Origin of the sequence: Micromonospora sp. CA-248089 (assembly GCF_050948515.1) — a bacterium.
Classification (GTDB): Bacteria; Actinomycetota; Actinomycetes; order Mycobacteriales; family Micromonosporaceae; genus Micromonospora.
This window is the reverse complement of record NZ_CP192016.1, coordinates 6008658-6064300: the sequence shown is the minus strand read 5'-3', so window position 1 is coordinate 6064300 and position 55643 is coordinate 6008658. Positions and strand designations below refer to the sequence as shown.

Genomic DNA, 55643 nt, shown 5'->3' with positions numbered 1-55643 from the left:
GTTGGGAGCGTGACCAGGTGATGATCCATCGGCCGCGCCGGTCGGGATGCCGACGTTTTCCGTGCTCGGGAGCCCTGCGAGGCGGGATTTCCGGGGGCAAGTCGCTATGCTGAGCGCGACGCACGCGCCCCTGTAGCTCAGCTGGCCAGAGCACTCGCCTTGTAAGCGAGATGTCGCCGGTTCGATCCCGGCCGGGGGCTCCAATTCCATCAGGCATTTCGCGGCGGCGGCCGCCGCGAGACGGCCGGATGACAGCAACGCGGTTCATGACAGCCGTTTGTCGAGCTTGCCGAGCGCCTGACGCATCGCGTCGAGGTTGGCGTGGGCGTAGAACTTCAGCGTGACCTTGACGTCGGCGTGCCGGGCGATGGCCTGCACGACGTGCGGAGAGATGCCCGGCTCTATCAGCAGCGACACCACCGTGTGCCGGAGGTCGTGCAGCCGGACACCGGGTAGGCCGGCGGTCCCACGCAGCCGGGGAATAATCGGCTGAGGTTGGTGGGCTCCATCGGAGTGCCGCGCTCGGAGGGGAAACTTCTGGTGCTCCGTCAGGCTCAGCCAGGTAACCGCGGGCAGCGGCAACACCGCCTCGGAATCCTCGGTCTCGGCGTCCACGATGTGAAGCGTCCCGGCGACTCGCGGAACGGTCTGCTGAACCCTCAGGGTGCCTGGTCGCCCGATGACCGGCCGGGTCGGTGGCGGGTTCGTGGGCGAGTCCTTCGCGGTCGGTGCTTTGTCGGTCGCGGGCGACAGCGGCGGTGGTGGTGGTGTTCGCGAGCAGTGCGTCACCCGACGTGTGCCACCTGACTCTGGCGAAGGGAGGGTGCCGACGATGAGCGTCGTGTCCTCGACGACCTGCTCGACAGGTAAGCCGGCGGCGGCCGGGACAATGTCGAGTTGGCGCCCGAGCATGCTCAGGGGTACCACCCTCACGTAAGCCTCGCCTGCTCGAACACCACCCAAGCCGCAGGGCCGATTGCTGAAGTGCTATGTCTTCAAGGCGGCCCGCAACGGGCCGCACGCGCCGCCACCAGGGCGCGCGGCCCTTCGGCGTTGCGCCGTTGCTGGACCACGCGAACGCCCGCTGGCTGGCGCGGAAAAGCATGGAGCCCGAACGGGCCGCAGCAGAACGACAGGCCGTTGACTGGTGAGGGGTGACCGGCAGCCGGCCGGGCCGCGCGGCCAAGAGCCCGCGCGGTGTAGAGGAGCGCACGCCGGCGAGCTGGAGGCGGTCGCGGGGCGACGGTTAATGTGCCTCCGGCGGCGGCCGCCCTCCGGCTCCAAAGCGGTAGGGCTCTGTCAGTGGGTCACAGTGCCATGGTGGGTGCGGCGAGCCATCTGCCGCCATCGACCCCGGGCGAAGCCGAGCAGACCGGCACCCGACCCGCCAGCGTCCGAACTTGAGTCAAGGTCCGCTTGACGTGGCGGGTCGGGCGGCGGCCCCACTCCACAGGGAATGCGGGTCGATGGCAGGCGGGATTGCAATGCTGAGCGGGGCGAGCTAATTTCTTATGCGTACTCGCGGCCGTAGCTGGTGGGACGAGAACACGTCTGTGAACCGTCGTCGCGGACGGCGCAGACCGTCACTCGCACCCGCGCGACAGCCTTGAGTCCGTCAGGGTCGCCAATCGTGAAGTTGTAGTTCACCCACGCATTGTTATTCTGTCCAGACGAAGTTCTCGTGGTTGAGTTCATCTTTTTGCTCTCTCCGTCATAAACCTCGAAGTAGGCCGTTGTGTGATCAACGTTGTCTTGGTCGATCAATGCTGTCGTCCACACAACCCCCTGAACGCCGACCGAGCGGTTGTACCAGGTGATACTTCCGTTGGCGGAGTCGCGATAAGCGGTAGGGGCGTCAACGCTGAAGGTGCTCGTGGGATAGGCAGCCTTAGCGGGTGCTGCGAAGGCTAAGGACGCAGCCGCGGCGGCGAGGGCCGAAGCGCCGATCTTTGCCATCTTGCTGGGGCGATACCTGGTTTCGGTCACGCGGATCCTCCTGTTTGCCGTGGAGCCTCGTACTCAACTATGTAGAGGCAAGATCCTCTATATGTAAATCCGGATCTTACATGATTCGCTGCCTCTATCAAGCCCGCCGATCTTGAGAAGTCCAAAGGTGGGGAACTCGGGGCACGCAGGGCATAAGGCACCTTCAAGCGTCGACATCCAATCATTATCGACAGCAACCCACGACGGGGCGCCGGCCAGCGGTCGGCCAGGTCGTCACGGGTCACAACCAAGCCGGTCTAGTGCGCGACGTCGCCGTTCGATCCCGGCCGCTTCCATCCCAGGCCGTTGCCGCCGCTGCCCGGCTTTATCAGCAGCGACCGGACGGTGTGTTGCATGAACTGGTCAGGCAGAGCCACGACTGTCGGCACCTGCGGGCTCCCAGAGCTGGACCACGTTGCCCTCCGGGTCTCGGAGGCTCGCGAACCTGCCGTTCGGATACTCCTCGGAGTCCACCTCGACGTCGATGCCCGCATCGCGCAGTTGGGCGACCATCGCGTTCAGGTCCGCGACGCGGAAGTTGAGCGACCAGGAGTGCTCGGGACCACCGAAGTGCTCGGAGTCTGCCGGCATGGCAGCCAGGACGGTAGGACCGGGCTTCTGCCACCAGGAGGACACGTCGTAGGACTCCGGCGCCAGATCGACCCCGAGATGGGTGGCGTACCAGTGGTTGATCCGGTCCGGGTCGTGGGCGCGGAAGAAGACGCCACCGATGCCCGTCACGCGTTCCATGATCTTCTCCCCGCTGGGCGCCGTCCGGCCGAGCCTGCCGGGTTCAGGCTAGAGAGGCCCCCGGCATCTGACGAGCACCATTCCGGCGCGCAGGAGCGAAAGTCGCGGAGGCCGATGCCACGCAAGCCGGAAGGCACTTCCGCCGCCGTAGCATTGCTTCCTCCGATCACCGCGGCGCACGCTCGCCGGGTCCGCGAGACGAGCACGGACGACGACGCCTGGGCCGCTCGGTGGGCCCACCGGTTCACGGACCGGCTTCAGGCCGCCGAGGACGGCCCACTGCACAGCGGTCGCTGGACCCTGGCACGAGGAATGCCGGGCTGGGGTGTGCCGGAACACTGGCAGCGGTTCCAGGCCGTCGACCCTGATCGTGGGCACATCACCTGGTTCGGCTACGGCGACCCGGACGAGGACCAGCGCGACGTCCTGCCGTTGCGCAGACTGTCTCCGGCGAGCGCCGGCCGGGTCCGCTCGTATCGACGGCAACTGCGGGAGGGCATCCTGCCTCCGGCGCTGCTGTGGTGGGTGAGCGGGTTGAACACTCTGCTGGTGCTCGACGGTGACGACCGCATCACCGCGGCCCTTGCCGAGCAGGCCGTGCCGGAGGTGCTGGTGCTCGCGCCGGCAGCCGATCCGGAACTCGCTTCGGCCTGGCAGCGTCGGCTCGTCCGGGAGTACGTGGGCAGGATGACGAGTCCGCACCCTGCACGGGGCGACTCCGTATCGCGGAAGCTCGCCACGGCGCTCGGCGACATCGCCCGCACGGAAGGGCGGACGCGTGCATGGCCGCTGCCCGGCGGACCGGCGGCTTGGGAGCGGTACGCGACGGATCTGGCACCCGGTTGGGCCGCAACTGGTCAGTCCCAGAAGTGGAACAGTAGCTCGCCGACGGTGGCCGGTTTCCAGTAGCCGATCTGGTCGTGTTCGACGCGGTCGAGGGCGCTCAGGTCGGCCTGCGACAGCGGGGTCCCTAGCTGGTCGACGGTGAGGGCCCGGGCGTCGGTCAGGTCGGCGAGGACAGCGGCGAGGCCGGGGTGGTTGACGAAGGTGAGGGTGGCGTCGCCGCCGGCTCGAGGGCGGGCGAAGGCGATGAACGGCACTGTGACGTGCCGCAGCACCGCGACCGCGTGTCGGTGTCCGGCTTCGGCGACGTCGGCCGTGTGGAAGCTGGGGGTGACGCCGGCGGGGTGACGCCGGTGACGGTGGCGCCGATGGCTCGGGCGGCGTGGTGACAAACGGCGGTGAATGCCCCGACGTCTGCTCGTTCGCCGGGTGCGTGGAAGCCGGTGGCTCCGGGCGGCAGTCTCATGGTCGGGCTCCGTGATTGTCGAGGCCGCCGATGACGCCCTCGCCGGGCACACCATGCCCGGCGAGGGCGACCGTACGTGGATCGGTCAGGCGGCGTCCACGGCGAAGGCCCGGAAGGTCGCCACGTTGTCGGCCGGGTTCGCATCCGTCTGAGGCGTCAACCACTCGGCCTGCACTTCGAGACTGATCTCGCCCAGGTCACCGACTGTCGTGCCGAAGTAGTCGAGGTGAAGATCGAAAGTGCGTTCCTCGCCCTCCGCGATCGGTCCGCCGGGCACACACTCGTGGCTGCACTCCTCGGTCCAGGGCCAGCCGAAGTCCGCGGACAGGTTGTGGCCGCTGATTCGCACTCCCCGGTGCGGAGCATCGGTGTGGGCGCTGACCGTCACTCGGACCGTGCCCGCGAACCCGCCTGCGGGGTGACGTACCAGGGTCAACGGTCCGGCTACGGAGACGGACAGGTCGACCTGGGTGTCCTGGACGTACGGCTGCGGGTCGGCGAGCGAGCCGGTCGTGGAGCGGAACCGGGTACGGAACGTCTCGTCGGTGACCGTCTGGCCGTCGACGGTCACGGCGAGCCGCCCGTTGCCGGCCTTCATCGCGTAGGCCTGGACCGCGGTGAGGACCTGGAAGTCGACCCGGAAGCGACGGTGCTCACCGGGCATGAGCCGGCCGCCCGGCACCTCGCACTCGACCCGGATCCGGCCGTCGGGAAGCTGGTGCCCGCTGCTGTAGCAGCTGGTGGCCCAGGCGTCGTTGAGGTAGGAACCGACGATCGGCTCCGTGACGACGTACCGGGCGAAGGTCGGCTCGGCGCCGTGATAGGTGAGGTCGACCTCCAGCGAGCCGCGGTAACCACGCTCGGTCGGCTCCAGGACGAGCCGGTCGGCGACAGTGGCGGTGGAGCCGGTTGCCGCTTGTGCGGGCGCCCCGGCGAGCGCCAGGGATGCGACGACCCCGAGCGCGGCAGCCAGGATGATGGCCAATCTGGTACGCATGGTCCTCCCCGTGAACCCCGTTTGGTGGCGGAAGGTCCGCCTGCCGCCACGCAGAGTGGTGGCGGAGGTCATGATGGCAGAGGTGGCCGTCCATCGCTGCCCCGCCGCCGTCGGCGGTACGCTGGCCGGCGATGAGTCGCGCCGTCGAGGAGTCCAACCGGGCGATGCTGCGCGCCCGGGACGCGATGGACCGGGCGTACGCGCAGCCGCTCGACATCCCCGCGCTGGCCCGGATCGCCCACGTCTCGGAGGCGCATTTCATCCGTACCTTCCGGGCCACCTTCGGCGAGACGCCGCACCGCTACCTGCAACGCCGCCGGGTGGAACGGGCCATGTACCTGCTGGTGCGCACCGACGAACCGGTCACCGAGATCTGCCACCTGGTCGGTTTCGGCAGCCTCGGCACGTTCAGCCGCACGTTCCACGGCATCGTCGGTGAGTCGCCGTCGGCTTACCGGCGCCGCAAGGCCGCGCCGGCCGACGTCCCGAGCTGCTTCACCAAGGCATGGATGCGCCCGAGCGCCACGGCGGACGAGCCGGCCACGACGGACGAGCCGGGCACAACCGACGAGCCGGCCACGACGGGCGAGCCGGCCACCGCCGTCGGGACGAAGCGCGCCGCCGCCGAGGTCAGCGCCCCCGTACCTGCCGCCGCACGATGACCCAGAGCCGGTCGCCGAGCCGGCTGCGTCGTACCCAGCGCAAGCCGCCCAGCCGGCTCTTCGTCGGCGTACGCGGGCGCGGCGGCGCGGTGACCCGGGCGTAGGTGGCACCGGTCGACGGCCTGGTGAAGCCGGGTTCGAGCCGTTCGGAGGCGACCGCCAGCGCGGTGAACTGCGCCAGCACCCGGGGGTCGGGCCGGCCGCCTCGGGCGGCGGTACGCAGATCCCGCTCCACGGCCGGACGCCGGATCAGCTCGGTGAGCGGCCCGTGGACGGTGTCCAGCAGGTCGGCCACGGCGGCGACACCGTCGCCCTCCCAGATCCGGGTGGCCCGGGACGGCCCGGTGGCGGCGCTGACGAACGGCACGTCCGCCCATTCCGGTACGAGCCGGGCGATCAGCGCGGTGTGCGGCAGGCGCGCCCGTTTCTCCGCCACGGTGAACGCGAAGCTGGCCGCGACGAAGCCGGGCGCCAGGAACGGGGTGACCATCCCCGTGGTGTACGCGGAGGTGCACCACCGACGCATCCGCTCGACCAGGTAGAGGTAGTCGATCAGGTGCTCGTCGCGCAGGCCGATGCCCCGGGCGTGGGCCAGCAGGGCGGTGACGCGGTCCCGTTCGGCGGCCAGCGCCTCCGGTGCCGCCGCGGCGTTCGGTACGCCGGCCAGCAGCTTGGTCAGGCCCGCCTGCTCGGGTGTGGGTGCCGGGTCGGCGTCGGCCGGGGGATACCAGTAGCCGACCACCAGTTCGCCGGCCGCGCCGGTGAGGCTCGGCGCGCGTACCACCTCGGGCAGCCGGGTGCGCGCGGCCGGCCGGGTCAGGTAGTTCGACGGGAACTGGTGGTCGTGCAGCGCGGCGAGCCGTCGCGCCCGGTCCGTCAGGCCGACGCCGAGGACGGCGGCCGGGGGCGCGGCCGGTACGAGGCGGTGCGGCAGGTCCAGTCCGCGCCGGTCCCGTACGAGCCGGACCAGCTCGCGGGCCACGTCGCCCTCGGCGGGGGTGTCGTCGTTCGTGGCGAGGTTCGGCGTGCGGCCGGCGGCGACGAGCGTCGCGGCGATGAGCCGGGAGTCCTTGCCGCCGGAGAGGCCGAGCGTGACCTCACCGTCGTGCAGCCGGTGCAGGCCGGCGACGGCCCGGGTCAACGCGTCCGCGGCCCGGTCCAGCCGCTCGTCGATCGGCCGGTCCCGGTCGGCGAGGCCGCTGCGGACCACGTCGTCGGTGGCGTACCGGATCTCGGTGTCGAGCCGCCAGCCGCCGTCGGCGCGGCGGCGGCCGGTGATCCGCTCGCCCGGCCGCAGCAGCCGGATGCCTTCCAGCGGGCAGAGGTCGCCGCCGAAGTGGCCGGTGAGCAGGTACGACGCCCAGCCGGCCGGATCCGGGCGGGCCGGCCCGTGCAGAAAGGCGGCGAGCAGGCCGGGCCGGGTGCACCAGGCCGTCACCCCGTCGGCCGTGCCGGTGAACACCCGGGCCATGCCCAGCCAGTCCTGTTGCAGGGCGAGGCGGTCGTGGTCGAGGGCGAGCAGCGCGAACGGCGGTACGACGTCGCGGTGCACGTCATCGCCGGTGAGCAGGCGTCGGGCGAGCACCACCGGGTCGTCGCCGTCGGCGCCGACCGGGATGCCCACGGAGACGGCGGAGAGGGTGCCGTCGGTGGCGACGGGCGGCCACCGGTAGCCGCCCGGCTCGGCCGGGTGCATCACCAGCACGCCCCGATCCGTGTCGCCGAGGCGGCGGCGGTGCCAGCTGGCCGGCACCAGCTCGGCGGCGGCCCTGTCGAACCGGTCGACGGCGGCGTCGTGGCGGGACTGCGGAAGGGCGCTCGTGGCGGCCCAGGCCAACATCAACTGCATCGACTTCCCCCGATGTCGTCGCGAGGACGTTAACAGCGGATGACACAGCGATGTCCCCGAATGGACAAACGACGCAAGCCGGACCAGGTGCCGGGTTGCGGAACTCGCGCAGTTTTGGATAAGCAGCAGGTCGGGGCGCTGCTCTAGCGTCGTCGGCATGACGATGACTTCGACTTCCCGCTCCCAGATCTACGTCCTCGACCAGGACGAGGCGCTCGACTTCTACGTCGGCAAGCTCGGCCTGGAGGTCAGCACCGACCAGGACCTCGGCTTCATGCGCTGGCTCACCGTCAACGTGCCCGGTGACCCGGGCCGGGAGATCCTGCTGGAGAAGCCGGGCCCGCCGGCCCTGGACCCGAAGACCGCCGAGCAGGTCCGGGAGCTGCTCACCAAGGGCGCCGCGGGCGGTTTCCTGTTCTTCACCACCGACGACGCGCACAAGACCTACGCGGACCTGGTCGCGAAGGGCGTCGAGGTGACCGACGAGCCGACCGACCGGCCGTACGGGATCGACTTCGGTATCCGCGACCCGTTCGGCAACCGCATCCGGATCGGGCAGATGCACCAGCGTCCGTGACCGGCGGGCCACCCGGACGGCGGACCGCGGGCTAGTCTCGCGGTCCCCGACCGTGGAGGTGCCGATGCCCAGCCGCCTGCTCTACCTGGTCCGCCACGGCGAACAGGACCGGCCGGAGGAGGAGGCGGACACCGGACTGTCCGAGCGCGGGCGGCGCCAGGCGGCGCTCCTGGGCGAGCGACTGCGCGGGGCCGGTCTCACCGCCGTACACCATGGGCCGGCCCGCCGGGCCGCGGAGACCGCCGCGCTGGTCGCGGCGTCGCTACCAGGTGTTCCGGTACGCGAGGACGACCGCGCCGGCGACCACGTGCCGCACGACACCGACCCGGCCTGCCTGCCCGAGCGGTACGCGGAGTTCCTGGCCGGGTTCACCGAGCGGGAACGGCGCGACGGACCGCGCGTGACAGCGGAGGCGGTGGCGCGGTTCGCCGCCGCCCCCGCGGAGGGTGACGTACGCGAGCTGGTCGTCACCCACAACTTCCTGGTCGCCTGGCTGGTGCTGCACGCGCTGGAGGCGCCGCCGCACCGGTGGATCGGGCTCAACCAGCAGAACTGCGGGCTCACCGTGATCCGCTACAGCTCGGGCGGCCCGCCGACGCTCGTCGCGCACAACGACGTCGCCCACCTGCCGCCCGAGCTGCGTGCCACCGGCCTGCCCGACGACTACCGGTTCTGACCGGCGCTCAGGGGATCAGCTTCACCACGGCGTCGGCGACGGCGCGGGCGGACTGCGGGTTCTGGCCGGTGACCAGGCGCCCGTCGACGACCACGTGCTCGGTGAAGTCCGGTGCCGGCACGTGCTGCGCGCCCGCCTCGCCGAGCTTGTCGGCGAGCAGGAAGGGCACCTCGTCGGTGAGCCCGACGGCCGCCTCCTCGCTGTTGGTGAACCCGGCCACCCGCTTGCCGGCGACGAGCCGGGAGCCGTCGGTGAGGGTGAGGTTCACCAGCGCCGACGGGCCGTGGCAGACGGCGGCCACCACGCCGCCGCGCTCGTAGACCGAGCGGGCGATCCGGGCCAGGTCGGGGTCGTCGGGGAAGTCCCACATGGTGCCGTGACCGCCGGCGAAGAGGATCACGTCGTACCCGGCCGGGTCGACGTCGGCGGCCTTCGGGGTGTCCGTGACGCCGGCGGTGGCGAGGAAGTCGTTCTGGGTGCTGTCGTTCTCGTCCCGCCCGTCGACGGGCGGCTCCCCGCCGGCCACGGAGACGAGGTCGACGTCGTACCCGGCGGCCCGGAACACCTCCCACGGCTCGGCGGCCTCGCCGACGTAGTAGCCGGTCGAGCGGCCGGTGCGGCCCAGCTCGGAGTGACTGGTCAGAGCGATGAGTGCACGAGTCATGCTTCCATGCTGGCCTCGTCGCCCGTCCGCCGGCCATAGGTCGATGTCACAGCGACAGCGGGTTTGAGAGCCGGGTCAGCCGGTGGCGCGGGTGAGCAGCTCGACCACCTCGGCGGTGACGGCCGGCGGCCGGGCGGCGGGCCCGCAGTCCACGTACCCGCTCTCGGCCGGGCCGACGGTGAGCCGGTAGGTGAACCCGTCGGCGCAGTTGTCCGGGCCCTTGGTCTCGGTGGCCTCGGTGGCCAGCCGGGGGTCGGTGGCGAGCTGTCGCAGCCGGGCGGCGTCCGCCTCGGCGAGCCGGCCCTCCTGGGAGGCGCCGGTCCGGTCGGTCTTCGTCCAGTGGCCGTCCGGCCGCACGGTGACGGTGTCCTTCACTCCGGCGATGCCGCCCGACTTCACGAGCACGACCTCGGTGGCGGGCAGCGGCGAGGGCCCGTCCGTGAGGACGGGCGGGGCGTCGGTGCGGGCGCAGCCGGCGAGCGGGACGAGAAGGGCGGCGGCGGCCGCCGCGGCGAGGGCAGCTCTCATACCGGATCGGACGCGCGACGGGACCACCCGGTTCCTGCCCACCGGCTCCTCCTCATCCGTTCGGTCAATGTCTCCGGCGGGATCTCGCCAGCCTCTTTCACGTTCTTCGATGTATCGCTATATCTACATCAGTGACTACCCCCGTCACAACTTCGCCTTCCAGGAGGGCCCGTGAAAAGATCCGTCGCCGCCGTCAGCGCAGCGCTGCTCACCAGCGGCGTGCTGGCCTGCGTCACCACCTCGGCGCAAGCGGCAGCGCCAAGCGCCCCCAGCCCCGAGACCTCGGCCGCAGCCCAGGCCGCGAGCCTGCTGCGCGCCAACCCCGGCGTCGTCCAGGGCGCCAACGGTGAGGCCTATCAGGCCGTCCGCACCAAGGTCGACCCCTCCGGGGCGGCGCACACCCGGTACAGCCGGACCTACCAGGGTCTGCGGGTGTACGGCGGTGACTTCGTCATCCACACCGCCCCGAACGGCACCATGACCAGCGCGTCGGTCAGCCTGTCCGCCCCGCTGACCCTGAGCACCAACGCCAAGGTCGGCGCGGACGCGGCGAAGGCCAGCGCCCGCAAGACGTTCTCCGGCTCCCTCACCTCGGTCGGCACCCCGGAGCTGTTCGTCGACGCCAGCAGCGGCAAGGGCCGCCTCGCCTGGGAGACCGTCGCGACCGGCTGGAAGGCGGACAAGCAGACGCCGTCGAAGCTGCACGTCATCACCGACGCCACCACCGGCAAGGTGATCGGCTCGTACGACGAGATCGAGACGGTGGCCGGCACCGGCCAGGGCATCTACACCGGCTCGGTCACCATCGACACGACGCTCTCCGGCAGCACGTACCAGATGATCGACCCGGTACGCGGCAACGGCCGTACCTGCGACATGAACAACGGGACCTCCACCTGCACCACGTTTACCGACGCGGACAACGCGTGGGGCAACGGCGCCACCTCGAACCGGCAGTCGGCCGCCGTGGACGCCCACTTCGGCGCCGCCAAGACGTTCGACTACTTCAAGAACGTGCACGGCCGCAACGGCATCTTCGGCAACGGCCAGGGTGTGCCGAGCCGGGTGCACTACGGCAACAACTACGTCAACGCCTTCTGGGACGGGTCCCAGATGACCTACGGCGACGGCTCGGGCAACTCCCGTCCGCTGGTCTCGCTGGACGTGGCCGGGCACGAGATGAGCCACGGCGTCACCGAGGCGCTGGCCGGGCTGGTCTACTCCGGTGAGTCCGGTGGCCTCAACGAGTCCACCAGCGACATCTTCGGCAACATGGTGGAGTTCTACGCCGCCGCGCCGAGCGACCCGGGCGACTACCAGGTCGGTGAGAAGATCAACATCAACGGCAACGGTACGCCGCTGCGCTACATGTACAACCCGTCGCTGGACGGCTCGTCCGACTCCTGCTGGTCCACCAGCACGAGGAACAAGGACGTGCACTACTCCTCCGGCGTCGGCAACCACTTCTTCTTCAACCTCGCCGAGGGCACCGGCGCCACCGCGTACGGCACCTCGCCGGTCTGCGGCTCGGCCCCGGCGGTGACCGGCATCGGCCGCGCCAAGGCGGAGAAGATCTGGTACCGGGCGCTCGACGTGTACTTCACCTCGAACACCTCGTACGTCAACACCAGCAACCCGGCCAACACCGCCCGCGCGTACACCCTGCGGGCAGCGACGGACCTGTACGGCAACTGCTCCACCGAGTACAAGACCGTTCAGGCCGCGTGGACCGCGGTGAACGTGGCCGGCAACGACGCGCCGTGCAGCTCGACCGGCAACGACTTCTCCGTCTCGCTCTCGCCGACCTCCGGGTCGGTGACCGCGGGTGGTTCGGCCTCCGCCACCGTCGCCACGTCCACCACCAGCGGGACCGCGCAGACCGTGACGTTCTCCGCGTCCGGCCTGCCGACCGGCGCCACCGCGTCGTTCAGCCCCACCTCGGTGACCTCGGGCGGCTCGTCCACGCTCACCGTCTCCACCAGCTCCAGCACCCCGGCGGGCACCTACTCGGTGACAGTCACCGGCAGCGCGGCGTCGGGCACGAAGACCGCCACGTACTCGCTGACCGTGAGCAGCGTCGGCGGCGGCTGCACCGGCGCCGGCCAGAAGCTCGGCAACCCCGGCTTCGAGTCCGGCAACACGGTCTGGGCCACCACCTCCGGCGTCATCGGCCAGTACGGCTCGCAGGGCCAGCCGACCCGCACGGGTACGTGGAACGCGTGGCTGAACGGCTACGGCAGCACCCGCACCGACACGCTGTCGCAGTCGGTGAGCCTGCCGAGCGGCTGCTCCGCGTACTCTCTCTCGTTCTGGCTGCACATCGACTCGGCCGAGAGCACCAGCAGCGTCCAGTACGACAAGCTGAACGTGCAGGTGCTCAACTCGTCCGGCTCGGTGCTGGCCACGCTGGCGACCTACTCGAACCTGAACAAGGCCAGCGGCTACAGCCAGAAGTCGTTCAACCTGGCCGCGTACGCCGGGCAGACCGTCACGCTGAAGTTCACCGGCACCGAGGACAGCTCGCTGCAGACCTCGTTCGTGATCGACGACACCGCGCTCAACGTCTCCTGACCTGACCGCCCGACCCCGGGGCCCGGCGGCCACCCACGCGGGTGGTCGCCGGGCCCCGCCCGTTACGGTCGGCCCATGTCCGACGCGGAACTGACTGTCACCCTGGACGGCCCGGTGGCCACTGTCGTCATCCACAACCCGGCCCGGCGCAACGCCATGACCCCGGCCATGTGGCAGCAGCTCCCGGTGCTGCTCGACGGCCTGGAGGCCGACCCGGCGGTACGGGTGCTGGTGCTCACCGGAGCAGGCGGGACCTTCTGCGCCGGTGCCGACCTGGGCGACCTGGACGAGCTGCTTGCCGCCGGTGACGGCAGCATCGCGGTGGCCGCCGAGGAACGGCTCGCCGCGTTCGGCCGCCCCACTGTGGCCGCGATCGAGGGTGCCTGCGTGGGTGGCGGCTGCCAGCTCGCCGTCGCCTGCGACCTGCGGCTGGCCTCGGCGGACGCCCGGTTCGGCGTACCCCCGGCCCGGCTCGGCCTGGTCTACCCGGCGCCGACCACGCGGCGGCTGGCCGCGCTGGTCGGGCCGTCCGCCGCGAAGCACCTGCTGTTCACCAGCGAGCTGGTCGACGCCGAGCGGGCGCTGCGGATCGGCCTGATCGACGAGGTGCTGCCGGCCGGCGAGCTGGCCGGGCGGGTGGCGGCGCTGACCGCCACCGTCGCCGAGCGGTCCCGGCTCACCGTGACCGCCGCGAAGGAGATCGTGGACGGGCGCGCCGACGCCGACCGGCTGGCCTGGTGGCACGCCCAGGTACGGGACAGCGGCGAGGCCCGCGAGGGGGTGGCGGCGATCAACGAGCGCCGGCCGCCGCGCTTCGGCTGGACCCCGCCCGCCGTCTGACCGGACCGCCCGCGCCCGCCATGCCGGTCAGCGGTCACCGCGCCGGCCGGCTCTGACTCACCTGGGCCAGTAGTTCGTCCACCGACCACTGGTCGGAGGCGTGTTCACCGTGCTTCGCGGCGAGCACCCGACCGTCCGGCGCGATCAGGAAGTCGGCCGGCAGCCCGAGCCGCCCGCCGTGCGGGGAGGTGGACGGCAGCTTCTCCCGGCCGCGCAGCACATGCCAGGTGCCGGTCACCACTGCTCGCAGGATCGGCAGCCAGGCGCGTGGGTCGAGCAGCGACCGCCGCGCCGACTCCACACCGAACTCTCGGTAGAGCCGCCGGTCCGGATCGGCCACCACGGCGAACGGCAGGTCGGTGACGTGCTCGCGCAGTTCGTCGGCGGGGGAGTGGAAGAGCACCACCTCGCGTACGCCCGCCGCCTCGATCTCGGCGTGCCGGCGGACGATCGAGCGCAGGTGGAGGTTGCAGACCGGGCAGCCGGCGAATCGCCGGAACTGAAGGTGGACCAGGCGGTCCGGATCCGGCAGGTCGATTCCGGTGCCGGTCACGCTGGTCAGGTGGCGGGGGGTGACGACGTCCATGCGCGCTCCCGTTGTAGGCGTACGACGTACTCCTACAACCGTAGGCGTATCTTGTACGCTGTCAAGGCCATGCCCCGTCCCCGTTCCCTGACCCCGGCCCAGCTCGCCGACGCGGCGCTCGCGGTGCTCGACCGGGACGGCCTCACCGGCCTCACCATGCGCGCCGTCGGCGCGCAGCTCGGCACCAGCACCATGGGCCTCTACCGCTACGTCGCCGACCGCGACGAGTTGGAGGCGCTCGTCGTCGAGCGGGTCCTCGAACCGGTCGACACCCGCCCGCCGCCCGACGTCCCGTGGGCGGACGGCATCCGCGACCTGGCCGAGCGGGTACGCCGCGCGGTCGGCGTCCACCCGGCGGTGGTGCCGTTGCTCCCCGCGTACCGGCACCGCTCGCCGACGATCCTGCGCTGGGGCGAGGCGGTGCTCGCGGTGCTGACCGGGACCGGCTTCACCGGCACCGGACGGGTGATCGCGTTCCGCGCCCTGCTCGGCTACGTGATCGGCGCGATCCAGATGGAACACCTCGGCGCGCTCGCCGGCCCCGGAACGGCTGTCATCGCGGCGCTGCCCCGCGACGAGTTCCCCCTGCTCGCCGCGACCGCGCGCGCGGCCGGCGCGGTCGCACCCGAGAACGAGTTCGGTGGCGGGCTGGACCTCCTGCTCGACGGCCTGGCCCGGCGCCTCGGCAGCTAGGCGCCGGTGACGGCGGGACCGGCGGGCGCGGCGCCGGGGCGTACCCCCGACACCGCCCCCTGTGCCCGCCGGCCGTCGGTCACCGCGCCAGCGCGGCCCAGCTCGGCGTCACCGGCTCCCGCCGCAGCGGCATGCCCGCCTCGGCCGGGGTCCGGTCACCCTTGCGCTGGTTGCACGCGTAGCAGGCGGCGGTGGTGTTCCCCCAGGTGTTCCGGCCACCGCGCGAGCGGGGCAGGATGTGGTCGATCGTGCTCGCCGTGCCGTCGCAGTAGGCGCACCGCCGCCGGTCGCGCGCCAGCACCCCGGCCCGGGACCAGGCCGGGCCGGCGCTGAACCGCCAGCGGGTCACCACGTACCGGACGAGGCGGACCACCCGCGGCAGCGGGAAGACGCCGATCACCCGGTCGGGCTCGGCCTCGTGGATCTCGGCGACCCGGCGGCAGAGCATCCGGATCGCGTGTTTGACGGTGACCCGGTGCAGCGGGCCGAGGTCGGCGTTTATGACGAGGACGGCGTCCACCGGGCTCTCCCTTCACGATCGGCGGTACGGCGACGAAAAAGCCGCCCGGTCCACGGGACCGGGCGGCGACGACGGGACGCGCGACGCGCGTCAGTCGTGCCCTCCGGGCCAGGGACCGTGTTCCCGGCAGCCGTCGCCGAGCAGCCACGGCGTCATCGTGGTGGCGTATCGCAGCGACATCGACGGCTCCTGGAACGGTGGTTGACCTTGCGCGCTCACGGTAGATCGATCCGGGAGTCGGGGCCAACGTATTTCGATCCGTCGTCGGCGGGCCGCCGCTGCCGTCCGGCCCGCCCGGCACGTCTCGCGGCGGTGAGCGGCCGGTCGATCCGGGCGGTCATCTGCACCACCAGCTCGCTGTCCAGCAGCGGGCGGTTCACCTCGGCCGCCACCGACAGCGTGGGCGTGGAGATCGACCGCCAGATCGCGGTGAGCCCGGCGCCGAGGCCGACGAGCGCCACCGCAGCCCGGGTGGTGGGGGAGCCGGCCGCGGCGGCGGCGCTGACCCCCACGACCGCGAGCAGCACCACCAGCAGGGGTGCCAGCACCGGCCAGAAGATGCCCCGGGCCGCCTGCGCCACCAGCTTCCGGTCCCGGATGACGACGTTGCGGGCGATCACCGCCCAGTTCTCCTCGTCCAGCAGGTCGCGCGGGTGCAGCCCGCCGGTGAGCACGTCCTGCCACAGGTCGCCCTGGTTGCGCAGCTCGCGGGCCAGCTCGGCGAGCCCGGCCTCGCCCGGGTCACCCACCGTGGCCCGGCCGACAGCCGTGGCCCAGGCGGCTAGCGAGCGGCGCACCACGGCTGCCGAATACGGCGGCAGCACGCTCGCCAGCTCGTCCAGCCACCTGCTGATCTGGAGGTGCCGGCCACCGAAGCGCGCGGCCAGTTTGTCGGCGTCGCCACGTCGCACGGTGTCGGCGAGCGAGCGCCCCAGCCGGTACGCCACGCCCACCCGGTGGTTCGTCGCCATCGTCCAGCGCAGCACGTCGATGTTGAGGTCGTCGAGCGCGCGCAGCAGCGGCTCCCGGTCGGCGCCGGTGGCGCGGCGGGCGGCGGCGGTGGACGGCACCGTACGGCCCGCCGGGGTCAGTGGCGCGATCTGCGCCAGCGCCACGTCCACGCCGTCCAGATACATGCCGAGCCGGTGCCATCCGGCCAGCTCGGTCAGGTTCGACAGCTTCGGCGGCGCGGCCACCGGCCGGTTCCCGCCGTCGGTCAGGTCGGCGGTCTGCGCGTGGTGGTAGGCGTCCGCCATCGACCAGCCGAGTCGCAGCGCGGTGACCACCGCGGTCCGTTCCTCCCGCGGTGTCCCGTGCTCCTCGTCGCGCCGCTCCCGTGTCGCGGTGCTCACCGCCCGACCTCCCGTGTCACCGGATCAGTCGAGCGTAGAACCGTTTTCGACCGCTTAAGGGCTTTTTGCAGGGGTGCGACCGGCCAGCAGGCCGCGCGGACGGATCGACCGGACCGGCTCGGCCGCCGCCCCCTCGGCCCGCAGGATGTGGTTCGCCGCGATGATGCCGGTGGCCGCCGACCGTTCCATCAACGCACTCGGGAACTCCGTGCGGATGCCGTCCCCGGCCAGGTAGAGGCCCGGCGCGTCGGTCTCCACCCCGGGACGCCAGGCGTGGCTACCCGGCGTGAACGCCGGCGCCTGCGCCTCCACCCGGGCGCGCAGTTCGCGTACCCGCAGGTCGGCCACCTCCGGCCAGAGCGCGGTCAGCTCCCGCAGCATCCGCGCGGCCAGCTCGTCGGCGGGCACGTCCGGCTCGCAGGCGTACGCGTGCAGCTCCACCACCGAGCCGCCGGTCCGCTCGGCCCAGCGGCGCGGTTCGTCCTCCAGCCGGTGGTAGAGCGTCACCGAGTCCAGCGTGGGCTGCCGGGAGACGCCGCTGAACACCGCCCGGTCGGCCCGGACGTCCCCGTCCATCCAGTACCGCGCGACCGCGTACGGCGGCCCGGGCGTGCCGAACGCGGGCATCCGCGCCACCAGCTCGGGTGCCGCCGCGACCAGGCCGGGCGAGGCGCCGACCAGCGCGGCGAGTGCGGGCGGATCCACCGCGAGCACCACGTGCGGCGCCTCCCAGACGTCACCGTCGGCGCCGGTCACCTGCCACCCCGCCGGGGTACGGTCCAGCCGGGCCGCCGCCGCGCCGGTCGTCACCCGGCCGCCGTGCTTCTCCACGTGCCGGGTCAGCGGCTCCCAGATCGCCGTGCCGTAGTCCCGATCAGGGCAGTCGAACGCCAGCCCCTCCGGATTGCCGAGCAGGTAGAAGTGGAACTGCGCGATCATCTCGGCGGCCGACATCTCCGCCTCGTGGTTGAAGAACGAATGGGAGAAGACCTCGAACAGCATGGCCCGCGCCCGGTCCGGCAGCCGCAGCGAGGCGAGCAGTTCGTCAGCCGTGCGCTCGTCGAACTCCTCGTAGGTACGTACCGGGTCGTAGGTGAGCAACGGCAGCGCGGCGTCCCGGTCCATCGTGCGCAGGTCCGCCAGGCGCAGGCTCGGGCTGCGCAGCAGCAGCGCCAGCAGGTTCGCCGGCGGCGCCGGCGGCAGCTTGCCGAACTCCTCCGTCGGCCACTGCTCGGACAGGATCGGGTAGCCCGGGATCGGCTTGAGGAAACCCAGTTCCGGGTCGACCCGGCGCAGGATCGACCGCCAGTTCCAGTACTGCCGGAAGAACGCGTGGAAGCCGTGCTCGTTGCGCTGGACGCCGTCGGGCAGCTCCTCCGACCACGCGCCGAGCCGCCCGCCGAGGTGCGGCGCCGCCTCCAGCACCGTCACCGCCACGCCGCGCTCGGCCAGCACCACCGCCGCCGACATGCCGGCGATGCCGCCGCCCACCACCAGCGCCGGGACCGGTCGCGGCACGCGGTCCGCGCCACCGCCGCCCGGGTCAACCACGTGCTCGCGTACGCCGATCAGGCGACCTACCACTTGCGACAGACTCACGGGCCATCCTTCAGTCGGTGGTCCCTCCAGTCTGCCCGAGGTGAAAGGAAGGGACCCTTTTTAACGCATACGGATGTGCGGGGGCCCTTCTTAACGCCGGGCGGCCCGCGCGCTGCCTGCGCAGGGTGGGGGTGGAGGCCAGGTGTTAACAAGGGGCCCTTCCTCTACCGGAGGCGTTAACAAGGGGCCCTTCCTTTCACGGCAGGCAGCGGCGGGGGCGGTCGGACGGGGGCCAGACGTACTCCAGGTCGGGGGAGACGTCGGTGAACAACCGTGCATAGTGGGCGGGGTCCTTGCGCAGCAACGAGGATCGGTGGCTGCGGTGCAGGTCGTCGCGGCCCAGCCAGGGCGGCAGCTCACCGGCGGCGGCCAGCTCGTCCTGGGTGCGGATCAGCGAGATGCCGCAGGCGGCGGCGAGGTCGGTGGCGAGCGTGCCGGCACAGGTGTCGGCCCGGCCCGGCTCGCACCACACCGCGCACATGTCCAGCCCGTACCGGGTCAGCGCCTCCTCGTACCCGGCCCACATCTTCACCGCCGGGTGGTTGCGCCAGCCGTAGTCCGGCCGGGTCAGCCCGCGCAGCACCTGGATCGTCTCCACGCGCTGTTTGCCCAGCCGCTTCTGGTCCAGCGTGCGCGCGCTGGCCAGGAAGTCCGGATACGGCAGGAACGTCTGCATGCCGGTGCTCTACCCGTACCCGGCCCCACCATGCGTTCATGATCGCCGGGGCTGCGCGGATCGCGAGCGGCTGACTACGATCCGGGCATGGCCGAGCCTCTGCGCGACCGGGCGCGCCGCGCGACCGGCTGGCGGCTCCGGATGAACGGTGACGAACGCCCCCACTACGTCGTCTGCGGCTCGGACCCGCTCGCCTACTGGGTGGTCCGGTCGCTGCTCGCCACCGACAACGCCGACGGCCGGGTTCGGGTCACGCTCGTGGTGCCGGGCCGCCGCCGGTCCGAGGGCCCCGACGGCCGGGACGTGCCGGGGGTACGGGTGGTCACGGCGGAACGGCTCGACGAGGCCGCGTTCCGCCGGGCCGGGCTGGCCGGCGCGGCCGGGCTGGCCCTGTTGCACCAGGACGACGTGGGCAACATGCACGCCGCGCTCTGCGCCCAGGAGGTCGAGTCGCGGCTGCGCCTGGTGGTGCGGATGTTCAACACCAACCTGGCGGACGGGCTGCGGCAGCTCTTCCCCGACTCGGCGGTGCTCTCCGACGCCTCGATGGCCGCGCCCGCCTTCGTGGCCGCCGCGCTGGGCGAGGTGGCGCCGACGCACTTCCGGCACGCGGGGCGCACGCTCTACGTGGCCCGCCGTGACGACGTACGCCCGCAGGACGTGGTCTGCGGCCTGGCCGTGACCACGGATCCGGACCTGGTTCGGGTGCTGCCCGCGGACGAGGCGGCGGCCGACGTGGTGCTGGCCGAGGCGACCGGGCGGCCGGCGGGCACCGAGGTTGCCGCGCGGCGGCTGGTACGGGCGCGGCGGCGCCGGCAGCCGATGGCCGTGCTGCTGCGCGCGGTCCGCCACTTCGCCACCCGCAAGATCGGTATCGCGGTGCTGGTGCTGCTCGGGGTGATCGCGGCGCTGGGCTGGCTCAACGCCCGGGCCGCGGACGTGAGCTGGAGCGAGGCGGTCTACCTGACGCTGGTCACCACGCTCACCGGGCAGGACCCGGACGTCAACAAGCCGGTCGCCGCGCAGGTGATGCAGGTGGTGCTCAACCTGGCCGGGCTGGCGCTGATCCCGCTGATCACGGCCGCCGTGGTCGACGGCGTCGTGAACGCCCGGCTGGCGCTGCACGCCGGCCGGGTCCAGCCGGACCGCTCCGGGCACGTGGTGATGGTCGGTCTGGGCAACATCGGCACCCGGGTGATGGCGCAGCTGCACGACTTCGGCGTCGAGGTGGTGGCGATCGACAAGAACCCGGACGCGCGCGGCGCCGCGCTGGCGCGCCGGCTGGGCGTGCCGGTGATCGTGGGCGACGCGGGCCGGGAGGAGACGCTCCGGTCCGCCTCGGTGGACACCTGCCAGGCGCTCGTCGTGGTGTCCACCGACGACGGGACGAACCTGCGGGCCGCGCTGATCGCCCGGTCCCTCGACCGGGATCTGCGGGTGGTGCTGCGGCTGTTCGACGGCGACTTCGCCGAGCGGATCCAGCAGGCGTTCGGCATCGGCATCTCGCGCAGCGTGTCCTATCTGGCCGCGCCGGCGTTCGCGGTGGCCCTGCTGGACCGCGCGGTGATCGCCACCATCCCGGTCGACAGGCACGCGCTGCTGGTCACCGAGGTGCCGGTGGTGGCCGGTTCGCCGCTGGACGGGCGTCCGCTGAGCGCGGTGGCCCGGCCGGGCGAGGTGCGCCTGCTCGCGCACGCCCGACCGAACCAGAAGGCCGACTGGTCGGCCGACCCGCGCATGGTGATCCAGGCCGGTGACCGGCTGACCGTGGTGGCCCGGCGGTCCGGGCTGACCGCGCTGCTCCGGGAGACCACGCCCGCGCCGCCACCGGCGCCCACCGGTCCACCCGCCGCACGCCGCCCACAGGAGTGACCGGCTGCGTCAGGCAGGTCGACGACGGCGGCGGATCGCGTACCCGAGTGCGCCGAGGGCGAGCACGCCGAACCCGGCGAGCACGCTCGGCAGCGGCAGGTTGACCGCCAGCACCAGGCAGCCGACGAGCCCGAGCGCGGCGAGCAGCCGTACCGGGACGCGTCGGGCCGGTTCCGGGCCGAGGGTCAGCGCGGACGCGTTGGTGATCGCGTAGTAGACCAGCACGGTGCAGCTGGAGAAGCCGATCGCGCCCCGGACGTCGCCGACGGTCACGACGGCGATCACCACGGCGGCCACCGCCAGTTCGGCGCGGTGCGGCACCCGGTGGCGCGGATGGACCGCCGCGAGCGCACCGGGTAGGTCCCGGCGGCGGGCCATCGCCAGTGTGGTCCGGCCGACGCCCGCCAGCAGCGACAGCAGCACCCCGGTCACCGCGACGGCGGCACCGGCCCGGACCAGCCAGGCCAGCCCCGGGTGCCCGGCGGCGGTCACCACCTCGACCAGCGGCGCGTCGGTGGCGGCCAGCCGGTCGGCGCCGAGGACGCCGAGCGCGACCACCGCGAGCGCCAGGTAGATCGCCAGCACCGCGCCGAGCGCCAGCGGCACCGCCCGGGGGATGGTGCGCTCCGGGTCGCGTACCTCCTCGCCCAGCGTGGCGATCCGCGCGTACCCGGCGAAGGCGAAGAACAGCAGCCCTGCGGCGGTCAGCACACCGCCCGCCCCGAGGTCGGCGGGGGCGGTGAGCCGGTCGGCGGCCACCTGCGGCGCGCCGGTCACCGCCACCACGGCGAGCACCGTCAGCACCACCGCGACGAGGACCCGGGTGGCGGTGGCGGTCTTGCCGATGCCGCGCAGGTTCACCGCCGTCACCGCCACCACCGCAAGGACTGCGACGAGCCGCGCCCGCCCCGGCCACAGGTACGCCCCGACGGTCAGTGCCATGGCCGCGCAGCTCGCCGTCTTGCCGACCACGAAGCCCCAGCCGGCCAGGAATCCCGCGAACGGGTGCAGCCGTTCCCGGCCGTAGACGTAGGTGCCGCCGGACTCGGGGTAGCGGGCGGCGAGCCGGGCCGAGCTGGTCGCGTTGCAGTAGGCGATGAAACCGGCGACCGCCAGCGCGACCAGCAGGCCGGGACCGCCGGCCGCCGCGGCGGCCGGGGCGAAGACCACGAAGACGCCCGCGCCGAGCATCGAGCCGAGACCGATGACCACCGCATCGGGTACGCCGAGGCGCCGCGCCAGCTGTTCCACCCCGGCAGCCTAGGAGCCCGGGGTGAACAGCGGGTGCCGTCGTCCGCTCAGCGCGGCGCGGACCAGGCGACCGGACGGCCCCGGTCACCGAGGCGGCGGGGCAGCGGCAGGTCGTCCCAGGGCACCCGGTGCAGCAGACGGTCCAGCAGCAGGCCGAGCAGCAGCCCGGCGACCGAGTCGGTCAGCCAGTGCCAGCCCAGGTAGACGGTGGTGCAGAAGACCACCGCCGGGGGCACCACCCGGACCACAGTGACCAGCCGGGGCGGGACGGTACGGCCGAAGGACCGCACGAGCGGGGCCAGCAGCAGAGCCAGTACGCCGTACCAGACGATCGCGTTGGCGACGTGGCCGGACGGGTACGACTGCGCGAAACGCACCGGCAGGTCGTGCTGGAACAGCGGCAGCGACTGTTCGGGTGACAGGAACGGCTCCTTGACCGAGGCGCTCGGCGCCGGGCGGGCCGTCCACACCTTCAGCGGGCCGATCGTGAAGAACGTGAGCACGAACCCGACCACCGGCGGCAGCAGCGGCCGTACCGAGCGCAGCCGCAGCGCCAGCAGCACGCCCAGCCCGGCCGCGAGCAGCGTCAGCGGGGTGCCCTGGCCGAGCAGGTTCAGCGTGATCGCCACCCAGCGGGCGGCGGCCGGGCGGTTGTCGTCGGACCAGTCGGCCACCGCCCGGTCGAGCCCGAACAGGTGACCGGAGGCGAGTGCCACGGTGATCGCCACCACGGACGCGAGCAGCAGCCCGTCGAACCACCACCCGGCCGGCCGGACCGGCCGCAGCCGCAGGTCACCGCGTACCCCTGAGGTCTGACGCACGCGACCACGCTACCGGCCGCCGGCGGTGGCCGGGCGGCGCGGGCATCGGCGGCTGTGTGCCCAGCCACGAAGGGAGGCGCGGCGCGGGGGTCAGCGGTCACACTGGTTGCCGTGCGGATCACCTCGGCCCTCGTCGACCCGGCGCTGCTCGACCTCCCCTGGTCGACACCGCTGGAGCAGTGGCCTGCCGAGCACCTGGTGGCGCTGCCCCAGGGCATCTCGCGGCACATCGTGCGGTTCGTCCGGCTCGGCGGGTACGTCTACGCGGTGAAGGAGACCGGCGAGCGGGTCGCCGAGCGCGAGTACGACCTGCTGCGGGCGCTGGAGCGGATCGACTTCCCGTCGGTCGAGGCCATCGCGATCGTGGCCGACCGGCAGACCGACGACGGCGAGCCGCTGGACCCGGTGCTGATCACCCGGCACCTGCAGTTCTCGCTGCCCTACCGGGCGCTGTTCTCCAACACGCTGCGCCCGGAGACGATGAACCGGCTGCTGGACGCGCTGGCCGCGCTCATCGTGCGGATGCACCTGACCGGCTTCTTCTGGGGCGACTGCTCGCTGTCGAACACCCTGTTCCGGCGGGACGCGGGCGCGTTCGCCGCCTACCTGGTCGACGCCGAGACCGGCGCGCTGCACCCGTCGCTGTCCAACGGCCAGCGCGGCGAGGACCTGGAGATCGCCCGGGTCAACATCTTCGGTGAGGCGCTCGACCTCCAGGCCGCCGGCCTGCTGCACGAGTCGATCGACCCGGAGGTGGTCTGCGAGGAGGTCGTGCAGCGCTACGAGCGGCTCTGGCACGAGATCACCTACGAGCAGCAGGTGGAGCGCGCCGCCCGGCACGACATCGAGCGCCGCATCCGCCGCCTCAACGAGCTGGGCTTCGACGTGGCCGAGGTGGCCATGTCGACTGTCGACAACGGGCGCTATCTGGTCCGGCCGAAGGTGGTCGACGCCGGCTACCACACCCGGCGGCTGCTGCGCCTGACCGGCCTGGACGCCGAGGAGAACCAGGCCCGCAGGCTCCTCAACGACCTGGACGCCTACCGGCTGGAGAGCGACCTGACCGACGAGCAGCAGGCGGCGCACCGCTGGCTGACCGAGGTCTTCGAGCCGGTGGTCCGGGCGGTGCCCGGGCACCTGCGCCGCAAGCTGGAGCCGCAGGAACTGTTCGCCCAGATCATCGAGCACAAGTGGCTGCTCTCCGAGCAGGCCGGGCGGGACGTCGGAATGCGCCGGGCGGTGCAGTCGTACCTGGCCGACGTGCTGGTGCACCGGCCGGACGAGCAGGCCGTGCTCGGCGTCGAGGTGCCCACCACCTGACGGCCGGGCGGGTCACTCCACCCAGTCGCCGCCGCGCATCACCCGTACCACGTTCAGGTCGTCGTCCAGCATCACCAGATCGGCGCGCAGGCCGGTGCGCAGCGCACCCACCCGGTCGCCGAGGCCGATCGCGCGGGCCGGGGTGGTGGCGACCATCCGGCAGGCGTCCGGCAGGGCCACGCCCGCGCCGACCGCGTGCCGCAGCGCCGCGTCCATGGTGAGGGTGCTGCCGGCGATCGCGCCGTCGCGGCTCAGCCGGGCCACCCCGTCGGCCACTGTGACCGCCTGGCCGCCCAGCTCGTACTCGCCGTCCGGCATCCCGGCGGCGGCCATCGCGTCGGTGATCAGCGCGGCCCGATCCGGGCCCGCCACCGAGGTGGCGAAACCGAGCATGCCGTCGTGCAGGTGCACCCCGTCGGCGACCAGCTCGCACACCACGTTCGGGGCCTCCAGCAGCGCCACCACCGGGCCGGGCTCGCGGTGGTGCACCGGGCGCATCCCGTTGAACAGGTGGGTGCCGACGGTCGCGCCCGCAGCCACCGCCGCCCGGGTCTGCTCCCAGGTGGCGTCGGTGTGCCCGATCGCCGCCACCACGCCGCTCGCCACCAGCAGCTCGATCGCCTTGGTGGCGCCGTCCCGCTCGGGCGCGAGCGTCACCATGCGTACGGCGCCGCCGCCCAGCTCGATCAGCTCGGTCAGCTCGGCGGTGGACGGGTCGCGCAGGAACTCCGGGTTCTGCGCGCCGCAGCGGTCGCCGGACAGGTACGGGCCCTCGTAGTGGACGCCGGCCAGCACGCCGGACTCCACCAGCGGGCGGAAGGCGGCGGTGGCGTCGCGCATCAGCTCAAACGGGGAACTGACCAGGCTCGCCAGCAGCGTGGTGGTGCCGTGAGCGAGGTGGAACGCGGCGGCCTGCCGCGCCGACTCCGGGTCGCCCGTGGTGAACGTGTGCCCGCCGCCGCCGTGGGTGTGCATGTCCACGAAGCCCGGCACGATCCAGTGGCCGTCGCGCACCGACGGGTACTCGGCGACAGCGGTGATCCGCCCGTCCGCGATCTCCACGCAACCCTGCCGGATGACGCCGGTCGGGGTCACCACCTTGCCGGTCACGCGCCGGGTCATCGACTCTCCTTCGCCAGGGTGTCCAGGGCCAGCAGGGCGGCGCCCAGGCAGCCGGCCTCGTCACCGAGGTCGGCCGCGACCAGGCGCGGCTCGCGGTGGAACGTCAGCCGCTCGCGCAACGCCGTCCGCAGCGGGTCGAACAGCCGGGGACCGGCCTGGGCCAGCCCGCCGCCGAGCACCACTGTCGACACATCGTAGAGCGCCTGCCCGGTGGCGAGTCCGTCGGCGAGCGCCTCGACCGCGTCCTGCCACACCTCGACGGCGAGCGGTTCACCGGCGGCGGCCCGGTCGGCCACCTCGGCGGCGGTGGTGGGCGCGCCGGACAGCTCCGCGTACCGGCGCCCGATCGCCGAGGCCGACGACACCGCCTCCAGGCAGCCGGCCCGCCCGCACCCGCAGCGCGGGCCGCCGGGGCGTACCAGGATGTGGCCGATCTCCCCGGCGGCGCCGTGCGCGCCGGTGGCGGCCGACCCGTCGACCACGTGGGCGGCGGCGATGCCGGTGCCGATCGCGACGAACAGCACGTGCCCGGCGTCCCGCCCGGCGCCGAGCCGCGCCTCGGCCAGGCCGCCGGCACGCACGTCGTGGCCGAGCGCCGCGGGCAGTCCCAGCCGCGTGCCCGCCAGCTCCCGCAGGGGTACGTCCCGGAAGCCCACGTTCGCCGACCAGACCGCCACGCCACGCGCCTCGTCGACCACACCGGGTACGGCGATGCCGCAGGCCACCGGGGTACGACCGTCGGCGCGGGCCTTGCCGGCCAGCCCTTCGGCCACGTCGAGGATGGTGCCGACCACCGCCTCCGGGCCGCGCTGCGCGCCGGTGGCGTGCCGTTCGGTGTGCACAGTCGTGCCGTCCGGCCGGACCAGGGCGCACTTCATCCCGGTGCCGCCCACGTCCAGCGCGACGACGACCTCGTCGCCGCGGCTCACGCCGTGGGCTCGCTTCGCTCGCTCACGCGGTGCTGCCTGGGCATGCGCTCACGGCCCTCGCTGCGCTCGGTGCGTTCGCTCATGCCAGGACCACGGACCGGGTGAGATGGCGCGGCGCGTCCGGGTCGAGGCCGCGGGTGGTGGCGAGCGCGACCGCGAAGCGCTGGGCCAGGATCAGGTCGGCCATCGGGTCGACCGGGTTGCGGCCTGCGGACCAGCTCGTCAGCACCGTACGCCAGCCGTGCGTGCGGCTGTGCACGAACGCGGCGCCGGTGGCGGCCACGTCCTCGGGCAGGCCGTCCGGGATCTCGCCGAGCGCCCAGACCAGGCGGCCGGGCGCGGCGACCGAGATCGGGCCGTGGCGGTAGTCCATGGCCGGGTACGCCTCGGCCCAGAACGTGGCCGCCTCGCGGCACTTCAGCGCGGCCTCCTGGGCCAGCCCGACGGTCCAGCCGCGACCGAGGAAGGTGACCTGCTCGATGCCGGCCGGGTCGATCGGCAGCGGGGCCCGTACGGCCACCTCGGCGTCGGCGGCCAGCCGCCCGAGGTCCTCCCCGAGGTGGGCGCGCAGCAGCGCGAGCGCGGTGGTGGCGAAGCGGGTGTGCACCACCGCCCGCTCGTCGGCGAAGGGCAGCGCGACGGTGGCGTCGGCGAGCGTCACGGCGGCCGAGTCCGGGTCGCCGACCAGGACCGTGGTGGGGATCTCCCCGCGCAGCGCGGTGAGCAGGTCGAGCACCTCGGTGGTGGTGCCGGAGCGGGTGATCGCGATCAGCCGGTCGTAGCGGCGGCCGGCCGGGAACTCGCTAGCCTGGAAGGCGTCGGTCTCGCCCTGGCCGGCGGCCTCGCGCAGCCCGGCGTACGCCATGGCCATGAACCACGACGTGCCGCAACCGACCACGGCGACCCGCTCGCCGGGACGCGGCAGGTGCGTGGCGACGGTCGGGGCGAGTCGCGCCGCCTCCCGCCAGCAGTCGGGCTGGCTCGCGATCTCCGCGTGCACGTACGCCATGACAACTCCTCGCCGGGGAAAACCCTTGCGCAATACGGCGCGATACTGCCGTCTTTCGCGCGTCATTCTGCGCGAAGCGGCGTGGTTGTGGCAACTGTCTCCAAGTTCGCGCAGCGGAGGCTTTTGCGCGGACCGAGTTTCGCGCACTAGTGTGCACGCAACCGATCACCGTTCACGCACAGTCAGGGGAGGGCCCCGCGGTGGACCGCTACGCGCGCTGGAACGCGCTGCTGGAGATGCTGACCGACAGCGGCCGGGTCAGCGTCGAGGAGGCGGCCGGGCGGCTCGAGGTCTCCCAGGCCACCATCCGGCGCGACTTCGACCAGCTCGCCCAGCAGCAGATGATCACCCGTACCCGGGGTGGCGCGGTCGCCAACGGTGTCTCCTACGACCTGCCGCTGCGCTACAAGACGGCGAAGCACTCGGCCGAGAAGCAGCGGATCGGCGCCGCCGCCGCCGCGCTGGTGTCGCCGGGCACCGTGGTCGGCCTCAACGGCGGCACCACGAGCACCGAGGTGGCGCGGGCGCTCGCCGTCCGCCCGGACCTCAACACCAGCGCCGAAGGCGCCCAGCTCACCGTGGTCACCAACGCGCTGAACATCGCCAACGAGCTGCTGGTGCGCTCGCGGATGAAGGTGGTGGTGGCCGGCGGCGTGGTGCGGCCCAAGTCGTTCGAGCTGGTCGGCCCGCTCGGCGGGGCGCTGCTGCGCGAGGTCACGCTCGACGTCGCGCTGCTCGGCGTGGACGCGATCGACCCGCAGCTCGGCGCCGCCGCGCACCACGAGGGCGAGGCGGCCATGAACAGCCTCATGGTGGCCCGGGCCAAGCGGGTCGTGGTGATAGCCGATTCGTCGAAGCTCGGTGGGCACGCGTTCGCCCGGATCTGCCCGGTGGACCGGATCGAGACGCTGGTGACCGACTCCGGCGCGTCGCCGGACGTGGTGGCGGCGTTCCGCGACGCCGGAGTCCACGTCGTCTGCGCCTGACGCGCAAGGAAGGGCCCCTTCTTAACGCCTGCGGTAGAGGCGGGGCCCCCTTTTAACACGCCTTGACACGCCGACACTGCATACCGGGTATTGCCTTCCGGTGCATACCGCGTATGGTGTCGCTGACGCCTACTTATCGGGGGAGGTCAGCTGTGTCGGCTGTCCTGGAGATCGAAGGTCTCCGCAAGACGTACCGGAGCCGGAAGCGCGGGGTTCGCCACGCGCTCGACGGCTTCGACATGCGAGTGGAAGCCGGCCAGGTGCACGGCTTCCTCGGCCCGAACGGTTCGGGCAAGACCACCACGCTGCGTACGCTGCTCGGCCTGATCAAGCCGAACGGCGGCCGGATGGCGATCCTCGGTCAGGAGCTGCCGCACGCGCTGCCGGCCGTCGCCGGGCAGGTCGGTGCCATCGTGGAGAGTCCGCAGTTCTTCCCGCACTTCAGCGCGCGGGACACGCTGGGCCTGCTCGCCCAGGCGGGTGAGCTGCCCAAGCAGCGCGTGGACGAGGTGCTGGAGCTGGTCGGGCTGCGCGACCGGGCGGGTGAGCGGGTCAAGACCTACTCGCTCGGCATGAAGCAGCGCCTCGCGGTCGCGTCCGCGCTGCTCAAGAACCCCAAGCTGCTGATCCTCGACGAGCCGGCGAACGGCCTCGACCCGGGCGGCATCCGGGAGATGCGCGGGCTGATGCGGGAGCTGTCCGAGGCCGGGATGACTGTGGTGCTCTCCAGCCACATCCTGGGCGAGATCCAGCTCATCTGTGACTCGGTCACCATCATCTCGCTCGGCCGCCGGGTCGCGTTCGGGCCGGTCGACCAGGTGCTCGCGGCCCACTCCCAGGGCGCCGTGCGGGTACGCCTGGAGGCGGTCGACGATCTGCCCCAGGCCGCCGACGCGCTCAGCCGTGCCGGGGTCGGCGTGACCGCCGAGCCGGACCACCTGATGCTGTCCGGTGTGGACAAGCCGGCCACCGTCAGCCGGCTGCTCGCCGAGCAGGGCCTGTACGTCAGCGAGCTCACCCCGGTCGCCGTCGACCTGGAGAGCGTCTTCCTCGAACTGACCGCCACCGCGCCGGTCCCCGGCCAGCACCGTCAGGTCGATCAGTCCGCCAAGGTCGACCAGACCGGCACCGCAGGAGGTTGGGGCGCATGAGCCTGTTCGTCACCGAGCTGCGCCGGCTCGGCAAGCGCCGGGTGACCCGGCTGATGCTCGTGCTGCTGGTGCTCGGCCTGGCCACCGTCGCGACCGCGTTCAGTTTCTCCAGCGAGAAGCTCTCGCCCGTGGTGGTGGCCGAGGCCGAGGCCAAGGCGAACAACGACTACCAGTCCGCGATGACGGACTGGAAGCGTAACGTCGCGGAGTGCGAGGCGGCCCAGGCGCGCGGCGAGAAGACCGAGGAGCGGTACGGCCCGAACTGCGGCAAGGACTACCAGCCGCAGCCCGACATGTTCGAGGCGAAGTGGTACCTGCCGTACCAGTTCGACTTCCGGGCCGAGTTCCCCATGTTCATCGCCGTGTTCGCCGCCTCCGTGGCGCTGTTCGGCTTCATCGTCGGCGCCTCCTTCGTGGGCGCCGAGTGGAACACCGGCGGGATGATGAACCTGCTGCTGTGGCGACCGAAGCGGCTGACCGTGCTGGGCACGAAGCTGGCCGCCCTGCTGACCACGGTGTTCGGCCTGACCGTGGTGCTCGGCGCGCTCTGGACGGCGGCGTTCTGGCTGATCGCCGACCAGCGGGGCAGCACCGCGAAGATGACCGCCGGGGTGTGGCAGTCGATCGGGCTGGACGGGCTGCGCGCGCTGGGCATGACGCTCCTCGTGGCGGCGGTCGGGTTCGCGCTGGCCTCGCTGGGCCGGCACACGGCGATGGCGCTCGGCGCGGCGGTGGGCATCTTCGCGGTGAGTGAGATCGGCATCCGGATCGCGGTCGCCGTGCTCGGGGTGCAGTTCGGTGACCGGTACGTGCTCTCCACGTACGCCCAGTCGTGGTTCCTGAAGCAGGCGGAACTGTTCGACTACGACACCTGCCAGTTCTCCCAGGGCGCCTGCGAGCCGGCCACGTACGTGGTCACCTGGCAGCAGTCGGCTGTGGTGTTCGGCGTGGCCCTGGTGGGCGCGGTCGTGGCCGCGTTCTGGACGATGCGGCGGCGGGACATCGCCTGACCTGGTCCGCGCCGCCGGCTCGCCCCGGCGGCGCGGACCCCGCGTCCGATGCGGCCGAGGGCGGCCCTGGTTACGCTGGGGCTCCCCCGGCCGGCGCGCTCCGCGTGCCGGTCACCCGCCGTCGGAGAGGAGCGCCATGTCCGCCGACGCCTCGCAGCGGGCCGCCGTCGACCGGTCCGGCCCGGCAGCGGGTACGCGCCACGCGGGCGGGACGGTTCCGCCACCGCGCACCGCTCCGCCCGTCGAGTCCACCGCACCGTCGGAGCCGTCGGAGTCCGTTCGGCCCGGGTCGCCGCCTGTCGAGTCCACCGCGCCGGTCGAGCAGCCCGGTCCGGAAGCGGCGGATACGGGCGCCGCGGGCACGACGCCGGCCGGCCTCACCGAGCGGGAGCAGCGGATCCTCGCCTTCGAGGCGCAGTGGTGGAAGCACGCCGGCGCCAAGGAACAGGCCATCCGGGACACGTTCGGGCTCTCCGCGACCCGCTACTACCAGCTGCTCAACGCCCTGCTCGACCACCCGGCCGCGCTCGCCGCCGAGCCGGTGCTGATCGGCCGGCTGCGCCGGCTGCGCTCGTCGCGGGCCCGTAACCGGCGACGCTGACCGGCCTCACTTCTCGTACGTGCGCAGCCCGTTGCCGATGGCGAAGAACGTCGGCGCCCACTCGCCGATGAAGATGCCCCAGCGGTCCGCCCGCGCCACCCCGGCGCGCTCCATGTGCTTGGAGAGGAACCAGCTGGTGACCGAGAGGCCGATGCTGACGAATCCGGCGAGGTAGGCGTGCTCCGCCCGGATGCCACCTTCGTGCAACCGCTCCAACATGTCGTACCCCCTGTCACCGGGACCGACCCGGTCGCGTCCGACGCTACCGAAGGTCCGGTGAAGATGACGCACGGTTACCACGATCGGGGTCGGTGGCGGATGACCGGGCGCGGTCCGGGTAGGCGGCCGGCGACGAGGAACGGAGGCCGACGATGGGGGCACCAGACCGCCGGTACGCGATCGGCAGCAGCCCGGCGCGCCCGGCTGCGGAGGCGCCGGTGATGCGGGTGCGTTCCGCGTCCGACCCGGCGCCCGGTCGTCCGGAGAACGAGGACGTCGTCTTCCGGTTCGGCCCGCTCGTCGGCGTCCTCGACGGGGCCACCGTGCCCGAGGGATTCGACACCGGCTGCGTGCACGGTCCCGCCTGGTACGTCCGGCACCTGGCCGCCCGGATCGGCCTGGCGGTCGCGGCCCGCCCCGCGGCCACGCTCATGAGCAGTCTCGCGGCGGCGATCCTCGCGGTACGGGCCGACCACGGCGGGATGTGCGACCTCGATCATCCGGGCACCCCGTCGTCCACCGTCTGCCTGCTCCGGCACAGCGGCGACCGGGTCGACCACCTGGTGCTCTGCGACAGCCCGCTGGTGCTCGACACCGACCGGGGGATCGAGGTGGTCACCGACGACCGGCTCGCGGACGCGGTGGCGGACCTGCGCCGCAGCGCCGCCGCGCTGCCCGACGGCGACACCGACCCGGCCACCCGGTTCCGGCGCGCCACGACCGTGCAGCGCACCCGGATGAACCGCACCCACGGCTACTGGGCGGCGGCGAGCGATCCGGACGCGGCGTACCACGCGCTCACCGGGACGCTTCCGCTGCGCGGTCCGGGAGCGCTGCGCCGGGCCGCGCTGCTCAGCGACGGGGCGTCCTGCGCTGTCGACCAGTTCGGCCTGTTCGACTGGGCCGGGCTGCTGGAGGTGCTGGCGGTGGAGGGCCCGGAAGGGCTGATCGACCGGGTCCGCGTGGCCGAGCGGGACCACCCGGACCGGCTGCGCCGGCGCAAGCGCACCGATGACGCCTCGGTGGTGCTCTGCGAGTTCGGCCCGTCGACGTGACCACACTCACCCCGGAACGACCGGTCGGATGACAACGCAGCGTGAGGCGGGAACACCCCGGGGGTACGACCGGACGAGGCGGTCGGCCATAGCGGCAATCCCTCCCCAAAGCGGTGGACGACCCGGACGGCGGGCGGCAGACTGCGCGACGTGACGGGTGCGGTACGGCTGGAGCCGGTGGACGAACGGAACCTGGAACCGTTGCTCTCCGTAGCGGCGGCTGAGGCGGAACCGGAGGACGTCATGCCTCCGGTGGACGCCCCGGCGGGCTGGTCGCTGGCCCGCCGTGACGCGTTCCGCGAGTTCCACCGCGCCAGCCTCGGCGGGCTCAACGGCCCGACCGGCACGGCCATGTACGCGATCGTCTCCGGCGGTGAGGTGGTCGGCATGGTGCGGATGACCCGCCGGGACGAGCCGGGCACCGTGGAGACCGGCATGTGGCTCGGCCGGTCCGCGCGAGGCCGGGGCCTGGGTGCCGCCGCGCTGCGGCAGTTGCTGCACGCCGCCGCGGCGGCCGGGATGCACACGGTGGTCGCGGACACCACGCCGGACAACGCGGGCGCGATCTCGGTGCTGCGCAAATGCGGCGCGGAATTACGCGAGGAAGACGGAAAACTGCACGCCCGAATGTCGCTGGATTCCGCCCTGCCGATCCGCTGAACCGCTTTTCCCCGCATTCACCCCGGCTGCGTTTCTCCTGCTCAGCGCCGCCTCGCTGGGCGATTTCGCACTCCTGCGGAAATGTTTTGCCAATGGGATGACGGGTACTGCCCGCCTCTCCGGGAGCGCGACGTCCGCCTCCCGGGGAGTGCGAAGGAGTGTGGATGAAAAGCGGAGCACGAGTGGCGTTGGCGGTGGGATTCGGCTACCTGCTGGGTCGCCGCAGGAAGATGCGTACCGCGCTGACGCTCGCCGCGGCGGTCGCCGCCGGGCGGGCCAGCCAGCGCCCGGGGGGCCTCAAGCAGCTCGGCGCGAACCTGGTCGCCGCGAACCCGCAACTGCGTAACCTCGGCGGGCTGGGCCCGCCGCTGGTGGCCGCCGGGCGGGCTGCCGCGACCGCCGCTGCCGGCAACGGCATCGACGCCATCGGCGGACGCCTGCGCGGGGGTGCCGACGCGTTGCGCCGCAGGAGCGGCACGGGCCGGCCGGACGCCGAGCGTTCCGCGCCCGACGAGGAGCCGGAGCTGGACGACCAGCCCGCCGCGCCGGTGCCCGCCCGAGCCGATCGGGGGCGGTGAGTCGTGGCGACGAGCAACCTCACCGACCGGGTACGCGACGAGATCGGCGGCGAGCTGCGCAACCTCGCCACGGCCCTCGGTGAACGCGCCGTGCAGGCGGTCACCGATCGGGTCACCGATGCCACCGGGCGGCTCAGCGAGTACGCGAAGCAGGGCGGCGACCCGGGCCTGGTCGCCGCGGCCACCGGCGCGCAGCGGCTGGCCGGTGGCGCCTCCCCGGTGAAGGCCATGTTCCATGCCGGCGTGGCCGGCGGTAAGGAGAAGCTGATGGCGGCGTTCGGTCGCAAGGGTGGCCGGGACGGCGGCAAGACGCTCAAGGTCACCAACATCGTCGAGACAATCGAGGTCGGCGTGCCGGTCCGGGTCGCTTACAACCAGTGGACGACGTTCGGTGACTTCCCGAGCTTCATGAAGAAGGTCGAGCAGGCCGACTGCGACGCCGACGAGAAGATGACCTGGAAGGCGCAGGTGCTCTGGTCGCACCGGACCTGGGAGTCGACGATCGTCCGGCAGATCCCGGACCGGTTGATCCACTGGCGGTCCAAGGGCGAGAAGGGCTCGGTCGACGGCACTGTGAGCTTCCACGAGGTCGCCCCGGAGCTGACCCGGATCCTGGTCGTGCTGGAGTACCACCCGCAGGGCTTCTTCGAGCACACCGGCAACCTGTGGCGCGCCCAGGGCCGCCGGGTCCGGCTGGAGCTGAAGCACTTCGTCCGGCACGTGATGACCCGGACCGTGCTCGACCCGGACGCGGTCGAGGGCTGGCGCGGCGAGATCGAGGACTCGCAGGTCGTCAAGGACCACGAGACCGCGCTGCGGGAGGAGCGGGGCGACGCCGGGGCGGCCGACGACGAGTACGCCGCCTACGACGAGGGCGAGGACTTCGACGACGACGAGTACGCCGACGAGCCGGTCCTCACCGCGCCGGAGCGTGCCCGCAGCAGGCCGGTACGCGCACAGCGTGAATCCGAGCGCCGCCGCCGCGTCCCGGAGCGGCCCCGCCGCCCCGCCGCCCGCCGCCGCGACGACAGCTGACCGCCGCCTCGACGAGAGCTGACCGTCGGGCGGCCCGTCAGGACCGGTCGGCGGCGTACGTCTCGAGGTGCGCGAGTTGCACCGGGTCCAGCGAGGGCCGGACACGGTTCCGGGCCGCCTCGACGTGCGCGGCGTTCACCGTGCTCGCCTCCAGCGACTCCCGCATGGCGGCCAGCGCCGCCTCCCGGATCAGCGCGGCGCAGTCGGCGGCGGAGAAGCCGTCCAGTTCGGTGCCGAGCGCGTCGAGGTCCACGTCCGGGGCGAGCGGGACGTCCCGGGCGGAGGCGCGGAGGATCTCCGTGCGGGCCGGGCCGTCCGGTGGCGGCACGTAGACGAGGCGTTCCAGCCGGCCGGGGCGCAGCAGCGCCGGGTCGACCAGCTCCGGCCGGTTGGTCGCGCCGACCACCACCACGTTGCGCAGCGCCTCCACGCCGTCCAGTTCGGTGAGCAGCGCCGCCACCACCCGGTCGGTCGTGCCGCCGTCGGTGGCCTGCCCGCGTACCGGGGCCAGCGCGTCCACCTCGTCGAGGAAGACGAGAGTGGGCGCGGCCTGGCGGGCGCGGCGGAACAGCTCCCGGACCGCCCGTTCGCTCTCACCCACCCACTTCGAGAGCAGCTCCGCGCCCTTCACCGACAGCACGTTGGCCCGCCCGGACCCGGCCAGCGCGGTCACCAGGTAGGTCTTGCCGCAGCCGGGCGGGCCGTAGAGCAGCACCCCACGCGGCGGCGTCACGCCCAGCCGGGCGAACGTGTCCGGATAGGTCAGCGGCCAGAGCACCGACTCGGTGAGCGTCTGCTTGACCTCGTGCAGCCCGCCCACGTCGTCCAGCGTCACCGACGCCAGCTCCAGCGTGGACGCCGACATCGTGGTCGGGCGGACCACCTCCAGCGCGGCGGTGAAGTCGGCCATCGCCACCGTCGGCGTCTCCGCAGTCTTCTGCCGCAGCGCCGCGCGGACCCCGGCCTCGCGCACCAGCGCCGCCAGGTCCGCCGCGACGAACCCGGGCGTACGGCCGGCCACCTCGTCCAGCCGGACGTCACCGGCGAGCGGCACCTCACGGGTCAGCACCGTCAGCTGTTCCCGGCGCAACGCCGCGTCGGGCAGCGGCACGGTGATCCGCAGCGCGAGCAGGTCCGGGCCGCGCAGCGCCGGGTCCACCGCCTCGGGGCGCCCGCTGGTGCACACCACTGCGGCGCCGGCCCGCAGCGTCTCGGCCACCACCTGGCGGAACACAGTGGCCAGCGGACCCGGCTCGTCGGCCGGGGCGATCGACTCCACGTCGGTGACCAGCAGCACGGCGGGACCACCGGCGCGTACCGCCGAGGCCGCCTCGCGCAGCCGGCGGGCCGCCGCGTCGTTGCTGAGCGCTGCCAGTTCCGGTGCCCAGAGCGGCCGTACGCCCGCACCGACCTTGGCGGCGACGGCACGCACGAGCGCGGACTTGCCCGAGCCGGCCGGGCCCTCCACCAGCACGCCGAGCGAGACGGTGGTGCCGAGCCGGCCCAGCACCTCGCGGTGGTGGAAGCCCAGGTCCAGCAGTTCGGTCAGCTCCTCGGCCTGGGCGCGCAGGCCGGGCAGCTCGTCCACGTCGGGCGCGTCCTCCGGGCCGAGCAGGTCCCCGGCGGCTTCCGTTCCGCCCGACGCGGTGGAGGGAGCGGCGTCCCGCGCGGTGGAGGCCGAGGTCGCCGGGCCGGAGCCGCGGGTGGCGGGGCCGTGTTCCCAGCCCACCACCGTGTCCATGGTGACGAGTGCGCCGACCGCCGGTTCGGCCGAGACGACGGTGAGCAGCGTGCTGGTCCAGGCGTACCCGACGGAACTGGCGAGACTGCGCCGCGCGGCTTCGATCAGGCCGCGCACGGCGGCGTCCGGCAGCACGTCCTGCGGCAGCAGTGAGACGTCGTCCCCGGCGGTGACCACCTTGCCGAGCAGCGCGAGCCGCAGCATCTCCGGCGGGACCGCGGCGACCACCGCGGCCGGGCCGGACAGGGTGAGCCGGCGTGCCGGGGTCGCCGGTATCGGGCTCACCGTGACCTGGCCGCCGGCCCGCAGGCCGAGATTGCCCAGGAGCAGGTCGTCGGCGTGCAGCAGGGCGCCGCTGGTGCTCGCCTCGGCGGCGGCCGCGATGCCGGCGGTGACGCGCCGGCCGGTGAGGCGTACCGGGTCGCCGGGGCGCAGCGCCAGCGCGGTGAGTACCTCGGGGTGCAGGCGCACCACGCCGCGACGGGCGTCGAGCGCGGCCGGCCGCAGCGTCGCGGTCAGGGTCAGGTCGGGTTCGGCCACCCGCCGACAGTAGCCGCCCCGATCATCGGGTGCCGGGTCAGCGCGGGCCCGGGTCGTCCAGCAGCGAGGGGTCGCGGCGGATCATCTCGGCCAGCCGGGCCGCCGGGTCGGTCTCCAGCGGGTCGTGGCCGGGTGCGGGCACCGTCTTCACCGACATGGGCCACGCGGGCGGCGGCGCGGGCGGTGCCGCCGCGCCCACCGTCACGGCCGTGCCGGACCAGGAGACCCGCAGCGGGTACGCCTGCTCGCCCAGTTCCACGCGCAGCGTCACGGCGAGCCCGGGGTGGTCCGCCACCACCCGCCGGACCGCCTCGGCGACCTCCTCGACCGGGTCGCGCCGCACCGGCGCCTCACCACCGCGCAGCCGGTACGCGCCGTGCCCCGCCCGCCCGTCGCCCGGCTCGTCCGCCGCCTCCGCGGGCACGTCCCGCTCGGGCGTCCCGCCCGGCTCGCCGGGCATCGGCGCCCGGCGGCGCAGCGCCTCCTCGCGCCGTGCCATCCGGGCCAGTGTCTCGTCCAGATCACCTCTCATGGCGTCCACCCCTTCGCCAGACAACGGATCGAAACGACTGCCAGTTCTCAGCCTGCCCGGGATCGGGTGGCCCGGTCCAGCGCGCGGTCCAGGACGACGAGCAGGGCGTCCCGCACCGAGAGGCGGTCCCGGGCGTCGAACTGCACCAGCGGTACGTGCTCGGCGATCGCCAGCGCCCAGCGGATCGACGGCAGGTCCAGGGCCAGCCGGCCGTCGAAGGCGTTGACGCCCACCGCGAACGGCAGCCCGGACCGCTCGAAGAAGTCGATCGCCGGGTAGCAGTCGTCGAGCCGGGCGCTGTCCACCACCACGAGCGCGCCGAGCGCGCCCCGAGCCAGGTCGTCCCACATGAACCCGAAGCGCGCCTGGCCGGGCGTACCGAAGAGGTAGAGCTTCAGGCTGCGGTCGATGGTCACGCAGCCGAAGTCCATGGCCACGGTGGTGGTGGTCTTCCCGTCGACCCCGCCCGGGTCGTCGATGCCGATGCCGGCGGTGGTCATCTCCGCCTCGGTGGTCAGCGGCGCGATCTCGGAGATCGCGCCGACGGTGGTGGTCTTGCCGACCCCGAAGCCGCCGGCGATGAGGATCTTGACCGGGATCGGCGGCCGGGGCGCCGGCACCCGGCTGACGATCGGAGCCGGTTCGGCCGGCGGCGCGCCGGGCGGCAGGTACGGCAGCGGCGGGGTGGGCGGGGGCGGCGTGGCCCGGCCGATGAGCGGCGCCGGGCCGCCGTAGCGGCTCGGGGCGCTGTTCGCGGCCGGCCCGCCCGTGGCGGCCGCCGGCCATTCAGGAGATCGCACGAAGTCCATCAATCACTCGCAGGATGATGTCGGGATCGAGGGCGTCGTCGACGTCCGCGACGTGCACGTCGAGATGGCCGGCGGCCCGGAGGTCGCCGACCAGCACCCGGGTCACCCCGAAGTGCATCCGGGTCCGGGCGGAGATCTCGGCCACCGAGACAGGCTCGGCGCAGATCGCGACGATCGCCGCCAGTTCCGGGGCCAACCGGGCGGTCACCGCCCACGATGTGCTGCCCGGACGAGCGGTGACCTGGGTCTCCAGGCCGATCGCCGGGTCGCCGTCCACCCGTCCGGAGGTCAGCACGAAGGGGCGTGGGCCGGTCGGCTCCCCGTCGCCCGCGTCCGGCTCCGGCGCTGGAGCGGACGCGTTCAGGAAGGGGCGGATCCGGACGCCGGGCTCCGGCTCCGGGTCCGCGCCGGCGGCCCCTGGGATCATTGCTGTACGGCGTTCTTCAGTTCGGCTATCAGGCGCGGACTCAGGGCACCGCCGGCGCGGCCGGCGAACAGCGTCATCTCGTACGCCACGGTGCCCAGGTTCGCCGTGCGGTCGGCGACGACGCCGAGTACCGAGCCGCTGCTGATCGCGCTGATCAGCAGGTATCCCTCGGCCATGTCGACGATCACCCGGTTGAGCGCGCCTAGTGCGTACCAGCTCGCGGCACCCCCGGCGAGGCTCGTCATGCCGGAGACCACCGCGGCGAGTCGTTCCGCGTTGGACCGGTCCTTGATCGCGGACATGGCCATCAGCAGCCCGTCCGAGGAGACCGCGATCGCCTCCATCACCCCGGCGGTGCTGGAGGTGAACGAGTCGAGCAGCCAGTTGAAGGTGCGTGCCTCGGGACTGAGGTCCCCTGTGGTGCTCTGTTCGACGTTCTCGTGGAGGAAGGGGCTGGTCACCGTGATGGGTCCTCTTCGTAGCGGCGGTCGGTACTGACTTCGCGCAGAGCACGGGCGACGCCCGCCTCGAACTCGCTGATCCGGTTGCGGACCTCGACGGGGTCGCCGGGGTCGGAACTGGTGGGTGGCACGGACTGGGTCGGTGCCACGGACAGGTTCGCGCCCGGCACCCGGCGGCTGAGCCGGGGCCGTTCCGCCGCCGGGGGCGTGGGATCGACCGCGCCCTCGGCCCGTCGTACGCCGTCCTGGAACGCCTCGACCAGTGCTCGGACGCTCGACGGATCCGCCGGTACGCCGATCAGCGGCCCGCCGGTGGCCGGTCCGGCCGGACCGGCGGGTGGGGCAGGTGGAGCAGGTGGGGCGGCCGGCAGGTTCGCGCCGGGTACCCGCTGCCGGATCGGCGACCGGGTACCGGGCCGGCCGGCGGGCGGGCCGACCGGGTTGGGTCCGGTCGGCGCCGGCACGGCGGCCGGTGGGCCGGCCGGTGCCGGCGGGCGGGCGGCACCGGGCGGCGGCGCGAGCGCCGGACGGTGCTGCGGCGCGACCCCGGACCGTGCTGCGGTGCCAGGGCCGGACCGTGCTGCGGTGCGAGCGCCGGGCGGGTGGCCGGCGGTGACAGGGTCGGGCCGGTCGCCGGCCCGGCGGCCGGGGAGCGGCCGGGGCCGGGCCGGCGACCGGGGTCGGCGGGGCGAGGTGCGCGGGACGCGCCGGCGGTACGGCCGACGGCGGCCAGACCGGCGGCGGACCGCCCGCGCTCGGGCCCTGGTCCTCGGCGGGCTCCGCGGTGTCGGCCTGGTTGCCGAAGGCGTTCCACGGGTCGCCGCTGGACATGCTGCGGGTGGCACGGCTGAGCAGTTCGGCGTCGAAGCCGGTCGGCGCCTCGGCGGCCGGTGGCTCCGGGGCGTGGGTGCCGGGCACGGCGGCCCGGCCGGCGCCGACGCCGACCGGCTCGGGCCGGCGGATCACGAGCGAGGCGCCCGGGATCTCCAGGGCCGCGGTGACGCCGCCACCGGGGGTGTGGCTGAGCCGGACGCTCCAGCCGTGCCGGCGGGCCAGCCGGCCGACCACGAACAGGCCGAGTACCTCGGTCGGGGCGAGGTCGAGGCGTTCCCGCCGGGTGAACCGGGCGTTCTCCTCGGCCATCCGGTCCCCGGTCAGGCCGATGCCGTGGTCGACCACGACCAGCCGGGCTCCGCCGTCGGTCAGCTCACCGGTCACCACCACGCGGGTGTGCGGCGGCGAGAACGAGGTGGCGTTCTCCATCAGCTCGGCGAGCGTCAGCACCAGGTCGCCGGCGATGGCGGGGGCCGCCGCCACGCCGGGCGGGACCTCCACGTCGACGCGGGTGTAGTCCTCGATCTCACCGAGCGCGAGCCGGACCACGTCGGCCAGCGGGACCGGCGCCACGTGACCGTCCGAGCCGGTGGCGCCGGAGAGCACCACCAGGCTGCCCGCGTTGCGGCGCAACCGGCTGGAGATGTGGTCCAGCCGGTAGAGGTGCTCCAGGCGGCCCGGGTCGGTCTCCTGCCGTTCCAGCCGGTCGATGAGCGCGATCTGGCGGCCGACCAGGTTCTGCGTACGGCGGCCGACGTGGCCGAACATCTGCGCCACGTTGCGCCGCCCGGCGACCTGCCGCTCGACCAGGCGGGCGGCGGTGTGCTGCACCCGGTCGAACGCGCGGGCCAGCTCGCCGATCTCGTCCCGGGCGCTGACCTCCACCGGGTCGAGGCGTACCGGGGGGACCGTTTCGGACTCGTCGTCGGCGACCCGGGTCAGCTCGGCCTCGGTGACCCGGGCGACCCGCTCGGCGGAGCGGGTCAGCCGGCTCAGCGGCCGGGCCACCGTCCGCGCCACAGTCATGCTCAGCAGCACCACGACGAGCAGGATGGCCGCCGCCGCCAGGCTGACCAGCCAGGCCGCGGTCAGGGCCTCCCGTTCCCGGGCGCGGGTCTCCGCGATGACGTCCGCGACGACCTTCTTCTCCACGAACTGGCCCAACGTGATCATCGACCGGGCCGAGGGGAACAGCACGTCCAGCGGCACCGGCGCGATCGCTCCGACCGGGTCCCGGAGGCTGTCCACCAGGAACGTCGGGCTGGTCCGGGCGGCCACCGCCGCGTCGTCCAGCTCGGCCACCTTCAGCTGCTCGGGCGTGATCAGCTTGCGGAACCGCCGGTTGTCGACATTGAGCCCCGCCATGCACGCCACGAACGACCGCGCCACCAGCGGATCGCCCGTCGCCTTGACCAGCACGATCTGGGTGGTGCACGAGCTCAGTGCCTCGTCGACGCGCAGCAGCGCGTCCAGGGCGAGCACCTGCCGTCCGGCCGCGGTGTCGGTGTCCACCTGGAAGGGCAGCCGCAACGCGTCGATCAGGGCGGTGTCGACCTCGCCGAACACGGTCAGGATCTGCTGCGGCGTGGCCCGGCCGGCGAGCGTGGCGTTCCGGACGTCCTCCAGCCGGCGTACCCCGTCGAGGCTCTCCCGGACCGGCGCGGGCAGCGACTCGGCGCGCAGGTCGGCGACCCGGTCGTCGACGGTGGCCGACTTCTGGATCAGCTCGGTGCGGCTCACCCGCCCGAGCAGCAGACCGACCGAGAGCAGGCGTTCCTGCTGCATGTCCTGGACCAGGCTGCCGACCCGGCTGGCGATGCGGACGGTCTCGGCGGTGTCGGCGGCCCGCTGGGCCGTGGACACCCGGTCGATGACGACCGGTACGGCCAGCCCGACCATGCTGAGCAGGGGGATGATCACCAGCAGGGCGAGCTTGCCCCGGATGCGTAACTTACCGAGCAGCATCGAACGGCCTCCACCGATCGGCGTCGCCACCGTGTCCCACCGCGACCGGCTGGCGGTCGGCGTCGGACGCGGCGGGCGGCGGGGCGGCGTGGACGGTCGGCGCCGGTCCGGCAGCGGCCGGCTCCCGTCCGGTCGGTGCGGTGCCCCGGGACCGGTCCCGGCGCGCCGCGACCACGTGCAGCGCCACGATCCCGGCGATCAGCGCCACCGCCGCCCCGGCGGCGATCCGGCCGAGCAGCCGGTCCCGCTCGAGGGCCTCGAGCCGCTCTCTCAGCAGCTTGTCGAGCTGGTCGAGGATGACGGTGCGGAGCTGCTTGGCGGCGTTCTGTGCGCTGAGCCCGGCGCGGGTGAGCTGGTCGGTGCCCGGGGCGGACCGGCCGGCGCCGGGCGCCGAGTAGACCGAGAACGTCTCGAGTGAACGCTGGTAGGTGTCCAGCGGGGTGAGCACGTTGGCGCCCAGTTCGGTGCTCTCCGAGTTGTCCACCGCCGACCGCAGGTCCGCGACCAGGTCGGTGGCGGGGCCGAGCGCGGCGACCCGCAGTTCGGCCAGCTCCGCGCCCGTCCGCGCGCGGTCGGCGGCGGGGCGCTTGGCGGACAGCCGGGCCAGGTCGACGAGGCGGCCGGCCAGCACCGTCGCGGTGGGCAGGTCCCCACCGATGCCGTCCTGGAGGAAGAACGAGTCGGAGCGGGGGTCGCGGATCAGGCCGGAGCTCTCCCGCACCTTGCGGTAGAGCGCCAGGAGCAGGTCGGACGCCTCGCCGTAGGCCCGGTACGCCGACTCGGCGTCACCGAACCCGCGGTCCGGCAGCGCCTCCAGCTTGGCCCGCAGCCCGGCCCAGCGCTCGTGGGTGCGCAGTTCGTCGCCGACGGCGCTGTCCACCGCCGCGACGCCCTCGATGGCGGTGGCGAGCGAGGCCCGGGAGACGGCCCCCTCGGCGACGGCGATGGCCTGGGCCTCCACCAGGGAGTCGGTGATCGGCCCGAGGGCCCGCAGGTAGCGGACGCCGAGGCGTTCCCGGCTCACCAGGTCGTGGTCGTCGGCGTAGTCGCGTTCGGCCTGGACGAAGATCAGCCCGAGCGGGGCCAGCAACGCCAGCACCAGAACCAGGGCGAGCGTACGGCCCGGTACGGCGGGCCGCCGACGGACCCGCGGCGCGGGGACTGTCATGGTGTGTCTCCTCCGGCGACGGCGGGGCGATCGGTGCCCCGGGAGGTCGCCGTACGCAGTCCCGTGCACCGGACCGGAAAAGTAGCCGAACCGGACGCGGGTGAGACCTCGGCCGATGAGTCGGCTTCACGTCAGTCCATTTTGGGTGACCGTGTGTCAGGGCGAAAGGTACGTAGCGTGTGATCGTGTTGCCGAGAAATGACATCGACGATGGTTTGCGCCCTAGATGTGAATTCACATGATCCGAATTCGCCGCGCTGGGATGCTCTGGACCTTTGGCGGATGACGCACGCTACGCGACGAACGGTGCAACCGGACAGACGTACGGCGGATCTCAGCGAATGCTCAGCCGCCGGCCCGTACCGTGTGCGCATGAGATCAACCGCCGCGCGGCTCCGGCGCGCCCTGGCCGGCCGTCCGCGCCGCACCGTCGCCGCCGTGGTGGTCGTCCTCGTCGCCGCCGCGCTGGTCTGGGCGGCCCGGCCGCAGGGCTCGGACTTCCGGACCGAGTCGGCGCTGGTGACCGTACGCTCCGGCCCTTCCGGGGACGAGCCGGTGGACCTGGACACCACGCTCTACCTGCCGGAGGGCGCCTCGTCGTCGAACCGGGTGCCGGCGGTGCTGCTGGCGCACGGCTTCGGCGGGACCAAGGACTCGGTCCGCTCCGACGCCGAGGACCTGGTGGCCCGCGGGTACGCGGTGCTCACCTGGACCGCCCGCGGCTTCGGGCGCAGCGGCGGCCAGATCCACCTGGACAACCCCGACTACGAGGTGCGGGACGCGCAGCGCCTGCTCGACCGGCTGGCGCAGCGGCCGGACATCCGCCTCGACGCGGACGGCGACCCTCGGGTCGGTGTGGTCGGCGGCTCGTACGGCGGCGGCCTGGCGCTGCTGCTGGCCGCGCGGGACCAGCGGGTCGACGCGATCGTCCCGATGATCACCTGGAACGATCTGTCCCGCGCCTTCCTGCCGGAGAGCACCGGCCGGCAGCCCACCGACGGCGTGTTCAAGAAGGGCTGGGCCGGCATCTTCTTCGGTGGCGGCGGCAACGCCGGCTCCGGTCCGGCCGGGCTCTCCGGGGCCACCGCCGCCGCGCCGGAGGGCGCGCCCGAGTCCGCCGGTCCGCCGAGCCCGCAGCCGGGCGCCGGCCCGGGCACCGGCTCCGGTCGCGCGCCGGCCGGCGCCGCCGACCCGTCCTGCGGCCGCTTCGCCGCCGACGTCTGCGCCGCGTACCTGCGCATCGCCACCACCGGCCGGGCCGACGCGGCGGCGGTCGAACTGCTGCGCCGGTCGTCGCCGGCCGGCGTGCTGGACCGGATCAAGTCCCCGACGCTGCTGGTCCAGGGCGAGGCGGACACGCTGTTCCCGCTGGCCGAGGCGGACGCCAACGCCCGGGGCATCGCCGCGGCCGGCACGCCGGTGCGGGTCGCCTGGTTCACCGGCGGCCACGACGGCGGCTCCGGGCCCACCTCCGACTCGGACCGGGTGAAGTTCCTGACCGCGCAGTGGCTCGACCACTACGTCAAGGGCGACGGGGCGGCCCCCGGCGACACGTTCACGTTCTCCCGCATCGCCGGCTTCGACGCGCTCGACCGGGGCCTGGTGGCGACCGGCTTCCGCATCGCCGACTACCCCGGCCTGGCCGGGCAGGAGCGCCGCGAGGTGACGCTCGCCGGGCCGCCCCAGCCGGTCGCCGTACCGCCGAACGGCAACCCGGCGGCGATCTCCTCGGTGCCGTTCGCTGGTGCGCTCGGCTCGCTGCTCGACGGCGTGGCGGGGGACATCCCCGGCCAGCACGCGCGCTTCGAGTCGGCGCCGCTGGACGAGCCGGTCGACGTGGTGGGCGCGCCCACTGTGCGGATCAGGGCGGCCTCACCGACCGGTGAGGCGGTGCTGTTCGTGAAGCTCTACGACGTGGACCCGCAGGGCGCGTCCACGCTGCCGTCCGGCCTGGTCGCGCCGGTGCGCCTGACCGGCCTGCCGGCCACCGTCGAGGCGGCCACGCCGGTCACCGTCACGCTCCCGGGGATCGTCCGGCGGGTCGAGGCCGGGCACCGGCTGCGGCTCGTGGTGGCGACGTCGGACCAGGCGTACGCCTCGCCGGCCGAACCGGCGGTGCTCACCGTGGCGCTCGCGGACGGACCGCTCGCGCTGCCCACCGTCGACGCCACGCCGATCCCCACCACCGCCACGATCTGGCGCTGGGCGCTGGCCGGCCTGCTCGCCGTGATCGTGGCCGGGCTCGTCGTGGTCGTGCTGCTCACCCGCCGCCGGCACCGCCGCCAGGACGACTCCGTGCACCCGGAGTACGCGGGCGTCCCGCTCGCCGTGCGCAACCTGCGCAAGGAGTACGCGGACGGTTTCGTCGCGGTCTCCGACGTGGACTTCGAGGTGCACCCCGGTCAGGTGGTCGGCCTGCTCGGGCCCAACGGCGCGGGCAAGACGACCACGCTGCGGGTGCTGATGGGGCTGACCCAGCCCACCGCCGGGGAGATCTACGTCTTCGGTCACCGGCTGGTGCCGGGCTCACCGGTGCTGTCCCGGATCGGCGCGCTGGTCGAGGGGCCGGGCTTCCTGCCCCACCTGTCCGGCCTGGACAACCTGAAGGCGTACTGGCGGGCGACCGGGCGGCCGTGGGAGGACGCGCACTTCGACGAGGCGCTGGAGATCGCCGGACTGGGTGACTCGGTGCACCGGCGGACGAAGAAGTACAGCCACGGCATGCGGCAGCGGCTGGCCATCGCCCAGGCCATGCTCGGCCTGCCCGAGCTGCTCGTGCTGGACGAGCCGACGGACGGGCTGGACCCGCCGCAGATCGCCGAGATGCGCCGGGTGCTCCAGCGTTACGCCACCGACGGCCGGGCGGTGCTGGTCTCCAGCCACCTGCTGGCCGAGGTGGAGCAGACCTGCACGCACGCGGTGGTGGTGAACAAGGGGCGGATCGTGGCGTCCGGCCCGGTGGAGGACATCGTCGGCGAGTCGCCGAGCGTGCTGTTCGAGGTGAGCGACCCGGACGCGGCGCGTACGGTGCTCGACCGGCTCGACGGCGTACGGGTGTTGCCCGACACCGAGGGCGGGCTGGTGGTCGACACGAACGGCACCGCCCGCAGCGAGGTGGTGGCCGAACTGGTCCGGGCCGGCATCGGGGTGGACCGGGTGGTGCCCCGGCGCCGCCTGGAGGACGCGTTCCTCGCCCTGGTGGGCGAGAACTCTCGGGGAAGCGGGGACCGGTGATGGCGGGTTCGTCTGTGGCATCGTCGCCTGGTGGCGGCACGTCCGGTACGGCGGCGCCGGGCCCCGGCGGCGCGGCGGCCGGTTACCGGCCCTCGGCCACGCTCCCGTTCGCGGCGGAGTTCCGGCGGCAGGCGTCGCGCCGGCGTACCCAGCTCGCGCTGGGCTTCATGGTGCTGCTGCCGCTGATCATCCTGGTGGCGTTCCAGTTCGACGCCGGGGACGACGACGGCGGCGGGCGGGGCGAGTTCTCCAGCCTGGCCGACCTGGCCACCTCGGGCGGGCTCAACTTCACCCTGTTCTCGATCCTGGTGTCCGCGTCGTTCCTGCTGGTCGTGGTGGTGGCGCTGTTCTGCGGCGACACGGTGGCGAGCGAGGCGAGCTGGGGCAGCCTGCGCTACCTGCTGGCGGTGCCGGTGCCCCGGGCCCGGCTGCTCGCGGTGAAGCTGGTCGTCGCGCTCGCGTACTCCGGACTGGCCCTGCTGTTGCTCGCCGGCACCGCGCTGCTCGCCGGCACGCTCCGGTACGGCTGGAAGCCGCTGAGCAGCCAGGTGTCGGCGGAGCTGGCCCCGGCCGACGGGTTGCTACGGCTGCTCGGCGTGCTCGGCTACCTGGCGGTCGTGCTGCTGGTGGTGGCCGGGCTGGCGTTCCTGCTGTCGGTGACCACCGATGCCGCGCTGGGCGCGGTCGGCGGGGCGGTGCTGCTCTGGATCCTGTCCAGCATCCTGGACCAGATCACCGCGTTGGGCGGGCTGCGGAACCTGCTGCCGACCCACTACAGCAGCGCCTGGCTGGGGTTGCTGTCGACGCCGATGCAGACCGACGACGTGGTCAAGGGCGCGTTCTCGGCGGTCGTCTACGCCACGTTGTTCTGGGGCGTGGCCTTCTGGCGTTTCACCCGTAAGGACGTCACGAGCTGAGGTGACCCGGGAGGGGGTCGCGTCAGCGGCGGCCCGGCCCATATCATGGGAGCGTTCCCATGCAATTGTCCCGCCTGCAAAGAAATCGATTAACATCGATACATGTGGTCGCCATCCTGGAGCCGTCAAACACTCGTCCCAGGAGGTCACACATGATCCCGACCCAGCTCAGCGGCCCTGTCCTGTCCCTGTTCCGCGCGGTGGTGGGGTTGCTGTTCCTATGCCACGGCGCGGCGTCGATATTCGGCGTCCTCGGCGGCAACCGAGGCTCCGGCGAGGCCGTCCCGTTCGCCACCTGGCCCGGCTGGTGGGCGGCGCTGATCCAGCTCGTGTGCGGCGGGCTGGTGCTCGTCGGCCTGTTCACCCGGCCGGCAGCGCTGCTCGCCTCCGGCTCGATGGCGTACGCGTACTTCGTGGTGCACCAGCCGGACCACCTGATGCCGATGCAGAACGGCGGCGAGCTGGCCGCGCTCTTCTGCTGGTCGTTCCTGCTGGTCGCGGTGCTCGGCCCGGGAAGCTGGGCGCTCGACGCGCTGCTGAGCCGCCGGCGTGCCACCACGGCGGAGCCCACCGCGGCCCCGGCCTCGGTGCCGGTCTGAGCCGTCGCCCGCTCACCAGATCCCGGCCGGGTGCTCCCCCGCCGGGCTCTGGTGCTACAGCGGATTGACCGGCGGAGTCGTGGGCGACGGCGGGACGGCCGGAGTGGGCGCGTCGGTGGACGGCTTGCTGCGCTTCCACGCGCTGACACCGAGCCGGCCGGTGTTGCCGAGGTCGATCGGCCCGCTCAGGGCGACCGGGTACGCCGGCCGGCCGGCGATCGGGGCGACGTCGAGTTCGGTGCCGTTCGTCGCCGGCACCGTCGCGTCGGTGACCAGGTTCCGCCAGATCAGTGCCGCGCCGGCCCGCTCGCCGGGGGCCAGCACGATCCGGGTGGGCGGGGCGTCGAAGCCGGAGGTGATCGGCTTGGCGCCCGGAATGATCCGCACCGTGACCGGGTCGCCGTCGGCGTCCCGGAGCGCGACCGCCGGATAGCCGCGCAGTTCGTACGGCCGGTCGCCGCAGTTGACCAGCTCCAGGCCCAGTGCCCGCAGCCCCATCGCGGCGCTGACCCCGCGTTCGGTGATCGCGATGCCCTCCGGGGAGCAGGTGGCGGCGGGAGTCGGCTCGGCGGAGGGGGAGGCCGTGCGCGGCGGCACCGTGGGCAGCGCGTCGGCAGGTCTCTGGGCGGGGGCGCAGGCGGCCATCAGCGTCACGCCGGCGAGGGCGCCGATCAGGCGCGCCGTTCTCCGCATCCGGCGATCATGCCACCCGGCCACGTTCGGCGAGGACCGCGTCGAGCAGGCCCGGGTAGAGGCGGTCCAGCTCCTCGCGGCGCAGCCGTACGTAGCGGGTGGTGCCGGCGACCCGGGTGCGGGTCAGGCCGGCCTCCCGCAGCACCTTGAGGTGGTGGCTGCGGGTGGCCTTGGAGACGCCGAACTCGAACGAGCCGCAGGCGTGTTCCCCGCCCGGCGCGAGCGCGCGCACGATCTGCAGCCGGACGTCGTCGGCCAGCGCCGCCAGGACGGCGGTGACCGGCACCTCGCGCAGCTCGGGCTCGTGCAGCTCCATGTGACAACGATAACCCATGTTCGACAATCATCGAACAAGTTCCTAGAGTCGGGGCGTTGGTTCGACGGTACTCGAACATAGGAGCTGCGATGCGTTCCCGTCACGCCACCCTCCCGATCTTCGCCGCGGTCAGCTGGGGCGTCATGTTCCCGGTGCTCGCCAGCGCGCTCACCCGCGTGGACGCGCTCAACCTGACCGCCGCCCGGTACGTGCTCGCCACCGCCGTGCTGCTCGCCCTGCTGCTGGCCCGCGAGGGGGTGGCCGCCCTGGCCACCCAGCGGCGCGGCCTCGAGGTGGTGCTCCTCGGCGCGCTCGGCTTCGCCGGGTTCAACACGCTGATGAACCTCGCCCTCGGCCACGCCGCGCCGCAGCAGATCGCGCTGTTCGCGGCCACCGTGCCGCTTGTCACCCAGTTCGTCCGCTGGGCGCGCGACGGCGTCCGCCCGCGTCCGGCGCTGCTCGGCATCTCCCTCGTCGCCCTGGCCGGTGTCGGCCTGGTGATCACCCGCGGCCGGCTCGACGGGCTGGGCCAGTTCGGCTGGGGCGGGCTGCTCATGATCGGCGCCGTGCTCGGCTGGGCGTTCTACACCCACGGCGCGAGCCGGTTCCCCGAGTGGTCCGCGCTGCGCTACACCACGCTGACCGCCGTCGCGGGCATGGTCGCGATGATCGGCGCCAGCGCCGTCGCCGACCTCACCGGACTCCAGCACGCGCCGTCCGCCGCCGACCTCGCCGCTGTCGCTCCCCAGCTCACGTACGCGGTGCTGGTCGCCGCCGTCCTCGCGGTGCTGGCGTGGAACACCGGCGTCCGGCGGCTCGGCCCGGCCAATGCCGCACTGTTCATGAACCTGGTGCCGGTGGCCACGTTCGCGGTGCAGATCGTGCGCGGATACCGGCCGGTCGCGGTGGAGCTGGTGGGTGCCGGGCTGACCGTCGCCGCCCTGGTTGCCGCGAACCTCGTCACCCGTACCCGCTCGGCAGCGGTGACCACGACGGCGGCGGAGCCGGTCGCGGTGATGGACCGGCCCGCGGTGGTGGACCCGGTGGCGGTGGTCGGACGTTGAGCCGGCCCACAGCGTGGGATCCCGAGGTGGCGCGGCCGTGAGCAGCGCATAGACTCGGCGGCACAACTGAATACCTCATCCAGAGGGGCTGAGGGATACGGCCCGACGACGCCCCGGCAACCACCCGCGCGCTCGACGACGAGCGACAGCGGGCAGGTGCCAATTCCGTCCCCGCCGCACCCGGCGATGCGGGGAAAGATGAGAGGAACTCCTCGACATGACGTCGACGCTTCCCGTCGCCACCGGTATCGACACCACCCTCAGCCCGGCCCGCGCCCTGGTCTGCCGTGCCTGCTCGGCGCGCTACCCGCTGGCCGCCCAGCACGCCTGTTACGAGTGTTTCGGGCCGCTCGAGGTGGACTACGACACCGCCGCCCTGGCCACCGTCACCCGGGAGCAGATCGAGGCCGGTCCGGCGAACATCTGGCGGTACGCCGCACTGCTGCCCGCCGGTCAGGACCCGGCCACCCGCGTCACCCTCGACCCGGGGCTGACCCCGCTCGTCGCCGCCCCGAACCTCGCGGCCGAGCTGGGGCTGAGCGCGCCGCTCTGGGTCAAGGACGACAGCGCGAACCCCACCCACTCGTTCAAGGACCGGGTGGTCTCGGTCGCGCTCACGGCGGCCCGGGCGCTCGGCTTCAGCCGGTACGCCTGCGCCTCCACCGGCAACCTCGCCAACTCGGTCGCCGCGCACGCCGCCCGGGCCGGCGTGCCGTCGATCGTCTTCATCCCCGGCGACCTGGAGCAGGGCAAGGTCGTCACCACCGCCGTCTACGGCGGTGACCTGGTCGCCATCGACGGCTCGTACGACGACGTGAACCGGCTCTGCGGCGAGCTGGTGGAGACCGACGAGTTCGAGGACACCGCGTTCGTCAACGTCAACGTGCGGCCCTACTACGCGGAGGGCTCCAAGACGCTCGGCTATGAGGTGGCCGAGCAGCTCGGCTGGCGGATCCCGGCCCAGGTGGTCATCCCGATGGCCAGCGGCGAGCTGCTCACCAAGATCGACAAGGCGTTCACCGAGCTGGTCGAGATCGGGCTGGTCGAGGCGCCGGCCGGCGGCTGGAAGGTGTTCGGCGCGCAGTCGGCCGGCTGCAACCCGATCGCCACCGCGCTGCACGGCGACACCGACACGATCACGCCGGTCAAGCCGGCCGGCATCGCCAAGTCGCTGAACATCGGCGACCCCGCCGCCGGGCTGTACGCGCTGGAGGCGGTGCGCCGCACCGGCGGCTGGATGGACTACGCCGACGACGACGAGATCCGTGAGGGCATCCGGCTGCTCGCCCGTACGACAGGGGTGTTCGCCGAGACGGCGGGCGGCGTGACGGTCGCGGTGCTGCGCAAGCTGGTGGAGTCCGGCCGGCTCGACCCGGCCGCCGAGACGGTCGTGTTCAACACCGGCGAGGGCCTGAAGACGCTCGACGCGGTGGCCGCCCAGGTCGGCCCCACCCACCGCATCAAGCCCAGCCTCCGCGCCGCCCGCGACGCCGGCCTCCTCGCCTGACTCCGGAGCCGGCCTCGGCCGGGTGGGGGAGGTGGGCTCGCCCGGGTGGGGGATCGAGTGAGACCGGTGGGTAACCGGTGATGTGCGGTGAGTGCCAGAAAACCGCCCTCAAGGACTTGACGGCAGGAACCGGACGGCGCAAGATGCTTCGTGCGGGAGGGCATCCGCCGGAGACTTTTCAAGTTCTTGCGACCCAACGCCGGAGGCGTTGTGCGGACGTCCCTCCCGACCAACGTCCGAGGAGGCCAGCGGAAAACCGCTGGCCTCCTCGCTGTGTCCGGCGCACCCTCGGTGACATGACGCTGACGGTGACGCCACTGGATCCCGCCGACCGGCAGACGCTCGACGCGGTGTACCGGATCGCGTGCGCCGCGCAGGCCGTCGACGAGCCCGACCTGCCCGACCCCTGCCGCCGGCGGTTCGAGGCACCGCTGTCGCACCCGATGCCCGGCATCGACACGCGCTGGCTGGTGGCCCGCCTCGACGGGACGCCGGTCGGCTGGCTCCGGCTCTACCTGCACACGATCGACAACACCGAGAACGCCAGCGTCGAGCTGACCGTGGACCCGGCGTACCGGCGGCGCGGCATCGGGCGCACGCTGCACGAGCACGGCGTCCGGTTGCTGCGGGAGCGCGGCGGCAAACGCCTCGTCGGCGCGACGGTCGCCGCGCTGCCCGGCCAGGAGGACCGGGTCTTCCCCGGTGCCGCGTTCGCCGCCGCCACGGGCGCCAAACCGGCGCTGGCCGACGTCCGCCGTCGCCTCGACGTGGCCGGGCTCGACCGCGACCGGCTGTCCGCGCTGCTGGCCGGGGCCGGCGCCGCGGCCACCGGGTACCGGCCGGTGCGGTGGCGCGACCACACCCCCGAGGAGTACGTCGCGGACGTCGCCTACCTGGACGGCCGGTTGCTGCTCGACGCCCCGATGGGTGAGCTGGACTGGGAGCCGGAGCAGGTGGACGCCGCGCGGGTACGCGACGCGGAGCGGGCGCTTGATGCCCGGGGCGTACGCCGCTACAACACCGGCGTGGTGCACGAGGCGTCCGGCCGGCTGGTCGGCTGGACCCAGCTCAGCCTGGACGCGAGCAGCACGGACCATGCCTGGCAGCAGATCACGCTGGTCGACCCCGACCACCGCGGCCACCGGCTCGGCCTGCTCTGCAAGGCCGGGAACCTGGAGTACGCGCTGGCGCACGAACCGGCGTTGCGGGCCGTCGACACCTGGAACGCGGTAGCGAACCGGCACATGGTCGCGATCAACGACCAGCTCGGGTACCGCCCGGCTGCCGGGTCCGTCGACTGGCAGTTGACGATCTGAGTTGTGACACGCCCCTACTGATCTGGTGCCTTTCTGTTGCATGATGGCGGGCATGACGGAGACCCCGCACCCCCTGTACGACAGGCACCGCGAGACCCTCGACCGGGCGCTGACCGCCATCGCGGAGCGCGGGTACTGGTCGGCCTACCCCGAGTCGCCCAGCCCCCGGGTGTACGGCGAGACCGCAGCCGCCGACGGCAAGGCCGCCTTCGAGGCGTACCTGGGCGGGGACTTCCCGCTCGACCAGGCCGGTGACGGCGCCACCGTGGCCACCGAGGTCAGCCCGTTCGGGGTGACGCTGGACGTGCGCTACCCGCACGCGGGCGCCGACCAGTTGGTGTCCGCCGCGAGCACGGCGCTGCCCGCCTGGCGGGACGCCGGCCCGCAGACCCGGGTCGGTGTCTGCCTGGAGATCCTGGACCGGCTGCACAAGAACATCTTCGAGCTGGCGAACGCGGTGCAGTTCACCAGCGGTCAGGCGTTCGTGATGGCGTTCCAGGCCGGTGGCGCGCACGCGCTGGACCGCGCGCTGGAGGCGGTCGCCTACGCGTACGCCGAGATGAGCCGCCACCCGGGGACCGCCGGGTGGGAGAAGGCCGCCGGCAAGGGCGACCCGCTGCGGATGACCAAGACGTTCCACGTGGTGCCGCGCGGGGTCGCGCTGGTCATCGGCTGCAACACGTTCCCGACCTGGAACTCGTACCCCGGTCTGTTCGCCTCGCTGGCCACCGGCAACCCGGTGGTGGTGAAGCCGCACCCGCGCGCGGTGCTGCCGCTGGCGATCACGGTGAAGTACGCCCGTCAGGTGCTCGCCGAGGCCGGGTTCGACCCGAACCTGGTGCAGCTCGCCCCAGAGACCGACGGCGAGAAGCTGGCCACCACGCTGGCCCTGCACCCGGCCGTCAAGATCGTCGACTTCACCGGCTCCACCGAGTACGGCGACTGGCTGGAGGCGAACGCCCGGCAGGCCGCCGTCTACACCGAGAAGGCCGGCCTGAACACGGTGGTGATCGACTCCACCGACGACTTCGCCGGGCTCTGCCGCAACCTCGGCTTCACGCTGACGCTGTACAGCGGGCAGATGTGCACCACCTCGCAGAACCTGCTCATCCCGCGCGACGGCATCTCGACCGACCAGGGGCACAAGAGCTTCGACGAGGTGGCCGCCGGGATCGCCGGCGCGGTCGCCAAGCTGACCGCCGACCCGGCCCGGGGCGTCGAGCTGACCGGCGCGATCGTCAACGACGGCGTGCTGGAGCGGCTGGACGAGGTCACCAAGGTTGGCGAGCCGGTGCTGGAGTCGCGCACCCTCGAGCACCCGTCGTTCCCCGGCGCGGTGGTGCGTACGCCGACGGTGGTGAAGCTGGACGCCTCCGACACCGCCACGTACTCGCGGGAGTGGTTCGGGCCGATCTCGTTCGCCATCGCCACCGACTCGACCGAGCACAGCCTGCGCATCCTGCGCGAGACGGTGGGGGAGAAGGGCGCGCTCACAGCGGGCGTCTACTCCACCGACGAGGCGGTGCTGGACGAGGCCGAGAAGGCGGCGATCGACGCCGGCGTGCACCTGTCCTGCAACCTGACCGGCGGTGTCTTCGTCAACCAGTCGGCCGCGTTCTCCGACTTCCACGGCTCCGGCGCGAACGCGGCGGCCAACTCGGCGCTGACCGACGGCGCGTACGTGGCCAACCGGTTCCGGATCGTGCAGAGCCGCCGCCACGCCTGAAAGGAGGGGCCCCTTCTTAACGCCTCCGGTAGAGGAGGGGCCCCTTTTTAACGCCGCTCAACGCCGCGCCGGCTCAGGCGGACCGGCGCATCTGGAGTTCGTGCAGGCCGGTGATCCGGGGGTGCGGCACCCGTACGCCGGTGTCCACGAAGCCCAGCTTCTGATACGCCCGGTAGGCGCGTTCGTTGCCGACCACGACCTCCATCATCAGCTCGGGCCGTCCGCAGGCGCGCGACCAGGCGGCCACCTCGTCGACGAGCGCCGCCAGCAGGCCGGTGCCCCGCCGGGCCGGGGTCACGTAGACCGCGTAGACGAGCGTCAGGCCCGGCTCGTCCGGTGCGGCGATGCCGCCGGCGTGGCCCACCAGACGGCCGCCCGGGTCGGCCACGAACTGCGCGGTGTGGTCGCCCCGGGAGACGGCCGCGACCCGGGCCGCGTACTCCGCGTGCGGCAGGGCGGCGGCCTCGGCCACCGTCTCCAGGAACGCCAGCGGGGAGTCGGCCAGCATCTCCAGCCGGAGCGCCCGCATCCGGGCGGCGTCCGCCGGCCGGACCCGGCGGACGGTGGTCGTGGTGGTCGCGCTGGTCATGCCGCATGCATACCGGACGGCCCGCCGAGGGTGTGCGACAGGCCCGGGTACGCCCCGGAATATGCCCGATTTGTGGTCGTGCGCCGCCGTCACGCCTCGTGTAGCGTGCGATTTCGGTCACTGAATTCAGCGTCACCTATCGCTGAACCGGTGCGCCGCCGGTGCCGGTCCGCCGGTCTCCGGGTGTTGGAACGCCGCGCAGAGTGAGGAAGTGCACCGTGGCACAGGGCACCGTGAAGTGGTTCAACGCCGAAAAGGGCTACGGCTTCATCGCCGTCGACGGCGGGCAGGACGTCTTCGTCCACTTCTCCGCGATCGAGATGGACGGCTACAAGGCGCTCGACGACGGTCAGCGGGTCGAGTTCGAGATCGCGCAGGGGCAGAAGGGTCCGCAGGCCGAGCGGGTCCGCGTCATCGCCTGACCCGCGGCGGGCGGTGCTCCCGCGGCCGGACCCGGACCGGGGGCTGCGGTGCGGTCCACCACCATGGAAGATCATGAGCCGTTCCAGCCGTAGTCGCTGAGGAGGGCCCATGTCCGATCTGCCCCCGTCGGGTGCCACCGAGCCGGCGGCGTCCGGCCCTCCGGCCGACCCGACCGCACCCCCGCCTCCTGCCGCCGATCCGGCATCGGGGCCGTCGGGGACCACCGGAGGGGCCCCGCCCGGCTCCGGCGCGTCCGGCGCCGACCCGTGGGCCGGTCACACCGGCCCCGTACCGATCGTGCCTGCCCAGCCGGGGTACGACAGCCCGC

General features: G+C 73.3%; 54 protein-coding genes, 1 tRNA gene, 1 pseudogene and 1 riboswitch (1 of these 57 only partly in view). Of the genes and pseudogenes, 27 read left to right on the top strand and 29 right to left on the bottom strand.

Annotated elements, in window-relative coordinates; translation table 11 throughout:
- Positions 1-126 precede the first annotated feature (126 nt).
- Positions 127-203, top strand: a tRNA-Thr gene (locus ACQP26_RS28455).
- A 61-nt stretch (positions 204-264) separates the two neighbouring features.
- Here the strand turns inward: ACQP26_RS28455 and ACQP26_RS28450 are convergent.
- The 3 genes from ACQP26_RS28450 to ACQP26_RS28440 all read right to left on the bottom strand — a co-directional run bounded on the left by ACQP26_RS28450 (position 265) and on the right by ACQP26_RS28440 (position 2736).
- Positions 265-615, bottom strand: coding sequence for a tyrosine-type recombinase/integrase (locus ACQP26_RS28450; RefSeq protein ID WP_433494448.1), 351 nt, complete (start codon positions 613-615; stop codon positions 265-267).
- 894 nt (positions 616-1509) lie between these two features.
- The gene (locus ACQP26_RS28445; RefSeq protein ID WP_433494447.1) at positions 1510-1986 is read right to left on the bottom strand and encodes a hypothetical protein; all 477 of its coding nucleotides are present in this window, start codon (positions 1984-1986) and stop codon (positions 1510-1512) included.
- 363 nt (positions 1987-2349) lie between these two features.
- Positions 2350-2736, bottom strand: a complete 387-nt coding sequence (locus ACQP26_RS28440) for a VOC family protein (protein WP_433494446.1) — start codon at positions 2734-2736, stop codon at positions 2350-2352.
- Between the two features lie 114 nt (positions 2737-2850).
- On the opposite strand from ACQP26_RS28440, the gene ACQP26_RS28435 reads away from it, so the two are divergent.
- On the top strand, positions 2851-3645 hold the full coding sequence (locus tag ACQP26_RS28435) for a hypothetical protein (RefSeq protein ID WP_433494445.1): 795 nt from the start codon (positions 2851-2853) through the stop codon (positions 3643-3645).
- Here ACQP26_RS28435 and ACQP26_RS28430 read toward each other — a convergent pair.
- A complete protein-coding gene (locus ACQP26_RS28430; protein WP_433494444.1) occupies positions 3594-3854 on the bottom strand; it encodes a hypothetical protein in 261 nt (86 codons plus the stop codon). The two genes, ACQP26_RS28435 and ACQP26_RS28430, sit on opposite strands and share 52 nt — an antisense overlap.
- Positions 3855-4130: 276 nt before the next feature.
- Positions 4131-5042: a hypothetical protein gene (locus ACQP26_RS28425; RefSeq protein WP_433494443.1), complete on the bottom strand. Its 912-nt coding sequence runs from the start codon at positions 5040-5042 to the stop codon at positions 4131-4133.
- A gap of 131 nt (positions 5043-5173) precedes the next feature.
- Here ACQP26_RS28425 and ACQP26_RS28420 point away from each other — a divergent pair, with 131 nt between their 5' ends.
- On the top strand, positions 5174-5704 hold the full coding sequence (locus tag ACQP26_RS28420) for a helix-turn-helix domain-containing protein (protein WP_433494442.1): 531 nt from the start codon (positions 5174-5176) through the stop codon (positions 5702-5704).
- Here the strand turns inward: ACQP26_RS28420 and ACQP26_RS28415 are convergent.
- Positions 5673-7553 carry a hypothetical protein gene (locus ACQP26_RS28415; RefSeq protein WP_433494441.1) on the bottom strand — a complete coding sequence of 627 codons (1881 nt, stop codon included), beginning with the start codon at positions 7551-7553 and terminating at the stop codon, positions 5673-5675. The genes ACQP26_RS28420 and ACQP26_RS28415 overlap by 32 nt on opposite strands.
- A 157-nt stretch (positions 7554-7710) precedes the next feature.
- Here ACQP26_RS28415 and ACQP26_RS28410 point away from each other — a divergent pair, with 157 nt between their 5' ends.
- Positions 7711-8130 carry a VOC family protein gene (locus tag ACQP26_RS28410; protein ID WP_013475052.1) on the top strand — a complete coding sequence of 140 codons (420 nt, stop codon included), beginning with the start codon at positions 7711-7713 and terminating at the stop codon, positions 8128-8130.
- Positions 8131-8194: 64 nt separating this feature from the next.
- Positions 8195-8806 (top strand): histidine phosphatase family protein, encoded by a 612-nt coding sequence (locus ACQP26_RS28405; protein WP_433494440.1) that lies wholly within the window; start codon positions 8195-8197, stop codon positions 8804-8806.
- A 7-nt stretch (positions 8807-8813) separates the two neighbouring features.
- Here ACQP26_RS28405 and ACQP26_RS28400 read toward each other — a convergent pair whose 3' ends face one another.
- Both ACQP26_RS28400 and ACQP26_RS28395 read right to left on the bottom strand, forming a co-directional pair.
- Positions 8814-9470, bottom strand: coding sequence for a type 1 glutamine amidotransferase domain-containing protein (locus ACQP26_RS28400; protein WP_281579605.1), 657 nt, complete (start codon positions 9468-9470; stop codon positions 8814-8816).
- 75 nt (positions 9471-9545) lie between these two features.
- Entirely contained in the window at positions 9546-9998 is a 453-nt protein-coding gene (locus tag ACQP26_RS28395) for a hypothetical protein (RefSeq protein WP_433494439.1), read from the bottom strand.
- 171 nt (positions 9999-10169) lie between these two features.
- Between ACQP26_RS28395 and ACQP26_RS28390 the strand changes: the two genes are divergently transcribed.
- A complete protein-coding gene (locus tag ACQP26_RS28390) occupies positions 10170-12569 on the top strand; it encodes a M4 family metallopeptidase (protein WP_433494438.1) in 2400 nt (799 codons plus the stop codon).
- A gap of 75 nt (positions 12570-12644) precedes the next feature.
- Complete coding sequence (locus tag ACQP26_RS28385) at positions 12645-13409, top strand: enoyl-CoA hydratase/isomerase family protein (RefSeq protein WP_433494437.1); 765 nt, start codon at positions 12645-12647, stop codon at positions 13407-13409.
- A 34-nt stretch (positions 13410-13443) separates the two neighbouring features.
- Here the strand turns inward: ACQP26_RS28385 and ACQP26_RS28380 are convergent, their stop codons facing one another.
- A complete protein-coding gene (locus tag ACQP26_RS28380; RefSeq protein ID WP_433494436.1) occupies positions 13444-13995 on the bottom strand; it encodes a peroxiredoxin-like family protein in 552 nt (183 codons plus the stop codon).
- A gap of 69 nt (positions 13996-14064) precedes the next feature.
- On the opposite strand from ACQP26_RS28380, the gene ACQP26_RS28375 reads away from it, so the two are divergent.
- Positions 14065-14688, top strand: a complete 624-nt coding sequence (locus ACQP26_RS28375) for a TetR/AcrR family transcriptional regulator (protein ID WP_433494435.1) — start codon at positions 14065-14067, stop codon at positions 14686-14688.
- A gap of 79 nt (positions 14689-14767) precedes the next feature.
- Here ACQP26_RS28375 and ACQP26_RS28370 read toward each other — a convergent pair whose 3' ends face one another.
- From ACQP26_RS28370 to ACQP26_RS28355, 4 genes are all read right to left on the bottom strand, one after another.
- The gene (locus tag ACQP26_RS28370) at positions 14768-15208 is read right to left on the bottom strand and encodes an HNH endonuclease (RefSeq protein ID WP_269703752.1); all 441 of its coding nucleotides are present in this window, start codon (positions 15206-15208) and stop codon (positions 14768-14770) included.
- A 215-nt stretch (positions 15209-15423) separates the two neighbouring features.
- On the bottom strand, positions 15424-16560 hold the full coding sequence (locus ACQP26_RS28365) for a hypothetical protein (RefSeq protein ID WP_433494434.1): 1137 nt from the start codon (positions 16558-16560) through the stop codon (positions 15424-15426).
- 54 nt (positions 16561-16614) lie between these two features.
- Positions 16615-18159: an FAD-dependent oxidoreductase gene (locus ACQP26_RS28360; protein WP_433494433.1), complete on the bottom strand. Its 1545-nt coding sequence runs from the start codon at positions 18157-18159 to the stop codon at positions 16615-16617.
- A gap of 196 nt (positions 18160-18355) precedes the next feature.
- Positions 18356-18835 (bottom strand): MSMEG_6728 family protein, encoded by a 480-nt coding sequence (locus tag ACQP26_RS28355; RefSeq protein ID WP_269703755.1) that lies wholly within the window; start codon positions 18833-18835, stop codon positions 18356-18358.
- A gap of 87 nt (positions 18836-18922) precedes the next feature.
- Between ACQP26_RS28355 and ACQP26_RS28350 the strand changes: the two genes are divergently transcribed.
- Entirely contained in the window at positions 18923-20707 is a 1785-nt protein-coding gene (locus ACQP26_RS28350) for a potassium channel family protein (protein WP_433494432.1), read from the top strand.
- A gap of 9 nt (positions 20708-20716) precedes the next feature.
- Here ACQP26_RS28350 and ACQP26_RS28345 read toward each other — a convergent pair whose 3' ends face one another.
- Both ACQP26_RS28345 and ACQP26_RS28340 read right to left on the bottom strand, forming a co-directional pair.
- Entirely contained in the window at positions 20717-21958 is a 1242-nt protein-coding gene (locus ACQP26_RS28345; protein ID WP_433494431.1) for an APC family permease, read from the bottom strand.
- Positions 21959-22005: 47 nt separating this feature from the next.
- Entirely contained in the window at positions 22006-22749 is a 744-nt protein-coding gene (locus ACQP26_RS28340) for a phosphatase PAP2 family protein (protein ID WP_433496216.1), read from the bottom strand.
- A gap of 141 nt (positions 22750-22890) precedes the next feature.
- Here ACQP26_RS28340 and ACQP26_RS28335 point away from each other — a divergent pair, with 141 nt between their 5' ends.
- Entirely contained in the window at positions 22891-24099 is a 1209-nt protein-coding gene (locus ACQP26_RS28335) for a DUF4032 domain-containing protein (protein ID WP_433494430.1), read from the top strand.
- A 12-nt stretch (positions 24100-24111) separates the two neighbouring features.
- On the opposite strand, the gene nagA is transcribed toward ACQP26_RS28335, so the two are convergent.
- From nagA to ACQP26_RS28320, 3 genes are all read right to left on the bottom strand, one after another.
- On the bottom strand, positions 24112-25221 hold the full coding sequence (nagA, locus tag ACQP26_RS28330) for an N-acetylglucosamine-6-phosphate deacetylase (RefSeq protein ID WP_281579615.1): 1110 nt from the start codon (positions 25219-25221) through the stop codon (positions 24112-24114).
- The gene (locus ACQP26_RS28325; RefSeq protein WP_433496215.1) at positions 25218-26099 is read right to left on the bottom strand and encodes an ROK family protein; all 882 of its coding nucleotides are present in this window, start codon (positions 26097-26099) and stop codon (positions 25218-25220) included. The genes nagA and ACQP26_RS28325 overlap by 4 nt, the downstream gene beginning before the upstream one ends.
- A 130-nt stretch (positions 26100-26229) precedes the next feature.
- Positions 26230-27159 carry an SIS domain-containing protein gene (locus ACQP26_RS28320; protein ID WP_433494429.1) on the bottom strand — a complete coding sequence of 310 codons (930 nt, stop codon included), beginning with the start codon at positions 27157-27159 and terminating at the stop codon, positions 26230-26232.
- 200 nt (positions 27160-27359) lie between these two features.
- Here ACQP26_RS28320 and ACQP26_RS28315 point away from each other — a divergent pair, with 200 nt between their 5' ends.
- From ACQP26_RS28315 to ACQP26_RS28300, 4 genes are all read left to right on the top strand, one after another.
- Positions 27360-28145, top strand: a complete 786-nt coding sequence (locus tag ACQP26_RS28315; protein ID WP_281579618.1) for a DeoR/GlpR family DNA-binding transcription regulator — start codon at positions 27360-27362, stop codon at positions 28143-28145.
- Positions 28146-28384: 239 nt separating this feature from the next.
- The gene (locus tag ACQP26_RS28310) at positions 28385-29296 is read left to right on the top strand and encodes an ATP-binding cassette domain-containing protein (RefSeq protein ID WP_176722825.1); all 912 of its coding nucleotides are present in this window, start codon (positions 28385-28387) and stop codon (positions 29294-29296) included.
- The gene (locus tag ACQP26_RS28305; protein ID WP_433494428.1) at positions 29293-30306 is read left to right on the top strand and encodes an ABC transporter permease subunit; all 1014 of its coding nucleotides are present in this window, start codon (positions 29293-29295) and stop codon (positions 30304-30306) included. The genes ACQP26_RS28310 and ACQP26_RS28305 overlap by 4 nt, the downstream gene beginning before the upstream one ends.
- Before the next feature lie 136 nt (positions 30307-30442).
- Positions 30443-30907 (top strand): DUF3263 domain-containing protein, encoded by a 465-nt coding sequence (locus ACQP26_RS28300; protein WP_433494427.1) that lies wholly within the window; start codon positions 30443-30445, stop codon positions 30905-30907.
- Positions 30908-30913: 6 nt separating this feature from the next.
- Here the strand turns inward: ACQP26_RS28300 and ACQP26_RS28295 are convergent, their stop codons facing one another.
- Complete coding sequence (locus tag ACQP26_RS28295; protein ID WP_013288875.1) at positions 30914-31126, bottom strand: hypothetical protein; 213 nt, start codon at positions 31124-31126, stop codon at positions 30914-30916.
- 152 nt (positions 31127-31278) lie between these two features.
- Between ACQP26_RS28295 and ACQP26_RS28290 the strand changes: the two genes are divergently transcribed.
- The 4 genes from ACQP26_RS28290 to ACQP26_RS28275 all read left to right on the top strand — a co-directional run bounded on the left by ACQP26_RS28290 (position 31279) and on the right by ACQP26_RS28275 (position 34454).
- Positions 31279-32181, top strand: coding sequence for a hypothetical protein (locus ACQP26_RS28290; protein ID WP_281579622.1), 903 nt, complete (start codon positions 31279-31281; stop codon positions 32179-32181).
- 150 nt (positions 32182-32331) lie between these two features.
- Positions 32332-32841 carry a GNAT family N-acetyltransferase gene (locus ACQP26_RS28285; protein WP_194801874.1) on the top strand — a complete coding sequence of 170 codons (510 nt, stop codon included), beginning with the start codon at positions 32332-32334 and terminating at the stop codon, positions 32839-32841.
- 164 nt (positions 32842-33005) lie between these two features.
- Positions 33006-33419, top strand: a complete 414-nt coding sequence (locus tag ACQP26_RS28280; RefSeq protein ID WP_433494426.1) for a hypothetical protein — start codon at positions 33006-33008, stop codon at positions 33417-33419.
- A 3-nt stretch (positions 33420-33422) separates the two neighbouring features.
- Positions 33423-34454, top strand: a complete 1032-nt coding sequence (locus tag ACQP26_RS28275) for an SRPBCC family protein (RefSeq protein WP_269703767.1) — start codon at positions 33423-33425, stop codon at positions 34452-34454.
- A gap of 37 nt (positions 34455-34491) precedes the next feature.
- Here ACQP26_RS28275 and ACQP26_RS28270 read toward each other — a convergent pair whose 3' ends face one another.
- The 7 genes and pseudogenes from ACQP26_RS28270 to ACQP26_RS28240 all read right to left on the bottom strand — a co-directional run bounded on the left by ACQP26_RS28270 (position 34492) and on the right by ACQP26_RS28240 (position 42931).
- Entirely contained in the window at positions 34492-36735 is a 2244-nt protein-coding gene (locus ACQP26_RS28270; protein WP_433494425.1) for an AAA family ATPase, read from the bottom strand.
- A 37-nt stretch (positions 36736-36772) separates the two neighbouring features.
- Positions 36773-37267 (bottom strand): hypothetical protein, encoded by a 495-nt coding sequence (locus ACQP26_RS28265; protein WP_269703769.1) that lies wholly within the window; start codon positions 37265-37267, stop codon positions 36773-36775.
- Between the two features lie 47 nt (positions 37268-37314).
- Positions 37315-38076 carry a GTP-binding protein gene (locus ACQP26_RS28260; RefSeq protein ID WP_269703771.1) on the bottom strand — a complete coding sequence of 254 codons (762 nt, stop codon included), beginning with the start codon at positions 38074-38076 and terminating at the stop codon, positions 37315-37317.
- Positions 38054-38503 carry a DUF742 domain-containing protein gene (locus ACQP26_RS28255; protein WP_269703772.1) on the bottom strand — a complete coding sequence of 150 codons (450 nt, stop codon included), beginning with the start codon at positions 38501-38503 and terminating at the stop codon, positions 38054-38056. Before ACQP26_RS28255 ends, ACQP26_RS28260 begins: the two co-directional genes overlap by 23 nt.
- Entirely contained in the window at positions 38500-38964 is a 465-nt protein-coding gene (locus tag ACQP26_RS28250; protein WP_013288866.1) for a roadblock/LC7 domain-containing protein, read from the bottom strand. The genes ACQP26_RS28255 and ACQP26_RS28250 overlap by 4 nt, the downstream gene beginning before the upstream one ends.
- 1038 nt (positions 38965-40002) lie before the next feature.
- Positions 40003-41583 (bottom strand): annotated as a pseudogene (locus ACQP26_RS28245) (nitrate- and nitrite sensing domain-containing protein); the annotation flags it as partial.
- 166 nt (positions 41584-41749) lie between these two features.
- On the bottom strand, positions 41750-42931 hold the full coding sequence (locus ACQP26_RS28240; protein WP_281579627.1) for a hypothetical protein: 1182 nt from the start codon (positions 42929-42931) through the stop codon (positions 41750-41752).
- A gap of 372 nt (positions 42932-43303) precedes the next feature.
- Between ACQP26_RS28240 and ACQP26_RS28235 the strand changes: the two genes are divergently transcribed.
- The 3 genes from ACQP26_RS28235 (at position 43304) to ACQP26_RS28225 (ending at position 47681) form a co-directional block, all read left to right on the top strand.
- A complete protein-coding gene (locus tag ACQP26_RS28235) occupies positions 43304-46165 on the top strand; it encodes an alpha/beta fold hydrolase (protein WP_433494424.1) in 2862 nt (953 codons plus the stop codon).
- Entirely contained in the window at positions 46165-47082 is a 918-nt protein-coding gene (locus ACQP26_RS28230) for an ABC transporter permease subunit (protein ID WP_269703777.1), read from the top strand. The genes ACQP26_RS28235 and ACQP26_RS28230 overlap by 1 nt, the downstream gene beginning before the upstream one ends.
- A 152-nt stretch (positions 47083-47234) precedes the next feature.
- The gene (locus tag ACQP26_RS28225) at positions 47235-47681 is read left to right on the top strand and encodes a DoxX family protein (RefSeq protein WP_269703779.1); all 447 of its coding nucleotides are present in this window, start codon (positions 47235-47237) and stop codon (positions 47679-47681) included.
- 54 nt (positions 47682-47735) lie between these two features.
- Here ACQP26_RS28225 and ACQP26_RS28220 read toward each other — a convergent pair whose 3' ends face one another.
- On the bottom strand, positions 47736-48374 hold the full coding sequence (locus ACQP26_RS28220) for a DUF4232 domain-containing protein (protein WP_433494423.1): 639 nt from the start codon (positions 48372-48374) through the stop codon (positions 47736-47738).
- A 7-nt stretch (positions 48375-48381) separates the two neighbouring features.
- Complete coding sequence (locus ACQP26_RS28215; RefSeq protein ID WP_269703783.1) at positions 48382-48690, bottom strand: ArsR/SmtB family transcription factor; 309 nt, start codon at positions 48688-48690, stop codon at positions 48382-48384.
- An 89-nt stretch (positions 48691-48779) separates the two neighbouring features.
- Here ACQP26_RS28215 and ACQP26_RS28210 point away from each other — a divergent pair, with 89 nt between their 5' ends.
- The 4 genes from ACQP26_RS28210 (at position 48780) to paaN (ending at position 54303) form a co-directional block, all read left to right on the top strand.
- Complete coding sequence (locus ACQP26_RS28210; protein ID WP_433494422.1) at positions 48780-49754, top strand: DMT family transporter; 975 nt, start codon at positions 48780-48782, stop codon at positions 49752-49754.
- Between the two features lie 72 nt (positions 49755-49826).
- Positions 49827-49959, top strand: a riboswitch (SAM riboswitch).
- A gap of 12 nt (positions 49960-49971) precedes the next feature.
- Positions 49972-51261, top strand: coding sequence for a threonine synthase (gene thrC, locus ACQP26_RS28205; protein WP_433494421.1), 1290 nt, complete (start codon positions 49972-49974; stop codon positions 51259-51261).
- Positions 51262-51557: 296 nt separating this feature from the next.
- A complete protein-coding gene (locus tag ACQP26_RS28200) occupies positions 51558-52577 on the top strand; it encodes an N-acetyltransferase family protein (protein WP_433494420.1) in 1020 nt (339 codons plus the stop codon).
- A gap of 52 nt (positions 52578-52629) precedes the next feature.
- Positions 52630-54303: a phenylacetic acid degradation protein PaaN gene (gene paaN / locus ACQP26_RS28195; protein ID WP_433494419.1), complete on the top strand. Its 1674-nt coding sequence runs from the start codon at positions 52630-52632 to the stop codon at positions 54301-54303.
- A gap of 73 nt (positions 54304-54376) precedes the next feature.
- Here paaN and ACQP26_RS28190 read toward each other — a convergent pair whose 3' ends face one another.
- Positions 54377-54892, bottom strand: coding sequence for a GNAT family N-acetyltransferase (locus ACQP26_RS28190; protein ID WP_269703792.1), 516 nt, complete (start codon positions 54890-54892; stop codon positions 54377-54379).
- Positions 54893-55110: 218 nt separating this feature from the next.
- Between ACQP26_RS28190 and ACQP26_RS28185 the strand changes: the two genes are divergently transcribed.
- On the top strand, positions 55111-55314 hold the full coding sequence (locus tag ACQP26_RS28185; RefSeq protein WP_013288855.1) for a cold-shock protein: 204 nt from the start codon (positions 55111-55113) through the stop codon (positions 55312-55314).
- A 109-nt stretch (positions 55315-55423) separates the two neighbouring features.
- Positions 55424-55643, top strand: partial view of a hypothetical protein gene (locus tag ACQP26_RS28180; protein ID WP_433494418.1) — the beginning only. The gene runs 1202 nt beyond the window's last position; only the first 220 of its 1422 coding nucleotides appear in the window; it begins with the start codon at positions 55424-55426; its stop codon lies beyond the right edge, outside the window.

Coding starts and splice junctions, on each gene's coding strand:
- nagA (WP_281579615.1), bottom strand. CDS start 25,221: ATGACCCGGCGCGTGACCGGCAAGGTGGTGACCCCGACCGGCGTCATC.
- ACQP26_RS28410 (WP_013475052.1), top strand. CDS start 7,711: ATGACGATGACTTCGACTTCCCGCTCCCAGATCTACGTCCTCGACCAG.
- ACQP26_RS28235 (WP_433494424.1), top strand. CDS start 43,304: ATGAGATCAACCGCCGCGCGGCTCCGGCGCGCCCTGGCCGGCCGTCCG.
- ACQP26_RS28435 (WP_433494445.1), top strand. CDS start 2,851: ATGCCACGCAAGCCGGAAGGCACTTCCGCCGCCGTAGCATTGCTTCCT.
- ACQP26_RS28415 (WP_433494441.1), bottom strand. CDS start 7,553: ATGCAGTTGATGTTGGCCTGGGCCGCCACGAGCGCCCTTCCGCAGTCC.
- ACQP26_RS28260 (WP_269703771.1), bottom strand. CDS start 38,076: ATGGACTTCGTGCGATCTCCTGAATGGCCGGCGGCCGCCACGGGCGGG.
- ACQP26_RS28295 (WP_013288875.1), bottom strand. CDS start 31,126: ATGTTGGAGCGGTTGCACGAAGGTGGCATCCGGGCGGAGCACGCCTAC.
- ACQP26_RS28325 (WP_433496215.1), bottom strand. CDS start 26,099: ATGAAGTGCGCCCTGGTCCGGCCGGACGGCACGACTGTGCACACCGAA.
- ACQP26_RS28310 (WP_176722825.1), top strand. CDS start 28,385: ATGCGAGTGGAAGCCGGCCAGGTGCACGGCTTCCTCGGCCCGAACGGT.
- ACQP26_RS28300 (WP_433494427.1), top strand. CDS start 30,443: ATGTCCGCCGACGCCTCGCAGCGGGCCGCCGTCGACCGGTCCGGCCCG.
- ACQP26_RS28440 (WP_433494446.1), bottom strand. CDS start 2,736: ATGGAACGCGTGACGGGCATCGGTGGCGTCTTCTTCCGCGCCCACGAC.
- ACQP26_RS28255 (WP_269703772.1), bottom strand. CDS start 38,503: ATGATCCCAGGGGCCGCCGGCGCGGACCCGGAGCCGGAGCCCGGCGTC.
- paaN (WP_433494419.1), top strand. CDS start 52,630: ATGACGGAGACCCCGCACCCCCTGTACGACAGGCACCGCGAGACCCTC.
- ACQP26_RS28240 (WP_281579627.1), bottom strand. CDS start 42,931: ATGACAGTCCCCGCGCCGCGGGTCCGTCGGCGGCCCGCCGTACCGGGC.
- ACQP26_RS28420 (WP_433494442.1), top strand. CDS start 5,174: ATGAGTCGCGCCGTCGAGGAGTCCAACCGGGCGATGCTGCGCGCCCGG.
- ACQP26_RS28375 (WP_433494435.1), top strand. CDS start 14,065: ATGCCCCGTCCCCGTTCCCTGACCCCGGCCCAGCTCGCCGACGCGGCG.
- ACQP26_RS28210 (WP_433494422.1), top strand. CDS start 48,780: ATGCGTTCCCGTCACGCCACCCTCCCGATCTTCGCCGCGGTCAGCTGG.
- ACQP26_RS28320 (WP_433494429.1), bottom strand. CDS start 27,159: ATGGCGTACGTGCACGCGGAGATCGCGAGCCAGCCCGACTGCTGGCGG.
- thrC (WP_433494421.1), top strand. CDS start 49,972: ATGACGTCGACGCTTCCCGTCGCCACCGGTATCGACACCACCCTCAGC.
- ACQP26_RS28225 (WP_269703779.1), top strand. CDS start 47,235: ATGATCCCGACCCAGCTCAGCGGCCCTGTCCTGTCCCTGTTCCGCGCG.
- ACQP26_RS28215 (WP_269703783.1), bottom strand. CDS start 48,690: ATGGAGCTGCACGAGCCCGAGCTGCGCGAGGTGCCGGTCACCGCCGTC.
- ACQP26_RS28405 (WP_433494440.1), top strand. CDS start 8,195: ATGCCCAGCCGCCTGCTCTACCTGGTCCGCCACGGCGAACAGGACCGG.
- ACQP26_RS28395 (WP_433494439.1), bottom strand. CDS start 9,998: ATGAGAGCTGCCCTCGCCGCGGCGGCCGCCGCCGCCCTTCTCGTCCCG.
- ACQP26_RS28425 (WP_433494443.1), bottom strand. CDS start 5,042: ATGCGTACCAGATTGGCCATCATCCTGGCTGCCGCGCTCGGGGTCGTC.
- ACQP26_RS28385 (WP_433494437.1), top strand. CDS start 12,645: ATGTCCGACGCGGAACTGACTGTCACCCTGGACGGCCCGGTGGCCACT.
- ACQP26_RS28280 (WP_433494426.1), top strand. CDS start 33,006: ATGAAAAGCGGAGCACGAGTGGCGTTGGCGGTGGGATTCGGCTACCTG.
- ACQP26_RS28290 (WP_281579622.1), top strand. CDS start 31,279: ATGGGGGCACCAGACCGCCGGTACGCGATCGGCAGCAGCCCGGCGCGC.
- ACQP26_RS28200 (WP_433494420.1), top strand. CDS start 51,558: ATGACGCTGACGGTGACGCCACTGGATCCCGCCGACCGGCAGACGCTC.
- ACQP26_RS28350 (WP_433494432.1), top strand. CDS start 18,923: ATGGCCGAGCCTCTGCGCGACCGGGCGCGCCGCGCGACCGGCTGGCGG.
- ACQP26_RS28380 (WP_433494436.1), bottom strand. CDS start 13,995: ATGGACGTCGTCACCCCCCGCCACCTGACCAGCGTGACCGGCACCGGA.
- ACQP26_RS28230 (WP_269703777.1), top strand. CDS start 46,165: ATGGCGGGTTCGTCTGTGGCATCGTCGCCTGGTGGCGGCACGTCCGGT.
- ACQP26_RS28400 (WP_281579605.1), bottom strand. CDS start 9,470: ATGACTCGTGCACTCATCGCTCTGACCAGTCACTCCGAGCTGGGCCGC.
- ACQP26_RS28305 (WP_433494428.1), top strand. CDS start 29,293: ATGAGCCTGTTCGTCACCGAGCTGCGCCGGCTCGGCAAGCGCCGGGTG.
- ACQP26_RS28220 (WP_433494423.1), bottom strand. CDS start 48,374: ATGCGGAGAACGGCGCGCCTGATCGGCGCCCTCGCCGGCGTGACGCTG.
- ACQP26_RS28265 (WP_269703769.1), bottom strand. CDS start 37,267: ATGAGAGGTGATCTGGACGAGACACTGGCCCGGATGGCACGGCGCGAG.
- ACQP26_RS28355 (WP_269703755.1), bottom strand. CDS start 18,835: ATGCAGACGTTCCTGCCGTATCCGGACTTCCTGGCCAGCGCGCGCACG.
- ACQP26_RS28190 (WP_269703792.1), bottom strand. CDS start 54,892: ATGACCAGCGCGACCACCACGACCACCGTCCGCCGGGTCCGGCCGGCG.